At 67.9% G+C, this 57158-nt stretch carries 50 protein-coding genes (1 of these 50 running past the window's edge); 19 read left to right on the top strand and 31 right to left on the bottom strand.

What is annotated here, in order from left to right; translation table 11 throughout:
- A protein-coding gene (locus tag ACFW3F_RS15915; protein ID WP_388058958.1) for an AMP-binding protein crosses the window boundary here: on the bottom strand, positions 1 to 51 show its 5' portion. The gene continues 1542 nt to the left of window position 1, outside the view; only the first 51 of its 1593 coding nucleotides appear in the window; it begins with the start codon at positions 49 to 51; its stop codon lies beyond the left edge, outside the window.
- A 95-nt stretch (positions 52 to 146) separates the two neighbouring features.
- Here ACFW3F_RS15915 and ACFW3F_RS15910 point away from each other — a divergent pair, with 95 nt between their 5' ends.
- Positions 147 to 950 carry a LuxR C-terminal-related transcriptional regulator gene (locus ACFW3F_RS15910; protein ID WP_388058957.1) on the top strand — a complete coding sequence of 268 codons (804 nt, stop codon included), beginning with the start codon at positions 147 to 149 and terminating at the stop codon, positions 948 to 950.
- Between the two features lie 73 nt (positions 951 to 1023).
- On the opposite strand, the gene ACFW3F_RS15905 is transcribed toward ACFW3F_RS15910, so the two are convergent.
- Positions 1024 to 1299 carry a Rho termination factor N-terminal domain-containing protein gene (locus ACFW3F_RS15905; protein ID WP_388058955.1) on the bottom strand — a complete coding sequence of 92 codons (276 nt, stop codon included), beginning with the start codon at positions 1297 to 1299 and terminating at the stop codon, positions 1024 to 1026.
- A gap of 299 nt (positions 1300 to 1598) precedes the next feature.
- Between ACFW3F_RS15905 and ACFW3F_RS15900 the strand changes: the two genes are divergently transcribed.
- Both ACFW3F_RS15900 and ACFW3F_RS15895 read left to right on the top strand, forming a co-directional pair.
- On the top strand, positions 1599 to 2687 hold the full coding sequence (locus ACFW3F_RS15900) for an S-(hydroxymethyl)mycothiol dehydrogenase (protein WP_388058953.1): 1089 nt from the start codon (positions 1599 to 1601) through the stop codon (positions 2685 to 2687).
- Positions 2687 to 3316 carry an MBL fold metallo-hydrolase gene (locus ACFW3F_RS15895; protein ID WP_388058951.1) on the top strand — a complete coding sequence of 210 codons (630 nt, stop codon included), beginning with the start codon at positions 2687 to 2689 and terminating at the stop codon, positions 3314 to 3316. The genes ACFW3F_RS15900 and ACFW3F_RS15895 overlap by 1 nt, the downstream gene beginning before the upstream one ends.
- 493 nt (positions 3317 to 3809) lie before the next feature.
- Here ACFW3F_RS15895 and ACFW3F_RS15890 read toward each other — a convergent pair whose 3' ends face one another.
- From ACFW3F_RS15890 to ACFW3F_RS15870, 5 genes are all read right to left on the bottom strand, one after another.
- A complete protein-coding gene (locus ACFW3F_RS15890; RefSeq protein ID WP_388058949.1) occupies positions 3810 to 4427 on the bottom strand; it encodes a hypothetical protein in 618 nt (205 codons plus the stop codon).
- A gap of 28 nt (positions 4428 to 4455) precedes the next feature.
- Positions 4456 to 6087: a hypothetical protein gene (locus tag ACFW3F_RS15885; protein WP_388058947.1), complete on the bottom strand. Its 1632-nt coding sequence runs from the start codon at positions 6085 to 6087 to the stop codon at positions 4456 to 4458.
- A gap of 380 nt (positions 6088 to 6467) precedes the next feature.
- On the bottom strand, positions 6468 to 6770 hold the full coding sequence (locus ACFW3F_RS15880; protein WP_388058945.1) for a hypothetical protein: 303 nt from the start codon (positions 6768 to 6770) through the stop codon (positions 6468 to 6470).
- A gap of 70 nt (positions 6771 to 6840) precedes the next feature.
- Positions 6841 to 7260: a hypothetical protein gene (locus ACFW3F_RS15875; protein WP_388058943.1), complete on the bottom strand. Its 420-nt coding sequence runs from the start codon at positions 7258 to 7260 to the stop codon at positions 6841 to 6843.
- A 52-nt stretch (positions 7261 to 7312) separates the two neighbouring features.
- Positions 7313 to 7978: an MspA family porin gene (locus ACFW3F_RS15870; RefSeq protein ID WP_388058941.1), complete on the bottom strand. Its 666-nt coding sequence runs from the start codon at positions 7976 to 7978 to the stop codon at positions 7313 to 7315.
- Positions 7979 to 8157: 179 nt separating this feature from the next.
- On the opposite strand from ACFW3F_RS15870, the gene ACFW3F_RS15865 reads away from it, so the two are divergent.
- Both ACFW3F_RS15865 and ACFW3F_RS15860 read left to right on the top strand, forming a co-directional pair.
- Positions 8158 to 9525, top strand: a complete 1368-nt coding sequence (locus tag ACFW3F_RS15865) for an MFS transporter (RefSeq protein WP_388058939.1) — start codon at positions 8158 to 8160, stop codon at positions 9523 to 9525.
- A 73-nt stretch (positions 9526 to 9598) separates the two neighbouring features.
- Positions 9599 to 11116 carry an ATP-dependent DNA ligase gene (locus ACFW3F_RS15860; protein ID WP_388058937.1) on the top strand — a complete coding sequence of 506 codons (1518 nt, stop codon included), beginning with the start codon at positions 9599 to 9601 and terminating at the stop codon, positions 11114 to 11116.
- A gap of 314 nt (positions 11117 to 11430) precedes the next feature.
- Here ACFW3F_RS15860 and ACFW3F_RS15855 read toward each other — a convergent pair whose 3' ends face one another.
- The gene (locus ACFW3F_RS15855) at positions 11431 to 12342 is read right to left on the bottom strand and encodes an anti-sigma factor (RefSeq protein WP_388058935.1); all 912 of its coding nucleotides are present in this window, start codon (positions 12340 to 12342) and stop codon (positions 11431 to 11433) included.
- A gap of 350 nt (positions 12343 to 12692) precedes the next feature.
- Complete coding sequence (locus ACFW3F_RS15850) at positions 12693 to 13100, bottom strand: YccF domain-containing protein (protein WP_388058934.1); 408 nt, start codon at positions 13098 to 13100, stop codon at positions 12693 to 12695.
- A gap of 93 nt (positions 13101 to 13193) precedes the next feature.
- On the opposite strand from ACFW3F_RS15850, the gene ACFW3F_RS15845 reads away from it, so the two are divergent.
- On the top strand, positions 13194 to 13448 hold the full coding sequence (locus ACFW3F_RS15845; RefSeq protein WP_388058932.1) for a hypothetical protein: 255 nt from the start codon (positions 13194 to 13196) through the stop codon (positions 13446 to 13448).
- Between the two features lie 347 nt (positions 13449 to 13795).
- Here ACFW3F_RS15845 and ACFW3F_RS15840 read toward each other — a convergent pair whose 3' ends face one another.
- Positions 13796 to 14359, bottom strand: a complete 564-nt coding sequence (locus ACFW3F_RS15840) for a maleylpyruvate isomerase family mycothiol-dependent enzyme (RefSeq protein ID WP_388058930.1) — start codon at positions 14357 to 14359, stop codon at positions 13796 to 13798.
- A 37-nt stretch (positions 14360 to 14396) separates the two neighbouring features.
- Between ACFW3F_RS15840 and ACFW3F_RS15835 the strand changes: the two genes are divergently transcribed.
- The 4 genes from ACFW3F_RS15835 (at position 14397) to ACFW3F_RS15820 (ending at position 19342) form a co-directional block, all read left to right on the top strand.
- Positions 14397 to 15230 (top strand): helix-turn-helix domain-containing protein, encoded by an 834-nt coding sequence (locus tag ACFW3F_RS15835; RefSeq protein WP_388058928.1) that lies wholly within the window; start codon positions 14397 to 14399, stop codon positions 15228 to 15230.
- Positions 15231 to 15354: 124 nt separating this feature from the next.
- Complete coding sequence (locus ACFW3F_RS15830) at positions 15355 to 16647, top strand: GAF domain-containing protein (RefSeq protein WP_388058926.1); 1293 nt, start codon at positions 15355 to 15357, stop codon at positions 16645 to 16647.
- Between the two features lie 585 nt (positions 16648 to 17232).
- Entirely contained in the window at positions 17233 to 18756 is a 1524-nt protein-coding gene (locus ACFW3F_RS15825; RefSeq protein WP_388058924.1) for an aldehyde dehydrogenase family protein, read from the top strand.
- A gap of 160 nt (positions 18757 to 18916) precedes the next feature.
- Positions 18917 to 19342, top strand: coding sequence for a DUF779 domain-containing protein (locus ACFW3F_RS15820; RefSeq protein ID WP_388058922.1), 426 nt, complete (start codon positions 18917 to 18919; stop codon positions 19340 to 19342).
- Between the two features lie 20 nt (positions 19343 to 19362).
- On the opposite strand, the gene ACFW3F_RS15815 is transcribed toward ACFW3F_RS15820, so the two are convergent.
- Positions 19363 to 19827 (bottom strand): hypothetical protein, encoded by a 465-nt coding sequence (locus ACFW3F_RS15815; RefSeq protein ID WP_388058921.1) that lies wholly within the window; start codon positions 19825 to 19827, stop codon positions 19363 to 19365.
- Positions 19828 to 20023: 196 nt separating this feature from the next.
- Here ACFW3F_RS15815 and ACFW3F_RS15810 point away from each other — a divergent pair, with 196 nt between their 5' ends.
- Positions 20024 to 20566 carry a hypothetical protein gene (locus ACFW3F_RS15810; protein WP_388058919.1) on the top strand — a complete coding sequence of 181 codons (543 nt, stop codon included), beginning with the start codon at positions 20024 to 20026 and terminating at the stop codon, positions 20564 to 20566.
- Here the strand turns inward: ACFW3F_RS15810 and ACFW3F_RS15805 are convergent.
- The 3 genes from ACFW3F_RS15805 to ACFW3F_RS15795 form a co-directional block, all read right to left on the bottom strand.
- Positions 20547 to 22055 carry a dynamin family protein gene (locus ACFW3F_RS15805; protein ID WP_388058917.1) on the bottom strand — a complete coding sequence of 503 codons (1509 nt, stop codon included), beginning with the start codon at positions 22053 to 22055 and terminating at the stop codon, positions 20547 to 20549. The two genes, ACFW3F_RS15810 and ACFW3F_RS15805, sit on opposite strands and share 20 nt — an antisense overlap.
- On the bottom strand, positions 22055 to 24076 hold the full coding sequence (locus ACFW3F_RS15800) for a dynamin family protein (RefSeq protein WP_388058915.1): 2022 nt from the start codon (positions 24074 to 24076) through the stop codon (positions 22055 to 22057). Before ACFW3F_RS15800 ends, ACFW3F_RS15805 begins: the two co-directional genes overlap by 1 nt.
- A gap of 189 nt (positions 24077 to 24265) precedes the next feature.
- Positions 24266 to 27589, bottom strand: a complete 3324-nt coding sequence (locus tag ACFW3F_RS15795) for an IniB N-terminal domain-containing protein (protein ID WP_388058913.1) — start codon at positions 27587 to 27589, stop codon at positions 24266 to 24268.
- Between the two features lie 341 nt (positions 27590 to 27930).
- On the opposite strand from ACFW3F_RS15795, the gene ACFW3F_RS15790 reads away from it, so the two are divergent.
- Positions 27931 to 29646, top strand: a complete 1716-nt coding sequence (locus ACFW3F_RS15790; RefSeq protein WP_388058911.1) for an Hsp70 family protein — start codon at positions 27931 to 27933, stop codon at positions 29644 to 29646.
- Positions 29647 to 29663: 17 nt separating this feature from the next.
- Positions 29664 to 32156: a LuxR C-terminal-related transcriptional regulator gene (locus ACFW3F_RS15785; protein WP_388058909.1), complete on the top strand. Its 2493-nt coding sequence runs from the start codon at positions 29664 to 29666 to the stop codon at positions 32154 to 32156.
- A 16-nt stretch (positions 32157 to 32172) separates the two neighbouring features.
- Here ACFW3F_RS15785 and ACFW3F_RS15780 read toward each other — a convergent pair whose 3' ends face one another.
- The 4 genes from ACFW3F_RS15780 to ACFW3F_RS15765 are packed head-to-tail and all read right to left on the bottom strand — an operon-like array spanning position 32173 to position 35346.
- Positions 32173 to 33756, bottom strand: coding sequence for a fatty acyl-CoA synthetase (locus ACFW3F_RS15780; protein WP_388058907.1), 1584 nt, complete (start codon positions 33754 to 33756; stop codon positions 32173 to 32175).
- Positions 33753 to 34271, bottom strand: coding sequence for a flavin reductase family protein (locus ACFW3F_RS15775; RefSeq protein ID WP_388058905.1), 519 nt, complete (start codon positions 34269 to 34271; stop codon positions 33753 to 33755). The genes ACFW3F_RS15780 and ACFW3F_RS15775 overlap by 4 nt, the downstream gene beginning before the upstream one ends.
- A 57-nt stretch (positions 34272 to 34328) precedes the next feature.
- Positions 34329 to 34946, bottom strand: a complete 618-nt coding sequence (locus ACFW3F_RS15770; protein WP_388058903.1) for a 3,4-dihydroxy-2-butanone-4-phosphate synthase — start codon at positions 34944 to 34946, stop codon at positions 34329 to 34331.
- Between the two features lie 4 nt (positions 34947 to 34950).
- The gene (locus ACFW3F_RS15765) at positions 34951 to 35346 is read right to left on the bottom strand and encodes a nuclear transport factor 2 family protein (protein WP_388058901.1); all 396 of its coding nucleotides are present in this window, start codon (positions 35344 to 35346) and stop codon (positions 34951 to 34953) included.
- A 274-nt stretch (positions 35347 to 35620) separates the two neighbouring features.
- On the opposite strand from ACFW3F_RS15765, the gene ACFW3F_RS15760 reads away from it, so the two are divergent.
- The gene (locus ACFW3F_RS15760; RefSeq protein WP_388058899.1) at positions 35621 to 38272 is read left to right on the top strand and encodes an ATP-binding protein; all 2652 of its coding nucleotides are present in this window, start codon (positions 35621 to 35623) and stop codon (positions 38270 to 38272) included.
- On the opposite strand, the gene ACFW3F_RS15755 is transcribed toward ACFW3F_RS15760, so the two are convergent.
- Entirely contained in the window at positions 38273 to 39109 is an 837-nt protein-coding gene (locus ACFW3F_RS15755) for a mycofactocin-coupled SDR family oxidoreductase (RefSeq protein WP_388058897.1), read from the bottom strand.
- A 43-nt stretch (positions 39110 to 39152) separates the two neighbouring features.
- The gene (locus tag ACFW3F_RS15750; RefSeq protein ID WP_388058895.1) at positions 39153 to 40355 is read right to left on the bottom strand and encodes an acyl-CoA dehydrogenase family protein; all 1203 of its coding nucleotides are present in this window, start codon (positions 40353 to 40355) and stop codon (positions 39153 to 39155) included.
- Positions 40356 to 40565: 210 nt separating this feature from the next.
- Here ACFW3F_RS15750 and ACFW3F_RS15745 point away from each other — a divergent pair, with 210 nt between their 5' ends.
- The 3 genes from ACFW3F_RS15745 to ACFW3F_RS15735 all read left to right on the top strand — a co-directional run bounded on the left by ACFW3F_RS15745 (position 40566) and on the right by ACFW3F_RS15735 (position 43108).
- Entirely contained in the window at positions 40566 to 41366 is an 801-nt protein-coding gene (locus ACFW3F_RS15745) for an enoyl-CoA hydratase/isomerase family protein (protein WP_388058893.1), read from the top strand.
- On the top strand, positions 41363 to 42121 hold the full coding sequence (locus tag ACFW3F_RS15740) for an SDR family oxidoreductase (RefSeq protein WP_388058891.1): 759 nt from the start codon (positions 41363 to 41365) through the stop codon (positions 42119 to 42121). Before ACFW3F_RS15745 ends, ACFW3F_RS15740 begins: the two co-directional genes overlap by 4 nt.
- Positions 42122 to 42430: 309 nt before the next feature.
- Positions 42431 to 43108: a hypothetical protein gene (locus tag ACFW3F_RS15735; RefSeq protein ID WP_388058889.1), complete on the top strand. Its 678-nt coding sequence runs from the start codon at positions 42431 to 42433 to the stop codon at positions 43106 to 43108.
- Positions 43109 to 43443: 335 nt separating this feature from the next.
- On the opposite strand, the gene dmpG is transcribed toward ACFW3F_RS15735, so the two are convergent.
- From dmpG to ACFW3F_RS15685, 10 genes are all read right to left on the bottom strand, one after another.
- Positions 43444 to 44508: a 4-hydroxy-2-oxovalerate aldolase gene (gene dmpG, locus ACFW3F_RS15730; protein ID WP_388058887.1), complete on the bottom strand. Its 1065-nt coding sequence runs from the start codon at positions 44506 to 44508 to the stop codon at positions 43444 to 43446.
- A complete protein-coding gene (locus ACFW3F_RS15725) occupies positions 44505 to 45449 on the bottom strand; it encodes an acetaldehyde dehydrogenase (acetylating) (protein ID WP_388058885.1) in 945 nt (314 codons plus the stop codon). The genes dmpG and ACFW3F_RS15725 overlap by 4 nt, the downstream gene beginning before the upstream one ends.
- Before the next feature lie 15 nt (positions 45450 to 45464).
- Positions 45465 to 46268: a 2-keto-4-pentenoate hydratase gene (locus ACFW3F_RS15720; protein ID WP_388058883.1), complete on the bottom strand. Its 804-nt coding sequence runs from the start codon at positions 46266 to 46268 to the stop codon at positions 45465 to 45467.
- Between the two features lie 21 nt (positions 46269 to 46289).
- Positions 46290 to 47156, bottom strand: a complete 867-nt coding sequence (locus tag ACFW3F_RS15715; protein ID WP_388058881.1) for an alpha/beta fold hydrolase — start codon at positions 47154 to 47156, stop codon at positions 46290 to 46292.
- A gap of 62 nt (positions 47157 to 47218) precedes the next feature.
- A complete protein-coding gene (locus tag ACFW3F_RS15710) occupies positions 47219 to 48163 on the bottom strand; it encodes a 3-carboxyethylcatechol 2,3-dioxygenase (protein WP_388058879.1) in 945 nt (314 codons plus the stop codon).
- A 48-nt stretch (positions 48164 to 48211) separates the two neighbouring features.
- On the bottom strand, positions 48212 to 50038 hold the full coding sequence (locus tag ACFW3F_RS15705; RefSeq protein ID WP_388058877.1) for an FAD-dependent oxidoreductase: 1827 nt from the start codon (positions 50036 to 50038) through the stop codon (positions 48212 to 48214).
- Positions 50035 to 51447 carry an MFS transporter gene (locus tag ACFW3F_RS15700; RefSeq protein WP_388058875.1) on the bottom strand — a complete coding sequence of 471 codons (1413 nt, stop codon included), beginning with the start codon at positions 51445 to 51447 and terminating at the stop codon, positions 50035 to 50037. Before ACFW3F_RS15700 ends, ACFW3F_RS15705 begins: the two co-directional genes overlap by 4 nt.
- A 200-nt stretch (positions 51448 to 51647) precedes the next feature.
- On the bottom strand, positions 51648 to 52760 hold the full coding sequence (locus ACFW3F_RS15695; RefSeq protein WP_388058873.1) for an alcohol dehydrogenase catalytic domain-containing protein: 1113 nt from the start codon (positions 52758 to 52760) through the stop codon (positions 51648 to 51650).
- 34 nt (positions 52761 to 52794) lie between these two features.
- Positions 52795 to 53418, bottom strand: a complete 624-nt coding sequence (locus ACFW3F_RS15690; protein WP_388058988.1) for a cysteine hydrolase family protein — start codon at positions 53416 to 53418, stop codon at positions 52795 to 52797.
- Positions 53419 to 53476: 58 nt separating this feature from the next.
- Entirely contained in the window at positions 53477 to 54550 is a 1074-nt protein-coding gene (locus ACFW3F_RS15685; RefSeq protein ID WP_388058871.1) for an LLM class flavin-dependent oxidoreductase, read from the bottom strand.
- A 286-nt stretch (positions 54551 to 54836) separates the two neighbouring features.
- Here ACFW3F_RS15685 and ACFW3F_RS15680 point away from each other — a divergent pair, with 286 nt between their 5' ends.
- Positions 54837 to 55553, top strand: a complete 717-nt coding sequence (locus ACFW3F_RS15680; RefSeq protein ID WP_388058869.1) for a GntR family transcriptional regulator — start codon at positions 54837 to 54839, stop codon at positions 55551 to 55553.
- A 40-nt stretch (positions 55554 to 55593) separates the two neighbouring features.
- On the opposite strand, the gene ACFW3F_RS15675 is transcribed toward ACFW3F_RS15680, so the two are convergent.
- Positions 55594 to 56499: an NADP-dependent oxidoreductase gene (locus ACFW3F_RS15675; protein ID WP_388058867.1), complete on the bottom strand. Its 906-nt coding sequence runs from the start codon at positions 56497 to 56499 to the stop codon at positions 55594 to 55596.
- Positions 56500 to 56653: 154 nt separating this feature from the next.
- On the opposite strand from ACFW3F_RS15675, the gene ACFW3F_RS15670 reads away from it, so the two are divergent.
- Positions 56654 to 57158, top strand: a 505-nt coding sequence (locus ACFW3F_RS15670; RefSeq protein ID WP_388058865.1) for a GntR family transcriptional regulator, incomplete at its 3' end; no start/stop codon positions are given.

Raw genomic sequence — 57158 nt, 5'->3', positions numbered from 1 at the left:
GACCATGTCGGTGGGGGTGGTGTTGGTGGTGGTCTGGGTGGCCTGTGTCATCGTGAACCTCGCTCCGTACTGAGTAAGCTGTGTCACAGTGTCCTCCCCGGACGGACCATGGAACACCCCCTGAAGAGGGGGAGAAGCGAGGTGAGATGCCCGAGCCGTTGAGCGGGATCGTCACCGAGGCGCTGCGCCGCGTCCGCAAGTCGAGCGGGGTGCCGCTCGCTTTCGCGGGTGTCCTGAACGGACCGTCGAATCTGCGGCTCCAGCACTTCGCCGGTACGACGGTCGGTGCGTTGAACGGGGTGTCGGTCGACGTCGGGCACGGGCTGGGCGGCAAGGTCGTCTCGCTGAACCGGCCGATGGTCGTCGACGACTACCTGCGCACACCGCGCATCACCCACCGCTACAACACGATCATCGAGCGAGAAGGGCTGCGCGCCATGATGGCTGCGCCGGTGATCGTCGACCGCACGCCGGTGGCGGTGCTCTACGGAGCGCTGCACACCCCCGACCCCATCGGTGGGCGGATGCTCGACGTCTTGGCGATGGAGGCACGGACGGTCGAGCACGAGATCGTGGCGTCCCGCGCGCGGCTCGAGCACGCGGCGCAGGACGAGGCGGAGATGCGTGATCGGATGACCGCGGCCTACACGCGTCTCCGGTCGCTCGCCGACACGGTCGACGACGCCCGCCTGGCGGACGAGATCGCCGCGATCACCGAGGTCCTGGTCGCCGCGAACCCGGCGTCGAAGGCGCTGGTAGAACTCACCGGGCGGGAGCAGGACGTCATCTCTCTCGCCGCCCTCGGCTACTCGAACGCGCGGATCGCCGAGACGCTCGGCGTCACCGTGTACACAGTCAAGGGCTACATGAAGGATGCGATGCGCAAGCTGGGCGCGTCGTCGCGGCTGGAGGCCGTGGTGACCGCCCGCAGCGCCGGACTGCTGCCCTGACCTCGGCGTTTTCCAGCAATGGTGCGCGCCATGTGCGTTGCTGCTAGGAAAGCGCGAAGCGAGCGCGCTCGATTCAGTGATCGCGGAGTTTCGCGATGAGCTCGTCTTTCTTGAGATCCGAGTACCCGGACAGGTCGAGTTCCTTGGCGCGCTTCTTGAGCTCGTCGACGGTCCAGTCCTCGTACGAGCCGGACTCGCCGCCGCTCTTGCCGACGTCGGAACGCGAGCTGTTGGCCGCCGCGTTGGCGATCCGGGCGGACTTCTCTTTGGAGTTGCCCTCGTCGCGCAGCTTCTCGTAGAGCTCGTCGTCCTTCACCGAAGGTCCTGGGTCCTTCTTGTTCTCTGCCATGGTCCTGTCCTCGTCACTCGACAAAACGTCCCGTCAGGTGTGCCCGATGTCGGGTACGGTCAAACTCGTGGCGGACAACTGGACACCTGTCTAGTCTGAGCACCGGGTGTGCTTCACAGGTTGCACGATGTCGGCATCTCGACCACCCGAAGTAGACTACGTCTACTCCGAGTGGACCCCTCTGGGGTGGACCGATAAGGTTGTGACGATGTGTTCCGGCGCCGCGACGGTTGCGCGCCGAACTCGAGGACACACGTCGCACTCGTACCCCGAACAACGCAGTTGCGGAAGGAAAAGGCATGTCGCAGACAGTCAAGGGAGTCATCTCGCGCAGCAAGAAGGCGCCGACAGAGGTCGTGGACGTGGTGATCCCGGACCCGGGTGCGCGTGATGTGGTGGTGGCGATCAAGGCATGCGGTGTGTGCCACACCGACCTTGCCTACCGCGAGGGCGGCATCAACGACGAGTACCCGTTCCTGCTCGGTCACGAGGCCGCGGGTGTGGTCGAGTCGGTGGGGTCCGATGTCACCCATGTCGAGGTCGGCGACTTCGTCGTCCTGAACTGGCGGGCGGTGTGCGGGCAGTGTCGCGCCTGTAAGCGCGGTCGCCCGTGGTACTGCTTCGACACCTTCAACGCCAGTGTCCCGATGACGCTGACCGACGGCACCGAACTGACCCCGGCGCTGGGGATCGGCGCGTTCGCCGAGAAGACCCTCATCCATGAACTGCAGTGCACGAAGGTCAATCCCGACACCGACCCCGCCGTGGCCGGGCTGCTCGGCTGCGGTGTCATGGCCGGGATCGGCGCGGCGATGAACACCGGCAACGTCGGTCGTGGCGACTCGGTTGCGGTCATCGGCTGCGGCGGTGTCGGTGACGCCGCGATCGCCGGTGCCCGCCTGGCCGGTGCGACGACGATCATCGCGATCGACCGCGACGCGTCAAAACTGGAGTGGGCGAAAGACCTCGGTGCCACCCACACCATCGACGGCTCGAAGGTCGACGACGTGATCGCGGCGGTGCAGGAACTGACCGACGGCAACGGCGCCGACGTCATCATCGACGCGGTCGGCCGCCCGGAAACCTACAAGCAGGCCTTCTACGCCCGCGACCTCGCCGGGGTCGTCGTGCTGGTCGGTGTCCCGACTCCGGAGATGACCCTGGAGATGCCGCTGGTCGACTTCTTCTCCCGCGGCGGTGCGCTCAAGTCGTCGTGGTACGGCGACTGCCTGCCCGAACGTGACTTCCCGATGCTCATCGACCTCTACGAGCAGGGCCGCCTGCCGCTGGAGAAGTTCGTCACCGAACGCATCGGCATCAACGACGTCGAAGCCGCATTCTCGGCGATGGAAGCCGGCAAGGTGCTGCGATCGGTGGTGGAACTCTGATGTCGGATCTGCGCATCGACAACGTCGTCACCTCGGGCACGTTCAGCCTCGACGGCGGTACCTGGGACGTCGACAACAACGTATGGCTCGTCGGGAACGACGACGAGGTCATCATCATCGACGCCGCGCATTCGGCCAAGCCGATCCTCGACGGCGTCGGCGACCGCACGGTGAAGGCGATCGTGCTAACCCACGGTCACAACGATCACGTCACCGTCGCACCGGAACTGTCGCAGGCCACCGGCGCGCCGATCCTGTTGCACCCCGGCGACGACATGCTCTGGAACGACACCCATCCCGATGTCACGCATCAAGACCTCGAGGACGGGCAGAAGATCGGGGTCGCGGGTACGGAACTGACGATCATCAACACCCCCGGCCACTCACCGGGCTCGTCGGTGATCCATCTGCCCGAGGCCAAGGTTCTGTTCTCCGGCGACACCCTGTTCCAGGGCGGGCCCGGCGCGACCGGCCGCTCGTACTCCAGTTTCCCGACGATCATCGCCTCGATCACCGAGAAGATCTTCACCCTCGACCCCGAGACCAAGGTCTACACCGGCCACGGCGACGGCACCACCGTCGGCGACGAAGCACCTCACCTCGAGGAGTGGATCAAGCGGGGTAGCTGAGGGGCCGAATGCGGCATCCGCTCGGCTGACTGCCGGCGGGTTGGCGACCCAGACGTCGATACGGGATCCGACGATCGCCGCGCCCTGTGGCGGCGAGCTGGAACCAAGCGCGGCGACGTAGTGGTGCAGGTGCGCGATCCTGGTCTCGAATCGCCGATCGCGAGCACTGCCACGACTGGTGGAAGTCTCATGCTCGACAGGCAACCCCCCTACCGCAGCCCGCGTCGCTCCCGCACAATCACCTTTACGTCGGAGGGGCCTGAGGTATTCGCTTCAGGAGCTCGTCGGCGGTTCGGGGCGTGGCTCGACAATCATCTGTTGCCCTTGGTGGCTTGGCGTGCGAAGGCCACGGACCGTGACGGGTCGTTTCGGCCGCTGATTGAGATGTGTTCGCGAGCTTGTCGCAGTAACCGTAGGCACCGCCGCCGCTCCCGACTGCTTCGGGGATGTCTCGTCCGGGTGGTGATGGACAGGTCTGCGGTCTCCGCTGGGTTCAGAAGGGCGCAGAGTCTGTTTGTGTGCGGGTGTTGGGTTGCCACCGGGCTCTGAGAATTTTCTCGAGTTCTTCAGGGGCGAGTCCGGTGACCATTTTGGACAGGTGTAGTTCGGAGAGGCTGCGGCTGCGTCCCGTTTGGTAGTAGACGGTCAGCTCAGCGCTGAGTTCGGAGCGTTGTGGGCCGCTGATTTCCAGGTCAACGACATCGTCCCATCCGACGGTTATTGGTCTACGCAAGCCGTACTGCACTGTCAGGTAGTCGTCGTCAATCGACAGGGCCATCAGCGCATGGCTTGGGTTGAACAGCATTACTGCGATACCGGCGATTGCCGTCGCAGCAAAGAAGATCACACCCAGGGTGCCGACGATAATCCACGGGGCTGATGGCCATCGGGACAGTGGCACGTCGCCGACGACAGCGGCTTTGTCGCCGAACGCCAGCCATGCCGATGCCAGCGTCATTCCCGTGCCGCAGGCGGATAGAGACCAGGTGAGCGTTCTCGGCGTCTTCAGCGTCCAGGATTCGTTGAAAGCTCCCGAGGTGTCGATTGTGGGGCGATAGGCGAGGAGCGCGAACCCCAGGCCAGTGAGGAGAGCCCCGATCAGCAGCAGCATCTGCCCGCTCCTGTCTATTGAGTCGGAGTCATTCGAATAGCTTGATCCAAGCGCTCCGCGCGCCTTCGCCGATGTTGCGCCCGTAGCTACTTCCTACCCACGCCCCGATCCCAGCGCCGACGGCAGCGCCGATAGCGGTCCCGACGACAGGCACTACGGACCCAGCGCCAGCTCCGATGGCTGCCGCGGTCGCCACTCCTGCGAACGTTCCTACGCCGGCACCGGCGGCGGCCCCGAGCGTGGCGCCGGCGAGGCCGCCCGCGGTGGAGCCGACGGTTTCGGGGACGGGGGCACCGTTGGCGAGGTCGATTCCGCCGGCGCCGACAGAAGCTATGGTGCCGGCCGGGCCGGCACCTTTGCCGAGTATCCGAAGCCAACGAGCCGCTGCGGCGGCCTCGCCCGGGTTGAGTGCGTGACGTCCTGGTTGGGCAGTCAGTCCGCCGGCTTCGAGGAGTCCGCGCGCGCCCTCCATAGCCGCCGAGAACAGCGCGCCCCTAGTGTCAGAGTTGTTGGGAATCCGAACAAGCGACACGTTGCCGTCGGGTTTGATGTCGTAGGACAACCCGTCGGCTTGCTTGACGCGGATAGTCTCGTCGGGGTGCACCTCGACGAGTGCGGATACTCCGTCGCCGATGTCGGTCGCTATGACGGTGCCGTCTTCGAATCCGTAGATCACACCGCCGTTGGGTGCGGTGTGTGCGGTGGTCGCGATGATTTCGTTGCCGTCGGGGTTGCTGCGGTAGTACTCGGGTTGCCCGTCGGTTCCGTTGCGTACGTTGACGACGCCGACGTCTTGGCCGAGGTAGTTGTTGGCGACCCAGTCGTCGTAGCCCAGTTGTTGACCGGGGGCTGGTTCGGCGCCTTGTGTGGGGCTGGTTTCGGGTTCGGTTGCCGGTGTCTGGTCGGTGATGCCGGCGGTGAGCAGATCGGATAGACCGTCGTTGGCCGGTGGTGTCTCTTTCGCTTGTTCTGCGCGGGCTTGTTGTTGTTGCTCGGGGGTGACCGGCCCGATGAATCCAGGGTCACCGGGTTGGGGTTTGAGGTGGACGGGGTTGCTGGGAGGGGCTCCGTCGCCGGGTGGGTCGGCGAGGATGGGGTAGCGGGCGTCGGCGGCGGGTTCAACATGTTGAACGAGGTCGCCGTTGTCATCGACGGTGTACCAGGTCTCCTGAGCTTGCCCGGTGGCGTCGAAGGCCCAGGGGCGGGCGACCTGCTGGACCGCGTTGCCGTCGCGGTCGTAGACGGTTGCTGTGCCGTCGGGGTTGATTTCGGTGTGTCCGCCGTGGGGCACAGTCATGGCGAACCGGTAGCTGGTGGGGCTGGTCTCGTCGTGGATCAGCACCAGTCGTGAGGAGCCCAGTGTGGCGCGGGTTGATCCTCCGCGCGAGAGCAGTGCGCGTGTTCGCGGATTGGATGCGGCTAGGGCGGCGGCGCCGGCGAGGAACCAGATCGGCAGCGGGATCGATGCTTCGCTGTCGTTCGCGGTGTCAAACCCGGTAGCGCTGTCGAGGCCGGCGACGGTGTCGGCGGGCGGGGGATCGATGGTCGCGGTGTTTTGTCCGCTGTCGGTGGGTGCAGTGCTGCCAGTCGCCGGCGGTCCGGTTGGTGGTACCGGCGGCACAGGTCGGCCGGTGGGGGCGCCTTGTTCGGGCGAGGGCACCGGTGTCGCGCTGTTTGCGGGCGGGGTTTGTGGTTCGGGGGGTGCTTGGGCCGAGGGTTGTCCGGGGACGGGGGCGATGGGTGTGCCGTTGCCTTCGCCGGGCCCTGGTCCGGGGTTGCCCGCGATGCCGGGGCCGCCGGTGGAGCCTGGGCTGTTGCCGCCTGTGGTGGGTGGCGGTGTGTTCTGTGCCGGTGGTGGGGTGTAGGTGGGGACGCTGATGCAGGGCCAGCCTGGCCCGTATCGGGCGCGCATCTGGTCGCAGAGTGGGTCGGCGTGCGCGGGCGAGGAGAGTCCGGTGAGGACGCCGCAGGTGATTGCCGCGGTCCCCGCGAGTGTAAGAAGTGTTGTGGCGGTGCGGGTATGGCGTGTGAATCGGTGGGTCATTGGTTGCCGATGACTTTGGCCAGGATGGCGTCGGTGCCGGTCCAGAACCAGCGTCCGGCGATGGACATGAGGAGGAAGAAGCCGAGGAACACCGGGATCTGTCCCCACCGGTCGGCCCATTCGGTGAGGTGGGTGAGGTTGGCTGCGGCGAGGACCAGCAGGGCGCACCCGACGACGAACAATGCCGCCTGGAGCACGGGGAAGCCGCCTCGGCCGTCGTTGTCGGCGTCGGGGGCCTGGCTGTCGGCGGAATGGCGTGACGGTGTGCGCGATTCGGCCCCGGTGGTGGGTGTGGTCATGGCGGTGGGTCTCCTGGACTACCGGGGTTCACGCTGGCTGGCTGGCTGGCTGGGTGTGGGGTGGCCGGGGTTAGCGGGTGGGCCAGTACTGGGTGATGCCGAGGGGACGGTTGGGCTGGGTGCGGTTGAGGTAGATCCCGATGCGTCCGCCGGGGCGGGCGGCGGCTTCGGCGACGAGTTGTTGTTTGCTGCCGTGGAAGATGTGGCGGCCGCCCTCGGTGGTGCGTAGGTACTGGAACTGTGAGTCCGCTCGCACGATGACCGAGGTGTGCTCGATGATTCCGGGTTGGTCGAGGAACCGCACCAGTCCCATGTCGGCGGCTTGACGGGTTTCGGCGTGGGTCAGCCACAGCACCGTGTACCGGCTGTCCTGGGCGACATCGACGGCGTGTGCGGAGCCCGCACCGCCGGCGGCACCGGCGCTGGCGGCGGTGATTGCTGCTGCGGCGCATATGCCGGCAGCGATTCGCTTGATGTTGGCACTGTTCATGAGGGGCTCCTTGCGATGGTGTGTGCTTCGGTTGTGGGTGGGGCGCGGGGGTTTAGAGGTAGTGGGGTTGGCCGTAGACGTTGATGGTGTTGTCGTTGGTGGGGGTGGAGATGGCGACGGTGACGTAGGAGCGCACGACGACGGGGCCGAGGCAGCCGTCGACTTTGACGTGGACGCCGTCGACGGTTAGTCCGGCGGTGGGGCCGGCGAGTCTTTTGGTGCCGAACGGAATGTCGGCGATGGTGCCGGGCTTCAATGTGGTGGAGATGTTGCCGTTGGTTTGGGCGCCGACGATCAGTGCTGGTGGCCAGGAGATCGACATCTGGGCGGTGGGGCCGGCGGTGACGCCGAGGGTTATCCCGGAGGTGACGTCGGTGTTGCAGCCGATCTGGAAACCAGAGCTGACGGTGCCGGCCGAGACCGCGGTGCGGCCGTTGCCGGTGATGCGTCCTTCGCCGCGTAGTGACAGGAATCCTTCACGGGTCCAGGGTGATTGGTTGAGAGGTGCGACGCTGCGGACTTTCTCGTCGGCTTTGATGGCGGTGACTCTCCACCCGTCGGCGGTGGTCTTCGACACCTGTCGATCAGCAAAGGCGGCCGGCGCCGCAACCCCGGCCCCGGCACCAGCGGCCAAACCCGCCGCCACCGCAGCCGCGACCACTCCCGTGGCCGCGCGTCGACGCGCGCTCGTCCGCAGACCATCCTCCTCCATCAACATTGCCGTATCCAATCTTCGCTATCGTGAATACGAAGAGTGGACCACGCGGGTCCGAAATTCACTATCCGAAACCGCCGGTTGTGATCGAAGCAACATCGCGGTCCGATCGTTTGTGGTGCAGCGTTGCGCTGGCAGGGGTCGAAACGTGGGTACGGCCGCGCAGGCGTAACGTCGCGCGGATGAGCGATTCCGCGGTCCGCAACGTCGACCATCCCGACCAGGCGCCGGTGCCCCGTAGCCGCATCGTGATCGCGTCGATGGTCGGGACGAGCATCGAGTTCTTCGACTTCTACATCTATGCGACGGCCGCGGTGCTGGTCTTCCCGGTGCTGTTCTTTCCCAAGGGTGACGACACGGCGGCCCTGCTGTCGTCGTTCGCGACCTTCGGTCTCGCGTTCGTGGCGCGGCCGATCGGCTCGATCGTGTTCGGCCACTTCGGCGATCGCATCGGGCGCAAGGCGACGCTGGTCGGGTCGTTGCTCACCATGGGCATCGCGACGTTCGTGATCGGGCTGTTGCCCACCTACGACTCGGTCGGCTACCTCGCTCCCGCGCTGCTGGCGCTGATGCGCTTCTGCCAGGGCCTCGGGCTGGGTGGAGAGTGGTCGGGCGCAGCGCTTCTCGCGACGGAGACCGCCGAGAAGGGCAAACGGGCGTGGGCGGCCATGTGGCCGCAGCTCGGCGCACCGATCGGCTTCTTCTTCGCCAACGGCACCTTCTTGCTGCTGATGCTCGCCCTGGACTTCGACGCCGCGGCCGCCGACCCCGACCACCCCTTCATGACCTGGGGCTGGCGCATCCCATTCCTGGCCAGCGCCATCATGGTGGCCGTCGGGCTGTACGTCCGGCTGAAGCTCACCGAGACACCGGTCTTCGCGAAGGCCGTCGCCGACGGCAAGAAAGTGAAGGCGCCGCTGGCCGAGGTCGTGAAGACCAGCTGGCGTCCGCTCATCGCGGGCACGTTCATCATGGTCGCCACCTACACGCTGTTCTACATCGTCACCACCTGGGTGATCTCCTACGGCACCGGCAAGGTCACCGATGAGTCGGGCGTGAAGCTGTCGATCAGTTACATCGATTTCCTGCAGCTGCAGCTCGTCGCGGTCCTCTTCTTCGCCGCGTGCGTGCCGATCTCGGGACGTCTGGCCGACCGGTACGGCCGCCGCGCCTTCCTCATCATCATCACTGCGGCGATCATCGTGTTCGGTCTGTGCTTCCAGTGGTTGCTCGATCCGGCCTCGATGACCGACGGCATGATGCTGTTCTTCCTGATCCTAGGAATGACGTTGATGGGACTCACCTTCGGGCCGATGAGCGCCATCCTGCCGGAGCTGTTCCCCACCAACGTGCGGTATACGGGTTCGGGCGTGGCCTACAACGTGGCGTCGATCCTCGGCGCCGCCGTGGCACCGTTCATCGCGACGTGGATCGTCGCCGACTTCGGCGTCGGCTGGGTGGGTGTGTACCTCGCCATCGCTGCGTGCGCCACCATGATCGCCCTGCTCAGCGTCAAGGAGACCAAGACCGTCGACCTCACCGAGGTCTGAGTCGGTCTGGACTGTCGGGGGCTCGGCGTACCGTCGGACGGGTGAATGCTCGTCCGAGGGCCGGTGAGGCGACGTGAGACTGATCGATGTCGTCCAGACGTCGGCGGACGTGGCGCGCGATCGCTCGCGAACCCGCAAGACGACGGTGCTCGCCGACGCTCTCTCCACGACGACCGACGAGGAACTACCGATCGTGGTCGCCTGGCTGTCCGGCGAGATCCCGCAGGGGAGGCTCGGCGTCGGATGGCGTTCGCTGTCGAAACTGATGGCACCACCGGCCGATTCGCCCACACTCGAGGTCGCCGCTGTCGACGCCGCGCTCGGTGAACTCGCGTCGGCCTCGGGCCCCGGTTCGACGAAGCGTCGCGGCGAGATCATCGCGTCCCTGTTCGCGGCGTCGACCGAGGCCGAACAGAAGTTTCTCGTCGCACTACTCACCGGCGAGCTGCGGCAGGGGGCGCTGGCGGGTGTCATGACCGACGCCATCGCGAAGGTCACCGGGCAAGATCTGAAGCTCGTGCGTCGGGCGAACATGCTGACCGGTTCGCTCCCGGAGACCGCCGCGCTCGCCCGATTCGGCGCCGATGCGCTGGCCGGGGTCGGCCTGCAGGTCGGACGCGCCGTCGAACCGATGCTCGCGACACCCGCCGACGACCTCGACTCCGCGCTGGCCCTCCTCGGGCCCGACCTCGTCGTCGACTACAAACTCGATGGAGCGCGAATCCAGGTGCATCGCAAGGGCACCGAGATCTCGGTGTTCACCCGTACGCTGCGCGACGTGACGGCCAACGTGCCCGACCTCGTCTCGGTGATCGCCGGGTTGCCGTGCGAGTCGGTCATCCTCGACGGCGAGACGCTGATGTTGTCCGACGACGGTCGCCCGCGGTCCTTCCAGGACACGATGAGCCGTTTCGGCTCCGGCCCGACCGCCGCCGGCGAACCCGAACGCCTGCTGAAACCGTTCTTCTTCGACTGCCTGCATCTCGACGGCACCGATCTCATCGACCGGCCCCTCGCCGAGCGGCTCGCAGCGATTGATTCGATCGCCCCGCAACTGCGCATCCCCGCGGTGACTCGGCCCAGTGCCGACGAGGCACGCAGTCACTTCGACGCCGCGATGGCCGACGGTCATGAGGGTGTGATGGTGAAGTCGCTCGACGGCCTCTACGTGGCCGGCCGCCGCGGAAAGGCATGGCAGAAGGTCAAACCGACGCACACCTTCGACCTCGTCGTACTAGGTGCGGAGTGGGGGTCGGGGCGGCGGTCGGGTTGGCTGTCGAACCTGCACCTCGGTGCCCGTGACCCGAACACGGGAGAACTGGTGATGGTCGGCAAGACGTTCAAGGGTCTGACCGACGAGCTGCTGCGCTGGCAGACCGACGAGTTCCCGAAACACGAAACGCACCACGACTCGTACACCGTGTATCTGCGCCCCGAGATCGTCGTTGAGATCGAACTCGATGGAGCGCAACGGAGTTCGAGGTACCCGGGCGGGGTCGCGCTGCGCTTCGCGCGCGTGGTGCGCTATCGCCCCGACAAGACTCCCGAGCAGGCCGACAGCATCGAGGCGATTCGCGCTCTGCTGAAGTGACGAGGGCCGGCCCTTCGTGGCTGGTCGCCTGCGCTCCGCACACCTCAGTATCTGCGGCCTGGCGGCCGTCGTGGACCACGAATACCCCCCTCTGCTCCCTGAGGTGCGAGCGAAGAGAGCCTCGAAGGGTCTCGCAACGTGTCTCAGCAGGCCCTTCGTGGCTCGTCGCTTGCGCTCCTCGCACCTCAGGGAGCAGGGGCTATGCGGTTCTTTCGGATTGGGGAGCAGAGGGTGTGCGGTTCTGTCGGATCAGGGAGCAGGGGTGGTGGTCTCTCGGACCGGGACGTCCACGGGGGTGGTTTTCGCCGAGACGGTCAGAGCAGCGACAACTGCGCCACCGGGGTGGTGGTGGGTCGGTCCGAACCGCCGGGTGGTTCGACGGTGAACGCGAGCGTCGAGGCGGAATTGATCCCGGACAGGACGGCGGTGGTGACCGGTTCGACGTCCTTGTCGGTCATCGTCCCCGCCGAGCGAGGACCGTCGGGGCCGATCAGCCACATCTGATAGACCGTTCCCGGCTGCGGTGGCGGAACCGAATCCATCACCAGCACACCGGTATCCGCCGATTTCGCGAGGTACACGGTGACCTCCCCGGTCGCGACCGGGCCACCGGTCGACCGCAGGTCCTCCGCGGAGAAGACCTGTTCGGCCGGCGAGGCGAGCGGGCGGACCTCCGGTTCCGGCGAGCTCGACTCGCCCATGACCCACCCGGCGGCACCAATGGCGATGGCGAGCACAGCCGCCGCGGCCAGATACGTCCAGCGGCGTCGTAGGCGTCGGTCATCGGGTTCGCTCGCGGGCGTGTCGGGGGCGGGCTCGGGCCTTCCCGGGACGGTGTCCGACGCCGCGGAGTCGTCGTGCGACACCGGCGATTCCGGGACGGGGGATTCAGGAGTGCGCGTCGTGCCCACCCGGCCCTCGGCTCCCGCGCCGGTAGCCGTATCGGCGGCGATGTCCGGCGCATCGAGACCCGCGTCGGCACGCGCCGCCGAAAGGATGCGGTCGCGCAGCGTCGGCGGGGGCGGGGTCGCGGTGGTCTTGCTGATCGTGGCCATCGCCTCACGGATCGCGCGGACCTGCTTGTCGAACAGGGCGCGGACATCCTGCGGTGCTGCCGCGACCCGCGTCTGGACGTCGCGCAGTTCGTCGTCGGACAGCGCGTCGAGTGCGACGAGTGGTGCCATCTCCAGCAATTCGGCAGCGTCGGGATCGAGATGGTCATCCATCACGTTCCTCCTGCCGTCGTCGTCGAACGATCTTGGTGTCCCACCGGGGTCCGTGTCGGCGGGCGGGCATCACGTTCCCGCGCGCGTCCGGAGGAATGGGGGTCGCGGCATGAAGTATGACGTGCGCTGCGAACCCGTCGCGTATCCGGGCCGGTGGTTCATCGGGTTCCCGAGCATTCGGACAGAGGCCGCGCGTACCGGGAGTCGGGTCACCCCGATGCGCGACAGCACTGCACGTACGTCAGGAGATTCGCTCGTGACGTCAACCGGGGACCCGAGTGTCATGCTCCCTGTTCGGATCCGTCGGCGCGTCGGATGGGTCGGGGGAGGTCAGCGTGGCGTTCGGTGGGTCACATCCGCACCGGCGCACCGCCCGGCATCTGTTGATCGGTCGGGACGATCTCGGCGCCGAGCGGGAGCAGCGACACCGGAACCATCTTGAAGCTCGCGATGCCCAGCGGGATACCGATGATCGTCAGGCACATGGCAAGCCCGGTCGTGATGTGACCGATCGCCAGCCACAGTCCGGCCACGATGATCCAGATGACGTTGCCGATGGTCGACGCCACACCCGCGGTCGGCTTGCGGATGACGGTCCGTCCGAAGGGCCAGAGCGCGTAGCTCGCCATCCGGAACGAGGCGATCCCGAACGGGATCGTGATGATCAGGATGCAGCAGATGATGCCGGCGACGACGTAACCGATCGCCATCCACAGTCCGCACAGCACGAGCCAGATGACGTTGAGGATGGTCTTCATCCCACCATTGTCCACGGGGTGCCGGTGGATGGGGGCAAATGCGGGACGCGCGGACAACTGCCGCCCGACCCGCCCGACACTACGATGGCCGTCGTGGGCGGTCGGACCGGGCGAGTGCGGGAAGCGGTGTGGGCAGTGCTCGCCACCCTCGTGCTCGTCATCCGCATCCTGGCGACCATCGCGCTCGTGCTGTTCGCGATCGGCTGGGCCGTCGCGGCGGTCCGCGACTCGCTCGACAACGTGTTCCTCTGGCCGTCGATCGGTGCCGGTGGCGCGCTCCTCGTCAGCACCTACGTGTACGGCCACCTTCGCGCACGCTATCCCCGGCACAACGGCTGGATTCCCTGACCTCTTGCCGCCCCCTTGCTCGCTGAGGTGCGTGCGAAGTGGACTCCTCTTGCTCGCTGGGGTGCGTGCGAAGTGGACTCCCTTTGCTCGCTGGGGTGCGTGCGAAGTGGACTCCCTTTGCTCCCTGAGGTGCGTGCGAAGTGGACTCCCTTTTGCTCGCTGGGGTGCGAGCGAAGTGGACTCCCTTTGCTCCCTGAGGTGCGAGCGAAGCGAGCCTCGAAGGGCTCCGTGACGTAACTCGCCATGCCCTTCGTGGCTCGTCGCTATCGCTCCTCGCACCTCAGGGAGCAGGGATGGGTCGCTTCTTTCGGATCAGGGAGCAGGGGTTATGCGGTTCTTGTGGCCCGTCAGGACGCGCGCCGGCCCAGCTTCGCGACCAGCGTCGTCTGACGGTCGGCACCGGCCGGGATCTCGACCTGTCGGCACACGCCCTCGGAGTACAGCGCGTCACCGAAACCGTCGACCGCGGTTTCCATCTCGGACAGTTCGTCGTCGGTGAAGCGGTGGTCGACACCTGCGGTGCGGGCGATGTCCCAACGGTGGGCGATCATGTCGAAACCGTAGAAGCGGATGAGGGTTTCGCCGATGGTGGTCGGTCCGAAGTGCCCGTCGAAGGCGCGGTCCCCGATACTCGGGTCCGCGAGCAGACCGGCGACGGTGTCGCGATGGGCGCGCCAGGCGGCAGCGGGATCGTCGAGCGAGGGCGCCGGCCCGAGATCGACCTCGTGGCGTGCGAAGAACTCGCGCTGGGTGTCGATGACGTGGCCGACGACATCGCGCCCGGTCCACCCCTCGCACGGGGAGTCGCCGGTCCAGGTGTCCGCGGGGGAGGCATCGAGGACGGCGGCGAATCCGTCGGCGAGGCGGGAGTAGTGGTCGAGCAATGGTGAGGTGTCGTTGATTGCGGTCATGATGAGAGTCAACCGCGAGAGCACGGGACGGTGATTGATGAAACCCGACAATCCGGGGCGGGCGCGGCTCGACGACGTCGAGCGCGCGCACCTCGTCGACCCATCGGACGCGAGCTATCGCATCGGCCGGTGGGCGCCGAGCCCTGATCTCGATGAGCTGGTGCGCCGTTTCTGGGTTCCGGTGTGGTGGGTCCCGCCCGGGGCAGAGGCGCCGCAGCGCGTGCTCCAGTATCCCGTCTGCCTCATGGTCATCAGCAACACCTACGCGCGCTTCTACGGCGTGGTGACCGGGCTGTCGGAGACCGTCCTGACCGGTGACGGCTGGGCGGTCGGGGTCATGCTGACGCCGGGTGCCGGGGGATTGCTGACCGGCGACGTCGGCGAGTGGACCGACCGGCACGCGGAACTGTCCGAGGTCTTCGGCGACCGGGGCAGCGACCTCGAGAGGTCGGTGCGGTCGGCGATGGCCGTCGAACCCGGTCGCGAGGAGACCCAGCGCTGTGCGACTGATCGGGTCGAGGACTGGCTGCGGACCCATCTCCCGCTCGACGAGGACGGCCGGCTGATCAACGCGATCGTGGACTACGTCGAGACCGACTCGTCGGTCGTGGCGGTCGCGCAGATCTGTGAACGGTTCCATCTCACCGAGCGCAGCCTGCAGCGGTTGACCCGACGCCGTCTCGGGCTCACCCCGAAATGGCTCATCCAGCGTCGGCGACTGCACGAAGCGGCCGAGCGCCTGCGCGAACGGTCGGGAACCCTCGCGTCGCTCGCGGCGGACCTTTCCTACGCCGACGAGGCGCACTTCGTGCGTGATTTCCGGACCGTCACCGGCATGACCCCGCGGACGTTCTCGGCACGGTTCGGGTAGCCCGGACGCGTGCACCCGGCGGCCCCGGTGGCCGGGGCGCGCTACGACGAGCTGGTCGAATGTTGCCGAGATCACATCGCGGCAGGCAGAATCGTCGACATATCGGGCAATCGACGGAGGGTGCATGACAGACGCGGCTTCGGTGGCCACGCGCATCCGCCGGGCGTACGAGGACTTCCTCTCCGGCGGCAACCCGCCGGCGGATGCGGTCCGTTCGATCGTCCGCGACTCGTGGGCGAGGTCGTTGACCCGGGGCGTCGACCCCAGCGAAACCAGCCCGGATGGTGATCGTGCCTCCGCGATGTCGCCCGCCGAATTCGCCGCCTACCGCGCCGCGCACCCGATCACCGCCGTCCGGCCCCTGGTGCAGTCGCTGATGGTCGATGCGATTGCCGACACCGGGGTCGTCGTCGCGCTGACCGACCAGGCCGGGCGCCTGCTGTGGATCGAGGGCGACACGGCTGCGCGTGATCGCGCCGGCCACATCAATTTCGTCGAGGGTTCGGTGTGGAGCGAAGAGGTCGTGGGCACCAATGCGCCCGGACTCGCGCTGGCCGTCGATCGCGGGGTCCAGGTCGTCGGGCCCGAACACTTCGCCGGGCCGGTACAGGAGTGGAGCTGTGCGGCGGCACCCGTGCACGACCCGTTGACCGGGCACGTGATCGGTGTCATCGACGTGACCGGCGGACGCGAGGTCGCGGCCCCCTTCGCGCTCGCGGCGGTCCGATCCGTGGTCGCAGCCGTCGAGCGGGAACTCAAGGCCGGTGCCGTAGACCTGGCCGACCCGTCCACCTTCGACCCTGCATCGGGCCCGAAGAGTGCGGCGCACCTCACCGTGCTCGGCGACGGATCCGGACGCTGGCACCGGACCGCCGACGGACCGGGCTCCCGCACCCTGTCGCGCCGGCATGCCGAGATACTCGTTCTGCTGCAGGCGTTCCCGGAAGGGCTGAACACCGAGCAGCTTGCGCTGAAGCTGGCCGAGGACGGGCTCGACCCGGTCACCGTGCGGGCCGAGATATCCCGGCTCCGCCGCGACCTCGGCGCCGACGTCGTCGCGAGCCGACCGTACCGGCTCACCCTCGACATCACCTCCGACGTCGATGCCATCCGATCGCGCATCGCGTCGGGCTCGGACCTCGCGTCGGTCGTCGACGACCTCGGACGCGGCGGACTGCTCGCCGAATCGAGCGCACCAGGCATCGTCGACATCTTCGAGGAACTCCGCGAGGATCTGCGGTCGCGACTCTTCGCGACCGGCGACGTCGCAGCCCTGCGCCGGTGGACGTCGTCGACGTACGGCCGCGACGACCTCACCGCCTGGCGCCGCCTCGAACACCGCCTACCCGTCGGCGATCCCGACCGCGCCGTCGTCGGCGGACGCATCCGGCTCCTGGACAAGCGGTACGGGGCCTGAGGGCAGAACCCGCCGGCATCGGGGTGTGCCCAGTGTCGATCCTGTCTGTGCGCCAATCGAAGTCGCATGCGACGGGCACCGCCCGCAGAGAAGCGCTATCTCGGGGCTTCTGCGCTATTTTCAGCCAGCGCTTTTCTACACAGCTAGCGCTTCTTCAGCGCGGTCGCGTGCCCTTCGAGGCTCGTCGCTTTCGCTCCTCGCACCTCAGGGAGCAGAAGGTACGCGCTTCGCTCGCAGATAAGGGAGCAGAAGGTACGCGCTTCGCTCGCAGATAAGGGAGCAGAAGGTACGCGCTTCGTTCGCAGATAAGGGAGCAGAAGGTACGCGCTTCGTTCGCAGATAAGGGAGCAGAAGGTAGCCGCGTTCGCTCGCGGGTCAGGGGGCAGGAGGTTGCCGCGCTTCGCTTGCAGGTCAGGGAGGAGGAGGTACCTGCACGCTCGGACCTCGAGGAGCGGAGTTCGCGTTGCAACGCCTGTGCAACCAATGCGCTTCTAAGGTGTGGAACAGATCACAACGGACGCCCTCGGTGTCCCGTGTGACATCCGCAGAGCGTCCTCAACTGAGGCCCACACGCAAGGAGCAACCATGACCGTCTTCGCAAAGCCGGGTGCCGATGGCTCGGTGATGAGCTACGAGTCGCGCTACGACAACTGGATCGGCGGACAATGGACCCCGCCGGTGAAGGGTCAGTACTTCGAGAACCCGTCGCCGGTCGACGGCAAGGTGTTCTGCGAGGTGGCTCGCTCGACCGCCGAAGACATCGATCTCGCCCTCGACGCCGCGCACAAGGCCGCACCCGCGTGGGGCAAGACCCCCGTCGCCGAGCGTTCGCTGGCCCTGCTCCGCATCGCCGATCGCATGGAGGAGAACCTCGAGAAGCTGGCCGTCGCCGAGACCTGGGACAACGGCAAGGCCGTGCGCGAGACCCTCGCCGCCGACCTGCCGCTGGCGATCGATCACTTCCGCTACTTCGCCGGCGCGTTGCGCGCCCAGGAGGGTTCGATCTCCGAGGTCGACGAGGACACCGTCGCCTACCACTTCCACGAGCCGCTCGGCGTCGTCGGCCAGATCATCCCCTGGAACTTCCCGATCCTGATGGCCGTGTGGAAGCTCGCCCCGGCCCTGGCCGCGGGCAATGCGGTCGTGCTCAAGCCCGCCGAGCAGACGCCCGCGTCGATCCTGTACCTGGTCAGCCTCATCAGCGACCTGCTTCCCGCCGGAGTCCTCAACGTGGTCAACGGATTCGGTGTCGAGGCGGGCAAGCCGCTCGCGTCGAGCAACCGCATCCGCAAGATCGCGTTCACCGGTGAGACCACCACGGGCCGGCTCATCATGCAGTACGCCTCGGAGAACCTGATCCCGGTCACCCTCGAGCTGGGCGGCAAGAGCCCGAACATCTTCTTCAACGACGTGATGTCCGCCGACGACGGGTTCCTCGACCGTGCGCTGGAGGGTTTCTCGATGTTCGCGCTCAACCAGGGCGAGGTGTGCACCTGCCCCAGCCGCGCGCTGATCCAGCAGGACATCTACGACGAGTTCATCGCCAAGGCCGTCGACCGCGTCGGAAAGATCAAGCAGGGCAACCCCCTCGACACCGACACGATGATGGGGGCGCAGGCCTCCAACGATCAGTTCGAGAAGATCTCCTCCTACCTGGCCATCGGCAAGGACGAGGGTGCCGAGGTGCTGATCGGCGGCGAGGCGGCCGAACTCGACGGCGACCTGGCCGGTGGCTTCTACATCAAACCGACTGTCTTCCAGGGCAACAACAAGATGCGCATCTTCCAGGAAGAGATCTTCGGTCCGGTCCTCGCGGTCACCACCTTCAAGGACTTCGCCGACGCCATGCAGATCGCCAACGACACGCTCTACGGGCTCGGCGCGGGTGTGTGGAGCCGCGACGGTGCAACCGCGTACCGAGCTGGCCGCGAGATCCAGGCCGGCCGCGTATGGACGAACACCTACCACGACTACCCGGCACACGCCGCCTTCGGCGGGTACAAGCAGTCCGGTATCGGTCGCGAGAACCACCTCATGATGCTCGAGCACTACCAGCAGACCAAGAACCTCCTGGTCGGTTACGCTCAGAGTGCCAAGGGTTTCTTCTGAGCCCTTCGAGGCTCGTCGCTATCGCTCCTCGCACCTCAGGGAGCGGGGGTGGTCGCGCTCCTCGCACCTCAGGGAGCGACGGGCGGTCGCACCTCAGGAGCTGCGGGGTCGCGCTCCTCGCACAAGCGTGAACGAACAAGCGAACAGAAGGTGATTCACGATGACCGCCGAACAGAATGTTCCTGATCGCGTGGTCGCCACAGACTCCGCCGTGCAGCTCCTGACCAAGTTGTCGGAGCTGCACGGCGGCCTCATGATCCACCAGTCCGGTGGGTGCTGTGACGGCTCGGCCCCGATGTGTTATCCGGTCGGGGAGTATCGCGTGGGCCAGCGGGATGTGCTGGTCGGCGAGATCGAACTCCCCGAACCCATTCCGGCCGTTCGGGTCTGGATCAACGGCGACCAGTTCGAGTTGTGGAAACACACTCAGCTGATCCTCGACGTCGTGAAGGGTCGCGGCGCCGGATTCAGTCTCGAGGCGCCGGAGGGCGTCCGATTCCTCTCGCGTGCGCGGACTTTCACCGACGAGGAGAACGAGGTCCTGGCGGCGTCCCCGCCGCTGACGGGGGCCACCGCCGGCCCCTGAGGTCGTGTGCCCGGGGTTGCTCACCACTGGTCGAAGCCGACGTTGACCTGGGGGTAGCCGGTGTCGATGTGGTTGTTCATCCAGTACTGCTGTGCGTGGGGTCCCCAGATGGTGCTCATGTCGGTGTTGACGTTGTGGGGGTGGTTGGTGAGTTGGTAGTTGGCGGTGGGGCCGAAGGTTCCGATGCGGTAGATGGCGTTGACGTCGAGATGGTTGTTGTAGGGCGCTGTGGCGGTGATGGTTTCGGTGGCGCCGGGGTAGAGGATGTGCTGGGGGGCGTTGACCCATTGGCCGCCGTCGGCGTTGGCGCCTTGGAGGTATTCGGGCTTGTCGGTGTGGTTGGTGATGGTCATGGCGACGGTGGGTTCGCCGGGGCGGGTGACGGGGAGGGTGCCGGCGTGGGCGGTGCCGGCGGCGCCGAGTGCGATGCCGGCTGCGGCGGCGAGTCCGAGGGTGGCGGTGGCGATGCGGGTGGTGGTCTTCATGGTGTGCTCCCGGTGTGGTGTGGGGTTGTTTCGGTGACACCACTGACTTTGCTAGCCGCGGGCTGTGTGTGGTTTCCGCTGACCGGGTGATGGTCGGGGTGAACGCTGCATCCACCGATCGGGGGACACGGAACGAGGACCGGGGGATGCGCCGAGTTCGACGAGTGAGCGCTCGCGGGGCAACTACCATCGAGGGATGTCGAATGCCGACGGCTCCCCGCCACCTCGCCCGCGCGTCGCCGTCACGCCGATGCGCCCGCAACGGCCCACCGAGCGGGCCCCGGCCATCCGGTACGTGATCCTCGGCTGGCTGGTGTCGGTGGCCCTGGTGGTGGTGATCGTGGGGCTGACCCTGCTGTCACTCAACGATATTCGGGCCACACTGGCCGCCGACCTCATCCGGGCCAATCCGAACAGCGGAACCGACGCCGCACGAGCCGTCGACATCTCGCTGATGGTGGGCGCGGTGATCGCATTGATCGTGGTGGTCCTGGGACTGTTCGGATCCGCGCGACTCTGGGGCAGCAGACGATCCGGTCGGACCGTGTTGACGATCGGGGCAGTGGTCGCCGTGGCCGGCGCCGTGGCGTTCCACCTCACCGTCAGTCCGTCTGCCGACACGCTCGCCGACAAGGGTTTGCCGGTTGCCGCACAGTGGATCCCGGTGGCCGCGGCAGTCGTCGCGGTGATCGCCACCGGGTTCTCCTACACCCGGGCGGTCACCGACTCCCTGCGCTGAAGCCCTCGTTGCCGCCGGTCCGGACCGCGTCACCGAGCTGCGCGACGATGCCCTCCGCACTGCGCACCGCGACCTGACACGCCGACGCCGAGGCCGGCGCGATCAGCGGGTGCGTGGCGCGTGCGCGCCAGAGACGCGCGGAGTCGATGGCGGCGTCCCGCAGGCTGTACACGTCGGCAGTCGGGGGGAAACCGAGTCGTGTCGTCGGGTCGATGCCCGAACCGCCGATCAGTCGCGTGAGTTCACCGATCTGGTCCTGGGGTAGGTCGAGCCCGCCGGCCCGGATCGTGCCGAGTAGGCGCAACTCGCGGAAGCCGTGGACATCGGCGAGTTCGCGTCGCACCGCGGCGCGCACCTCCCGCGCCCGCGACGATGGGGAGCGGCCCAGGAGATGGTCCAGGGTCACCAGCGCCGAGTGTGACTTGAGTTGGTCGGCGCGCTGGGCGAACTGGGTGTCGATGATCGCGCCGAGCTCCGACAACCCGCTCCGTTCGACCAGCTCGGCCGCCAGGGCCGACGACGACGTCGCACCGAAGCGGATGAGCGTCACGGCCATCCGGATCCCGAACGCGCCGAACCGTTCGGCCAGCGAGCGTCGGAGGCCGGCCGGGATGTGCGGCAAGATGTCGGGCCGGCTGAACCGATCCATCGTCAGCAGGGCCGATTCGAGGTCGGGACCCGGTGTGGACGCCAGTTGCGCGAGCGCGCGGTACTCGACCTCGCGGAGCGTGCGCGCACCGAGTGCCAGCAGTCCCGCGACCGGCACGACCGCCTGACACAGCCCGGTGCGTTCGAGCTCGCCGGCGAAACGCCCGGCGATCTGATGGGCCGAGATCATCGCGTCCATCCGACCCGCGCCGAGCTCGTCGGCACGGGAGACGACGCCGATCACGCCCAGGGGTCCCGACGACCCGCCGATGGCGGTTCCGATGCGGCGCAGCATGGCGGTGTCGGTCGCGGTCAGCGAGCGGAGCAGGTAGACGACGGCGTCGACGCCGGACTGACCGTCGTCGGGGGTGAGAAGCCGAATCGTGGACGCGGACAGTTCCGTCGACAGCGAGGCCGTGCCGGGCGTGTCCACGATCGTCGTCGAGTGCAGGGCGCGCGCCGGCCACTCCACGTCGAGGCGATCGACACGGTCGGCGGTGAGCCGGCCGAAGTCGAAGCCGAGCCGACCGTCGACACGCGTCACCGGGATCGGTACCGCCCGTCCGTCGTCGACGTGCGCGGTCACCGACGGCGACCGGCCGTTGCGATACCAGGTGACGACCCGGGTGCACTCGGTGGCGTCGGTCGGTGCGATGTCCTGTCCGACAAGGGCATTGAGCAATGTGGACTTGCCTGCCTTGAGCGATCCGGCGAGCGCGACCCGCACCGGCTGGTACAACCGGTGATCGCAGACATCCAGTTCGGCCCGGGCGTGCGGGTCGTCGGCGAGGGCGGTGCGTGCGGCGTCGAGGAGCGAGCGCGCGCGGTCGACACCGGCCATCAGCGGGCGAGCTCGCGGTCGAGGTGGTCCGCGGCCTTGCGCAGCGCCGCGACCGCGCTGAGCCGGGACTCGAGCTCGGCGACCCGCCCCGCCCGCTCCGACTCGAGGACCGTAGCGGCCGACTGTGCGGCAGAAAGGGATTCGGAGATCGAGCGCGCGGTCTGCTCGGCCACCGAGGTGAAATGGTCGCGCAGGACCCGCTGGATGACCCGCAGCCGGTCGCGGGACTCCTTGCCCACCTGGAAGCTGACGTCGTCGGTGAACGCGCGGACGGCGACCTTCGCCTTGGCGCGGCGATCCAGGATCTTGGCTTCCTTGTCGTCGCGATAGGCCTTGGTGCCCAACAGGAGTCCGGCACCGACCGAGACCGGGTTGATGAGTGCCATGCCGACCATCGTCGAGATCAGACCGAACATCAGCACGCCGCCGTAGGAACCCCGCATGCCGATCAGCAGCTTCTGGGCGACACCGACTCTGCCACTGTCGAGTTCGGTGAGCTCGGCCACCGAGTCGAGGACGCCGGTCATGTCGGCGACGTCGATGTCGGGCAGGGAATCCTGACCGGCGGCCGCGAAATGGTCGGCGACCCGCTCGGCCAGCCAGACCGATCGCTCGTGCGCCCACACGAAGTTGTCCCCGATCACCGCGGCGGTCTGATCAGCCAGCCATTCGCTGAGCTGGTCCCAGTCCGCACCGGGATCCCCCTCGTCGATGGCTCTTTCGGCCTCGCGGGTGACCGCGCGGAGACGATCGCGCAGGTCGTGGTCGATGTCGGCGGCGAGGTCGGCGATCCCGTCGGCGAGTGTCTGCTGCCATTGCGCCGACTGTCGTCGCATCGCCTCGGCGTCGGTCTTGGCTTCCCGGAGAGCACCCACGGCGCGGCCCGCGGTGTCCGGGTCGCGCAAGGCGGCGAGCTCGCTGCCCAGGGTCAGCGCGAGATGCTCGCTGACGACGCGGAGGTCGGTGGCGACCGTGCTGCGGGTCGCCTGCTGTGCGGTCGCCACCACGCGCTCCCGTAGGTAGCGGTAGAGCTCCAGGAATCCCGCCTCGGCGTTGAGCTTCTCGTCGCCGAGGCGCAGCGCGTGTGCGCGCAGAGTGGACGACACCGGAAGCAGCGGGATGTCGATGTCGGCAGCCGCCAGGTGACCGCGGTCCGCGTCGACGACGGCCCGCCAGTGCGGGTACAGATCGGTCTTGGTGACGAGACACGCGACCGTGGGACACAGGCCGATCACCTGTTGGATGAACGACATCTCCGGCGCGGTGAACTCCTGGCTCGCGTCGGAGATGATCAGCACCGCATCGGCGGCGGCGACCATGCCCAAGGTCGCCGCGGCATAGGGATGTCCGTGCCCGCCCACACCGGGGGTGTCCACGAGGACGAGGCCGTCGGCCAGCAGGGGGCCGGGTGCGGTGACCTCGAGGCGGAGCACCTCGCGGCCGCCGGCGAGCGGGGAGTCGGGGGTGATGCCGGCGATGGCGTCCATCGGCACCGGGATGCGGCTGTCGGCGGACGGGCCGTCGACGATCAGATGGGCGGCGGGTTGCCGGCCGTGGGAGATCACGGTCGGCACCGCGGTTGTCTCGTCGTCGCCCACCGAGCACACGTCGAGATTCAGCAGCGCGTTGACGAACGAACTCTTGCCCTGTTTGAGCTGACCCACCACGACGATCCGCAACCGGGGGTCGGTGATCCGGGTGCGCGCCCCGTCGAGCCGGCTGACGAGGTCGGTGCGGCCGGCCTCCCGGGCCACGTCGGACATCGTGGCCAGCAGGTCGCCGATGGTGGTGGGTGCCTGGGTCGCGGTCGGCGTGGGTGTCGTTCCCGGCGGCCGGACGGGGGCCGCCGCAGGCGCGGGTGCCGGCGACACGGCGGCGTGCGCCGGCCGACGTGTTTCGGCGGCCGCATGTGGTTCGGCAGACGCATGAGCCGGGGTGTGGGACGTGGGCGCGGGAGTGGGGGCGTCCCGGTCGGCGGCGTGCCGGCCGACCCGTGGAGGTTCGGCGGGTGGAGTGGTCATGGTGTCCTCACGGTAGCGGTGAGTCGGCGCATCCGGTTGGCATCGGCTGGGCTTCGCGCGTGGCCGACGACGGTGCGGCGCAGGACGGGCGGATCCGGGAAGCCGGACGAGGACCGCCCCGGGGCCGGCCCACGTCCAGGGTTGCTGGAGCGATGGGCGGTCCCGGGGCGGGTTGCCGACCTGAGGGGGTCAGTCGGCGTCGGGTCCGGCGTCCGGGGTGTTGACGCCGATCCCGGTGTCCGTGTCGCCACCGAGCCCACCGGTGAGGCCGCCGGTCAGTCCACCGGTGAGGCCTCCGGTCAGGCCGGCGGTCGTGTCTGCCACGCCTCCGACGGTCGTGTCGAGCGCGCCGCCGAGTCCGGCGTCGGTGTCGGCGACTCCGCCGAGGTCCAGACCACCGTCTGCGCCTCCACCGGTTCCGACACCACCGCCGGCTTCGGTGCCGCCACCGGCTTCCGCACCGCCGGTGAGTCCGCCGGTCACGTCGCCGACGATGTCCGTGGTCGTGTCGATCGCCCCACCGACCGTGGTGTCGAGCGAGCCGCCCACGGTCGTCTCCAGCGCTCCGCCGACCGTGGTCTCGAGGCCGCCGGTCCCGATCGAGCCGGCGGCGTCCACCGCACTGTCCACGGTGCCGGCGAGTGCCGTCGTCAGATCGGCGGTCACATCTGCCGGCAACTCGGTGTCGAGCGCCCCACCGAGTCCGAGGTCGCCGCCCAGTCCCAGGTCGCCACCCACAGCACCGCCCAGTCCGAGGTCACCGTCGAGGACGGGACCGACGCCGGCGCCGAGCGTGGCCTCGCCGAGACCCGTGAGGGCGCCGTCGAGTCCGGTCTGCAAGGTGCTGTCCACTCCGGCCACCAGGTCGGCGCCGGTCTCGGCGACCGTGCCGAGGGAGGCCAGGGTCCCGGCACCCAGGTTGCCGGTGAGGCTGTCGACGACCGTGCCGCCGAGCCCCTCGGTGACCAGGATCGGTCCGCCGACGGTGATGGTGCCCTCGGGGGAGAGGATGAGGCTCGGGTTGATGATCGCGCCGAGTTCGCCGGTCAGGGCGCCGCCGAGGCCGCCGGTGGCGTCCAGGGTCGAGTCCAGGGTGGCGACGAGGCCGTCGGCTGCCGACAGGTCCACGTCGAGCGCGGTGCTCAGTACGGTGCTGAGGGCAGCGGGGAGTTCGGCCCCGCCCGCAAGCTGGCCGGCGAGCGAGCCACCGAGTTCTCCGCTCAGCGCGGTTCCGAGAACAGCGCCGAGCGACGCTCCGAGGTCGGCGCCGACGTCGCCGCCGGCAGCGAGCACGGTTTCGAGGGTGCCGCTGAGGTCGGCGGCCGTCTCGGTCACCAGGCCGAGTCCGGCACCGGCGTCGAGTGCTGCCTCCAGTGCGCCGCCGAGCTGGGTGATGAGGGCGCCGTCGACGCCGAGTGCTCCGCCCAGGTCCGCGGCCAGGAGTTCGCCGAGGTTCAGGTCCGCACCGGCGGCCGCCTCGAGAATTCCCTCGATCCCGGTGGTCGCGCCGAGCACGCCGCCGAGGGTGGCGCCGAGTTCGGCGGCCAGCTCACCGCCGCCGCCGACGATCGCGCCGAGCTGTGCGGCGAGGTCGGTCGCCAGGCCGCCGTCGAGCAGACCGGTGAGGTCGGCGCCGAGGACGCCACCCAGTTCGAGGGCACCGCCGAGGGCGGCCCCCAGGTCGGCGCCTGCTGCGACGCCGAGCACGCCGGAGAGCACGGTGCTGAGAGCGGTGTCGAGTCCGGCGCCCGCGGAGAGCAGTCCGCTCAGAGCGGCTCCGAGTTCGGTACCGAGACCACCCACGATGCCGAGACCGCCACCGAGGGCGCCTTCGACGGCGCCGCCGAGTCCGGCACCGAGGCCGAGCCCGGCTTCGAGTGCACCGCCGACGCCGGCGCCGAGGCCTGCGCCGAGACCGAGCCCGGCGTCGATCGCTCCGCCGAGTCCGGCGGTGAGATCGCCTGCCAGACCGCCTTCGAGCGCTGCGGCGAGCGTGCCGCCCAGTACCGCACCGAGATTGCCGGCCACGTCGCCACCGGCTTCGAGTCCGGCTGCCAGCGCGCCGGCGAGAGCCGAGCTGATGTCGCCACCCGCGCCGAGCACGGCCTCGATGTCGACGAGGCCACCGGCCTCGAGTACGGATTCCAGAGTCGCGGCCAGCCCGGCCTGTGCGCCTCCGCCCACTCCCAGCGCCGCGGTCAGTGCCCCGCCGAGGAGCGCGTTCGCGCCGGCCGCGCCGGTCAGCGCCAGTCCGCCGGCGGCGGCCGCAGTGGAGGTCAGGGCCACTCCCAGCGCGGTGCCGACGGACGCGGCCACGCCGCCTCCGGCGGCCAACGTCGTGCCGAGCGCACCGGACAGGGTCGCGCCGAGTTCGCCGGACAGGTCGGCGATGGCCTGGGCATCGAGGAGCCCGGACAGGGTCGCCGACAGGTCGCCCGCGACGTCGAGCGTCGACGTGAGCGCCGCGGTCAGATCGCCGGACAGTTCGGCGCCGAGACCGAGCGCGCCGGTGAGGACCGCTGAGATCGCGCCGCCCGCGCCGAGTCCGGCGCCGAGCGCGGCCGCGAGATCGGCACCGAGCGCGCCGCCCGCACCGACCGTTGCGCCGAGCAGACCGCCCAGCGTCGCACCGAACGAGCCGGCGAGTTCGCCACCGAGGCCGAGCACGGCGGACAGTTGCGCGGCGAGTCCGCCGCCGAGTCCGAGGCCGAGCTCGGCGCCCGCGGCGAGAACTGCGTCGAGCGACGCACCCAGCTGAGCGACGAGAGCACCCTCGGCGTCGATCGCGCCGGCCAGCGCGCCGGCGATGACGGGCCCGATGCCCGCGCTCAGCTCGAGTCCGCCTGCGACGACCGTCTCGAGTGCGGCGCCGAGGGCCGCTCCGAACTGTGCCGCGATCGCCCCGCCTGCGCCCAGGCCGGCGGAGAGGGCCGCGCCCAGTGCGACGGCCAGCTGGCCTGCGAGGTCGAGGTCGCCGAAGGCGATCCCGCCGAGGTCCAGGTCTGCGAGGGACAGACCGGAGAGATCGATGTCGCCCAGGCCGATGCCGCCGAGGAGACCGCCGAAGTCAATGTCGCCCACATCGATTCCACCCAGATCGATGCCGCCGAGGCCGATGCCGCCGAGGCCGATGTCCCCGAAGTTCACGTCCCCGAAGCCGATATCGCCGCCGCCGAGATTGATGTCCCCGAAGTTGACGTCGCCGAGGTTCAGGCCGCCCAGGCCAACCCCGGCCCCGCCACCGACGACCCCGCCCCCGACGACTCCACCGCCGATGACCCCGCCCCCGACGGCGCCGCCGCCGGCACCGATGATGGCGCCGAGTCCGCCGGCACCGCCCGCGGCCAGGCCGGAGCCCGCCACGAGCGGAGCCGCCGCGGAGATGTCGGCCGGCGTGATGCCGGCGAGGCCGGCGCGATCGATCGCGGCCTGCGGGTTGCCGCAGTAGGCATTGAAGGATTCCTCGTCGCGAAGCAGACCGAGGATGAAATCGAGTACCGCGTTGGTCGCCATGGCGTCGTTCCTTGCGTCGGGGAGATCTCAGTTCGATCCCGTGTCGAGTTCGACGGTATGGGCGGGAGCGTCGTCGGACATCGGGGAAAAACCCCAGTCCTGTCGAGACAAGGGGGGAGGGGGTGCGGGCATAGGGGATCGGTGCCCGGGGATAGGGGGATCGGGACTTTCCCCCTAATCGCCGGTCAGGGCTAACGCCGGGGTGGTCATCCGCGACACACTGGATGAAGTGCACCGTCCGCGGACCGGGGCACGTGACATCGACGGTCTGCCCGCGCCACCGGGGTGGCAGGCGCCCGTCATCGACCACCGTCTGCAGGTGCGAACAGGAGTGGACCACCATGGCCATCGGGATCGGTGTGAAGATCGGGTCGGTGAACAGTGTCGCTGTCGCCGCATCGGAGCAGTCCTGGGAGGGCACGGTCTCGGTGGAGACCGCGGCGCTCGCGGGTGCCGGCGACTTCGTCGCGCGGGTCGGTGACCCGGTTCCCATGCTCGATGATCACGGACGCACCCGTGCCGCCGCCGACATCCACGCCGCCGCGGTCACCGAACTGGTCGGCCGTCTCGAGCTGCCACCGGGCGCCGACGTGCGGTTGACCGTCGTGCATCCCGACACCTGGTCCGTGCAGGCGGTCGACGAGGCCCGGTCCGCGCTCGCCGATCGTCGGGAGGCGGCGTCTGCGGAGTCCGTCGACTGGGTTCCGGAATCACGTGCATTGCTCGCGGCCGCGGAGCACAGTGAGGGGGCTTTCGCCGGCGGCATCGTGGTCGCCTACGACCTTGGTGCCTCCGGTGTCACCGTCACGGTGCTCGCCACCGGCGACGAGTCCCGCGAGATCGGCCGGCCGCTGCATCTGGACACCGTGAGCGGCAACGAGTTCGATCGCCTGCTGCTCGGCCAGACACTCAGCGTGACCGGAACCGACGCCACCGTCGAAGCGGCCCTCGCCGATCCCGGTCGGAGCGCCGCCGTCGTCGACGACCTGAATCGCCTCCGGAACGAGTGCCGGCACGCCAAGGAATCGCTCTCGGTGGACACCGACACCGTCGTCGACGTCCGGGTCGGGGAGGTGGCCACCGAGGCCCGCCTCGTCCGCGACGACATCGAGGATCTGCTGCGCGGCCCGCTGATGGAGTCGGTGGCGCTCGTCCGGGAGGCGCTCGCCGCCGCGGACGTCGACGCGAACGGATTCGGCCCGTCCGGGGTCTCCGCGATCCTTCTCGGTGGTGGCGGTGCGGCGATCCCGCTCGTGACCGAGCTGCTGTCCTCGACAGTCCGCGTGCCGGTCGTCCACGACCCCGAACCCGCGACGGCCTCTGCCGCCGGCGGCGCCCTGCTCGCCTCGGCGGCACTCGCCGCCGCCGTGTCCGCGACACCCCTGCCCGCTGCCGCCGAGACGGCCCGGCTGGTCGCGTCCACACCGGACGACCGCCCCCTGCGGGAGATCGTCCCGGCTCCCCGGACGCCGGTCACCGAGCCGGCCCCGCGGCTGTCCCGACGGAAGCGCGGCACGCTGATCACCCTCGGCGCCGCGGCACTGGCCCTGGTCACCGCGACCGGGTTGTCCGTCGGTACGGGTCTCGTCGGGTCCGTCGGTGAATCGACGCCACCGCCCGCGGGCGCCGCGACGACAACGGCCACCTCGTCGCAGAACCCCGGAAACGCACCGGGTACGACGTCGACGGGTGCGCGCCCCGGCACCGCCGCGGACCCCGCCACGGTCACTCGCGCGCCGGGCACCGCGACCGGAACCGACACCCCGCGCCGGACGACGGCAGGCGCCCCCGCAACCGGCTCGACGTCCGGGCGTCCGGCGCCCGCCCCAGCGCCCGCTCCAGCCCCGGGAGCGCCTTCGGCGCCGTACAACCCCGGCACACCGTCGGTACCCGACCAGAATCCGCCGGCTGAGCCAGAGGTCCCCGATCCGGGCACCGGCGGTGGTTCGGGCGGGGGGACAGGCGGTGGAACCCCCGGCCGAGTGCTGGAGCTGCCCGGCCGCGTACTCGACGGCACCGGCCAGGTGCTCTGCGGCGTCACCGGCGTCGTCTGCTGACGGGCGGGGCCGGACAGGTGACCTCCTCCAGCCCGACGGTCGGCGACCGTCGGGAGCCCACCGCCGCCTCGCCCGCCTCGACGTGGGTGAACGGCGTCCTCGATCGCGCTCAATCCGGGATCCCGTTGTGTGCATTCGTGATCGGCACTCCCGGTAGTGGTCGGTCGGCGTTGTTGAACACCGTCCACGAGCAGCTGCGTCGCCGCGGTGTCCCGGTGAGCGTCGGCCTGCCGGTAGGCGACGCGGCCACCCCCGGCAGGCCACTGCTCGTCCTTGCCGACGACATCCACACCTGGCCAGGCGACGCGATCGAGTCGGCGACGGCGATGCTCGAGGCCGGCAGAATCGGACTGATCGCCACGACCGAACCACGCGACGCGCCTCGGCACACCGGCCCGCTGATCGCGCGTGCCCGGCTGTCCGGCGCGACGCTCGAGCTCGACCCGGTGGGTACTGCCGAGGTGTTGAGCCGGGCCGCAGGCGCCGGCCTGACCCTCGCGCCGACGACCGCCTCCCTCATCCGCAGGCGCTGCGGTGGGGCACGCGCCGTGGTCGACGCCGCCCTCGTCGCAATCCGGGAGGCGGCGTCGGACGCCGCGGGTGGCGACCCGGTCGACGAGGTCGCGATCGCCGAACACGTTGCGCGCGAACGACACCATCGACTGCTCCGTCGTCTGGACCCGCTGACACTTGCGATACTGGCCCTGGCATCGGTGCGTGCGCCTCTCGATCCCGACAGTATCGCCGAGGTCGCGGGCGCCGACCGGGACGCCGCGATCGAGGCGCTCGACCGGGCGCGGGGTTCCGGACTGCTCCGCGGTGCCGACACCTTTGTTTCCGCCGCTCTCGAACCCCTGCGAGAGATATTGGGAGAGAAGCGGATCGACGAACTTCGTCGACGGTCCGCGGTCACGCGCCTCCGCGCGACGCACCTCACCGCCGACGACGCGCTGCTCGCGGCCGAGGCAGGCGTCGCGGACCCGCGCATAGTCGACACCTTGCTCGCCGGCGCGGCCGAGACGACAGCCGCCCGCGCGGTGGTCCTGCTCCGGGCAGCCGACCGTGTGGAACCGGGCCGCGACGATATCCGACTCCTGATGGCGCAACGCGCTCTCGCCTCCGGTGACGTCGACGGTGCCGGTCTGGTCGCCGACCGCCGGCTGGAGACCGCCGCGGCGACCGACCCGGGAGTCGTCCGGTGGGTCGGGGTCGCGGCGACCGTCGCGCACCACCGCGGGCTCGCCTCCCACGCCGCCGACCTGTACCGGTGGCTGGGTCCGGAAGTCGCTGCCGCCGAGGCATTGCCGGCCGTCATCGCCCTGATCGCGGTGGGGGATCGCCGGGCAGCTCTCGCGGTCGCCGACGCGGACCGCGGCCACCCACCCGTCGGGAGCCGAGCCGCACGATCGATGACAGTGCGCGGGTTGCTAGCCTCGGTCGACGACACCGGCACGATGGGTTCCGGCGATGCCGTCGATGCCGTCGTCAGAGGGCTCTGCGCGACCGACTCCGGCCGGACCGACCCGACGGCGGCCCGAACCCTGTATGCCGCCACGAGTCTGGCATGCGATGACGGCAATGTCGTTGCGGCACGGACGGTCAGAGCCCTGGCCCATGGCCCGATCGAGGACCTCCTCGACGCGGAGATCGCCCTGGCGACCGGTGACGTCGACGCCGCTGCCCGGCTCCTGCCCACGGAGGATCCGGCCGGCATGCCCGAACGCTTTCGCGTCCACGCCGTCCGCCTCGGTCTCGCGCGTCGTAACGGCGACGTCCCGGCCCTGACGGCACTCTGGGAACCCGGACTCGCGGTGCTCGCCGCTACCGAGGTGGACCTCTACATGCTCCGGCCCCTCGCGGAGTTCTGGCAGGCCGCCGCCCGAGTGGGTCAGACACGGGTCATCGCGCGCCACGTCGGGGCTGCGGATCGACTGCTCGCCGGGTTGGATTCCCCGGCCGCCTGGTCGGCGCCGTGGCAGTTCGCCGGTGTGCAGGCGGCGATCCTCGCCGGGGACGGGGCCGCCGCCGACGATCGGCTCGATCGGCTCGAGTCCGCGGCCGCGCGCAGTCCGATCGCGACGGCCCTGGCAACCGGTGCGCGCGTCTGGGTTGCGCTCGCTTTCGATCGGGCAGGATCCGTCGCCGTCGACGGTGTGTCCGCCGCGGTCGACGCCCTCCGCGGCGCCGGATCGAACTGGGAGGCAGCTCGTCTGGCAGGTGCGGCGGCATCCCGCGCCGGCGACCCGGCCACGGCGGCGGGACTACTCGACGCTGCGCGTTCGGCGGGCGAGGAGCTCCGGCGCGCGCAGCCGGTCGGTGGTCCCCTCACCGATCGCGAGGCCGAAGTGGCCCGAGAGCTGCTGCAGGGATACACCTATCGAGAAATCGGTGAGCGCCTGTACATCTCGGCAAAGACCGTCGAGCATCACGTCGCCCGGATCCGGCGGAGGCTCGACGCCGGTTCGCGTTCCCAACTGCTCGCTGCGCTTCGGGCGGCCGGATACGGCTGAGCTGTGCGCGGTGCCGTCAGCGACGCTGGGCGAACTCTTCTCGCAAAGTGCGTTTGAGGATCTTGCCACTGGGATTCTTCGGCAGTTCCGTCGCCAGCACCACGTACTTCGGCACCTTGTACGGCGCGAGAATGCCACGGCAGGCCTCGATCACGCGGTCGGGGTCGAGTGCGGCACCCTCAGCCGGGACCACGGTCGCGGCAACCGCCTCGATCCACCTCTCATGCGGCACACCGTAGACAGCGGCCTCGCGAATCCCGGCGAGTTCGAACAGCGCTTCCTCGACCTCCCGGCTGGATACGTTCTCGCCACCGGTCTTGATCATGTCCTTCTTGCGGTCGACCACCCAGAGGTAACCGTCGTCGTCGAAGTAGCCGAGGTCTCCGGAGTGGAACCAGCCACCGGCGAACGCCTCCGCGGTGGCGTCGGGGCGGTTGTGATAGCCGAGGGTGACCTGTGGACTCCGGTGCACGATTTCGCCGACCTCCCCCGGGCCCAGTGATCGGTTGGCGTCGTCGACGATGGCTGTGGTCACGTTGAGGGCGGCGACGCCCGCCGAGCCCGGGCGCGAATCCTGCTGTTCAGGTGGCAGCACCGTTGCGAGCGAACCCATCTCGGTCTGTCCGTAGAAGTTCCACAGCCGCAGGTCGGGTAGGAGTCTGCGTAGTTCGCGGAGGATCTCGATCGGTAGGGCGGACGCGCCGTAGTAGCCCTTCCGCAGCGACGTGACGTCCCGCTGGCCATCGCGCAGCAGCGAGACCAGCGCAACCCAGACTGTCGGCGGACAGAACACATTCGTGGCCCGGTGTCGTTCCACGGCTTCGAGCATCGCGACGGGGTCGGGACGATCGAGGATGATGCTGCGCGCTCCGAGCATGATGTCGGTGATGAGGAAGTTGTCGAGCTGTGCGCAGTGGTAGAGGGGGAGTGCGTGGACCTCGACGTCGTCGGCTTCCATGCCGCCCGAGCTGATGCAGGACATGTACTGCCACATCAGTGTCCGGCTCGAGTGGAGGACTCCCTTGGGCCGTGACTCGGTACCGGAGGTGTACATGATCCGGATCGGGAGATCGTCGTCGACCACGATCTCCGGGGCAGCCTGACGGGGACGATCCAGTTCGGATGCGAGATTCGTCCACGCGGTGGAGGGTGCCGCATCCCCGAGCGTGATGGCGCTCAATACCGACGGCCGATGCGATGTCCGTGTCAGCGCGTCGTCGACCACCGCCGTCAGCGAGTCCTCGGCCACCACGAGTGTCGGGGTGCTGTCGTCGATGAGAAACGCCAGTTCGCCTGCGGTGAGCGAGAAGTTGACCGGCACGGCGATGGCCCCGATGCGTGCCGCGGCGAAGACGAGGACCGGGAACTCCCAGCAGTTGTGGCTGAGAAGCATCACGCGGTCGCCCGTGTGCACCCCCGACGACCACAGATACGCGGCGGCCGCGTCGACCCGATGGTCGAGGTCGGCGAACGTCAGGGCCGTGTCACGGTGCACGATCGCGGTGCGGTGCGGCCAGCGGGCCGCACTCCGGCGCGGAATGTCGCCGAGTGCGTGGGTCGCGAGGGCCGCCCTGGATCGGTCCGCTGATGCCGTCGTCATCGGCGGGCCTCGGCAAGTGGGACGTGCGTGCCGAAGCGCCGCCCGTGATAGGTCAGAGGTGCCGCGCCCGCACGGGTCTCGACGTCGACGACCGAGCCGATCAGGATCGTGTGATCGCCGCCCTCGGCGACGCCGGCCAGCGTGCACGCGGTCCACACCGCGGCGCCGGTGATCCGCGGGACGTCTGCCGACAGACTCCAGTCGACCGCGTCGAACTTGTCGTCGCCCTTGGTCGCGAAGCGCATCGCCACGTCCTCCTGCGCCGAGTCGAGGATGTTGACCCCGAACGTGCCCGCCGCCCGGATGTGGCGCAGGCACGCCGAGGACTCTGCAAGAGCCACCGCGACGAGGAGCGGATCCATGGACAGGGACATGACGGCACTCACGGTCGTCCCGTGGGGCCGGTCGCCGTCCATGGTGGTGATGACGCTGACAGGCGCGCAGACGTGTGCCATCGCGTCGCGGAACGTCGCGCTCAGGTCGACAGGGGAGACAGACATGGGGGTGAGAGACATCGGATCAGCTCCTGGGGAGAGATGGCTTGCCGGGGCGGGCGCGGCCGGAACGGGGTGTCAGAACACCTCGGAATGGAGGAGGACGGGCAGTCCGAGGGCCGCGGCGTCCTCGACGGTGGTGGCGATCCGCGTCGGATCGAAGGTCGAGGTGAGAGCGCAGAAGGCGATGCTCGGCGACGGTGCGGAATCGGATGCGCCGACGGCGACACCGCCGAGCCGGGCGATCCGTGTGGAACGGTCCGGCGCATCCCATTGATCACCGGTCAGCACCGGGACCACATGTCCGGGTCTGGTGAACGACGCCGGCGTCGCGTCGGCGGACGCCAGGGTCCGGATCGTGGTGGCGCGGTCGTGCGCCGAGATTCCGGTCGTGGTGCCGTCCGCGGCATCCACTGCCACGCACAACCGCCCGATGCCGGTGGGGCTGTGCTGCCAGGTCATCGGTGGGAGGTGGAGGCGCACCGCGGTGTCGGGGTCGACGGTGACGAAGAGCAGGCCCGAACCGAGCCGGACCATCGAAGCGATCGAGAGCACGTCCGCGCACTCCGCGAGGAGCATCAGATCGCAACCGCCGCCGTACACGTCGTCGACGCCGACGACCGGCCGCCCGCAGGCCAGCGCACGCAGCGCCGCCCGCGAGTCGCCCGCCGTCGGTGCGGTCATCACCGAGGTCACGACCTCACCCCGTGATTCCGGCGTCGGCCCAGAACTTCTCGAACGACGAGGGGACCACATCGGTGCCGTGGGTGACCTTGCCGTCGACGAAACGGTGCGTCATCACCATCGTGATGTCGAGTTCCTGGTCGCCGAGCCGGCGGTAGGCGCGCACGTTCGCGGTCACCAGTTCGTCGCCGTGCACCTCGGTGGCGATCACCTCGTTGCGCGATTCGTCGAGCTTGGCGAGGACTCCGAACGCCTCGAGGAACTCGGCCTTGGTGTAGAGGCGCTGCGATCCCTCGAGGGTGAAGCCGGCCCACGTCATCGCGTCGTCGTACAACGCGACCAGGGGTCCGGGATCCCCGGCGTCGGCAGCGGCGAAGGCGTTCTTCAGGGCGTCGGCATTCTGTTGGCTCATCTCAGGAGTCCTCTCGTTCACGGTTGTGGTGTGGTGCCCATCACTGTGACCGTGTCGGGGTATTTAGCAGAACCGTCCGACTACGTGTCCTCGGCCGTGGTCGGAGACACCGGCTTCACCGACGCATAACCGCAGTTCGGAGACCCGCTACGGGTGTGGGTACGGTCCGGCCCACCTGTCGCGCGTGACGTGCTGACACAAGTTGACCCCCCAGGTTGCGCATGACTCTCGCAATAGCGGACAGTGATCTACATCTCATCGAGAGGGGGGTGCCGTGAATGTCGACGAATGGGTCGAGATCCGCCGCTGCCATGACGAGGGTGAATCGATCAAGGCGATGGCCGAGCGTCTCGGGATGTCGCGCAACACCGTGCGGAGGGCGTTGTCGATGCCGACCCCGCCCGCCGATCGGCGCCGGACACGCGGTTCGGTGGCAGACGACGTGGACGATCGGATTCGACAGCTGCTCCTCGGCTCACCGGACATCACGGTTGCCGAGCTCGCCCGGCAACTGGAGTGGGATCACAGCCGCACGGTGTTGTCGCGTCGGGTACGGTCCCTCCGCGAGGAGATCGCCGCCGCGCGACGCGTGACCGACCTCGTCGGCACGGTGTTGCCCCAGCAGACAACGACTTTCGTGGGCCGACGCGACGAGCTGCGCGAATTGCGGGCCCTGCTCGGCCGGCATCGGGTGGTGACCCTCGCCGGTCCGGGCGGGATCGGCAAGACCCGGCTGGCGACCGAGGCGGCGACGGAGTTCCGGCGCGCGTTCCCCGACGGTGTCAGGTTCGTGAGTTTCGCGGTCAGCCGGGACAGTTCCATGCTCGCGCAGGTCATCTGCGATGCCCTCGGCCTGGAGGGGCGGGATGCGCACACCGCCTCCATCGAGGACACGCTGGTGTCGTTCCTGGCGCACCGCCGGATGCTGCTCATCCTCGACAACTGTGAGCACGTCATCGACAGCGCTGCCCGGCTGGTGGCGAGGCTGGCCGAAGAGACCACCAGTGTCCGCATCCTCGCGACGTCGCGGGAGGTGTTGTCCATCCCCGGCGAGTATGTGTATCGGCTGGCGCCGCTGCCCACCGGCGACGGCTCGCAATCCGGTGCGCTGGAACTGTTCGCGCACCGGGCCGAGGCCGTGTTGTCGGGCTTCGGTCTGGACGAGGACAACCGGGACGACGTCCGACGGATCTGCGAGCGGCTCGACGGGATCCCCCTGGCGATCGAGTTGGCGTGTTCGCGGCTGACGGTGCTGAGCTTGCGCGAGTTGGCCGAGTTGCTCGACAATCGGGTCCTCGCGCTCAGCAGTGGAACCCGCGACCGGACCACCCGACACCGCAGCCTGCAGGCGACCATCGACTGGAGCTATGAACTGTGCAGCCCCGACGAGCAGCAGCTGTGGGCGAGCCTGTCGGTGTTCGCCGACGGGTTCGAGCTCGACGCGGTCACGCAGGTCTGCCGCGGGGACGGAAGCGCCGACATCGTCGACTCGATGTCGGCGCTGGTCTCGAAGTCCGTCGTCCTTCGCGACACGGTCGACGGGCGGGTCCGGTTCCGGATGCTGGAGTCGATCCGGGAGTACGGGGCCGGACGGCTCACGCCGGCGCAGCAGCATGCCCTGCGGACCCGCGTGTTGGACTGGGCGCTGCGGACCATCACCGACTGTGCCGCACGGTGGTTCAGTGCCGAACAGGTGGACCTGGCAGCTCTGGTCCGGCGCAACCGCGCGAATCTTCGCGCCGCCGTCCAGTCGGCGCTGGGTGATCCCGCGCTGCGCGGGCGGCTGGGCGACGTCGCCACCGCCCTGGGAGCGGCGAAGTTCCTCTGGGCATGCGGGATCTCGATCCGTGAGCAACGAGCATGGATCAACCAGTTGTTGAGCCTGTCGGAACTCGACCGCGGGACCGTCGGCCGGTTGCTCGCCACGCTGGGCCTGATCCAGACCCTGCAGGGCGACCGCGACGCGGCCGAGTTCACCCTGCGGCGCGCCGCTGAACTGGCACGCGCCCACAACGATGTCGAGACCTGGGCGTTTTCCCTTCACACGTCAGGTCTCCGCGCGCTGTTCAGTGGCGACTTCGACACGGCCGCAGAGCTGTTCGACGCAGCCGAGGCGGAGTACCGGCGCCACACGGGGAGCGCCGAGCTCCTGGCGACCCTGCGCGTGCACCAGGGGATGCTGGCGGCGGCGATGCTGGATGTGGCGGGGGCGGAGGCACTGTTCAGGTCGGCCCACGAGTCGGCGACCTCGGTGGGAGAGTCCTGGTTCCTGACCTACGCGACGTACGGTATCGGGCTGACCGCGTGGATCGCCGGGGACCACGCGACCGCGATCGCTTCGGCGACCGAGGCGTTGCGGATCCACCGCGTGTTCGACGACGCGATCGGGACCACGCTGATGACGGATCTTCTCGGATGGTCGTACGCCTCGGAGGGTCAGGGGAGCAGGGCGGCGGTCCTGCTGGGCGCGGCCTCGACGCTGTGGGATCTGGTCGGCCAGCAGCTGTACGGTTCCGATCACTGGATCTCGTTGCGTGGCAAGGCGCTTTCGGCAACCCACGCGCAGATGTCCGACGCCTCGTTCGAGGTGGCCTGGCGGCGTGGCCGGTCGATGTCCACGGCGGAGTTGTACGCCTTCGTGTTCGGGGTGGACCAGGACCCGGCGACGCCGGACGAGGACACCGATCCGCGCGATGCTCTCTCGCCACGGGAGCGGGAGGTCGCCGATCTGGTGATGGCGGGGATGACCAACCGGCAGATCGCCGAACAGCTCGTGCTGTCGGTGCGGACGGTCGAAGGCCACGTCGAACACGTTCTGCGCAAGATGGGCGTCGGACGCCGTGCCGAGCTCGTCTCGGTGAGCGGCGACCGGCACGGCCCCACGACGATGTGGACGAATCGTCGTGGGGCCGTGGGGAGCGTCTGATCAGACCTTTTCCAGCGCGCCGGCGTCGATGGGCAGTGCGACGCCGGTGACGAACCGGGCCGCGTCCGACGCGAGCCACACGACTGCGTCGGAGATGTCGTTCGGCTCGAGCCACGGGGTGGGGAGCAGGTTCATCCCGCTCTGACATGCCTCGCGGAAGTCCTCCCGGGTCGGCGTGTCGAGGTCGGGCCGGAACAGCTTGTACATCGCCTCGTGATCGATCATGTCGGTGAGCACCGAGGTGGGATGGATGGAGTTGCAGCGGATCTTGTGGGCGCCGAGCTCGTTGGCGGCCGTGCGGGCGAGACCGGTGACCCCGTGTTTCGCGGCGACGTAGTGCGCGAAGTTGGGGAAGCCCTGCAGGCCGCCGGTGGAGCTGATCAGGATGATCGAACCGCCCTCCCCCTGTTCGATGAGTGTCGGCACGGCGGCGCGGAGGGTCTTCCACACGCCACTGAGGTTGATGTCGATCATCTCGTTCCACTGTTCTTCGGTGAGTTCGTGCAGCGGAGCCGACGAGAAGATGCCCGCATTGGCGACCACGATGTCGAGGCGGCCCAGTTCTGCGACGCCTTCGCGCACCGCGGTCTGCAAGGCGCCGAGATCGCGTACATCTGCCACCGCGATATGCGCACGGCGACCGGCCTTCTCGACCAGTCGCGCGGTCTCGTCGAGCTCCTCGCGTGTACTGCCCCGGTAAGCGGTGGTGCCGAGCTTCTCGCAGATGTCGACGATGATCACGTCGGCGCCTTCGTCCGCGAGCCGGGCCGCGTGTGAACGGCCCTGTCCCCGTGCCGCTCCGGTGACCAGTGCGACGCGTCCCTCGAGATTTCCCATGATGTTTCTCTCTTCCTGTGGATGAACGATGTGGGCGGCGCGATCAGGCGCCGCGGTTGCGGTAGGCGGGGATGAGGGCGGGAGCCGCCTCGACGAGGGTCATGCGGTCGATCAGCGCGTGCTGAGTGGCGACCGCAGCGTCGCGCACGCACCGACCGAGTGCACTGGGCGTCCGCACCGTTGCGCTGCCTGCCCAACGGTGCGCGAAGTCGACGACCGTCGCCGCGACTTCCTGGCTCCACGTCGCGGCCTGACGCATCCGCGCGCGCTGGGTGTCGGTGATCTCGCGACCGGCTGCCGCGGTGGCCTCGGCGTCGCCGTAGACCTCGTAGACGAACGCGGACGCGGCGCGGAAGAGCGCCTCGTTGCGGGCGAAGTCGAGGCGGAAGAGATCCGAGTCGCCGACCGGACCGTCGTATCCGGGACGCATCTTGCTCGCCGTGATGTCGGCGATCTCCTGCAGAGCGCGTTCGGCCAGGCCGAGGGCGACCGGTGCGTGTCCGCCGACACCGATGCCGAGCAATCCCAGCTGGTAGACCGGTTCGGGGCGGACCGGAACGGTCGAGAAGGTCTCCATCGTGTGGCGTTCCGGAACGAACTGGTCGTCCACCACGTAGTCGTAGGACCCGGTGCCGACCATCCCCATCACGCTCCAGTTGCCGAGGAACTCGACCTTCTCGCGCGGAAGGAAGGAGATGCGGCACTCCGGTTGCCCCGTTGCGTCGAGGACCGGATTCCCGGCCTCGTCGTGGACGACGAATCCCGCGCCGATGTGTGTCGCATGGGCCGACCCGCTGGCGAACTGGAAGCGACCGCTCACGCGGTAGCCGCCGTCCACCCGGACGCCGCGTCCGGTGGGCACGACCATGCCCGCGGTGACCGCGCGCGTGGGTTCGGTGAACAGCTCGGCGGCACCGGCATCGGACATGAACCCGGCGGCGACCGCCATGCTGCACGTGTTGGCCATGAACGCCCACCCGGTCGAGCCGTCCGCCCGCGAGATCTCCTGGATGATCCGGAATGCGGTGACGATGTCGAGACCGCCTCCACCCCACTCGGTCGGGATCAGCATCCAGAACAGATTGCTCTCGGTGAGTGCATCGACGACCGGTCTGGTGATCGTCGCCGCCGACTCGATGGCGTCGGCCTCGGACTCGACGATGCGGGCGACGCTGTGAGCACGCGCCACGTAGTCCACGTCCGAGAACGCCGAGATCTCCGTGACGAGCGGTGATGTGATGGTCATGCCTTACCTCTCAGTAGAAGCCCGATATGGCTTGCATCACAGTGCGCCGGAGCGGTGGGTGGCCACAGCGTGGACACCACGTGATCCACTACGTGGTCCGCCCGCCGCGACCTCGTCCACCTGCCCGAGATGCCACGACCTCGGCCGCGCGAGTGGTAACAACGACGTCATGCACCACGTTCTGGGACACGACGCCGAAGGTCCACGCTGATGCCGGCGGTCGTCGTCGAGCGCGATGGCGAGGTCACCACGCTCACCCTCAATCGCCCGGACGCGTTGAACACCCTGAACGCCGACCTCGTCCGCGAGCTGACGGTTGCACTCGACGCCGTCGACGCCGATGGCGGATGCCGGGTCGTGATCCTGACCGGGGCGGGCCGGGCGTTCTGTGCCGGCCTCGACCTCAACGGCTACGACGACGATGACTCGGATGCCGAACGCGGCGGGGTGATCCCGATGTTCGAGCGTCAGCAGGACATCGCCGGTCTCGCGCGCCGGTTGCACGGTCTGCGCCAGCCGGTGATCGCGGCGGTCAACGGGCCCGCCGCCGGTGGCGGACTCGCCCTGGTGTGCGCGAGCGACATCCGGATCGGGTCCACGTCGAGCGTGTACGCGGTGGGGTTCATCCGGGCCGGCTTCTCCGCCTGCGACATCGGGGTGTCGTGGTTGCTGCCGCGGCTTGTCGGCACCGGCCGGGCGCACGAACTGATGTTGACGGGTCGCAAATTCACGGCCGTCGAGGCCGAGCGGTACGGTCTGCTGGTCGATCTCGCCGAACCCGACGAACTACTGGACCGGGCACAGTCGACGGCCCATGCGATCCTGGCCAACCCGCCGCTGTCGGTGGAACTCACCAAGGTCGGGATGTGGGCGGCGGTGGAGTCCGATTCCTTCAGCGCCACCGTGGAATTCGAGAACCGGCAGCAGATGATCACGGCCATGACCGAAGATCGGGGCGAGGCGACCGCCGCCTTCCTGGAAAAACGAGCACCGAGGTACCGACGACGATGACTTCTGACCTGTTCGATGTGAGTGGCAAGACCGTGCTGGTCACCGGCGGTACTTCGGGTATCGGGGCGATGATCGCTCACGGCCTGTACGACCGTGGGGCGAGGGTGCTGATCACCGGCCGCAACGACGACGCGCTTGCCGAAGCGCGCGCGGCCGGATTGATTGCGTTGCAGGCGAATCTGTCGAGTGCCGAGGGCGCACGCACGCTTGCCGAACAGGTGGCGTCGGAGACCGACACCCTCGATGTGCTGGTGAACAACGCCGGCGCGACCTGGGGTGCACCGCTCGACGAGTTCCCGGACTCCGCGTGGGACCGGGTGCTGAAGCTCAACGTCCAGACACCGTTCGTGCTCACGCAGGCGTTGCTGCCGTTGCTGACTCGTACCGCGAGCGCAGAGGATCCGTCGCGGGTGATCATGATCGGCAGCGTCGACGGAATCCGGGTGCCGCGCACCGCGTCGTACTCATACTCGTCCAGCAAGGCGGCCGTTCATCAGCTGACCAGGCATCTCGCCCGCGACCTCGGACCGCGCCACGTCACCGTGAATGCCATCGCCCCAGGGCCTTTCGAGTCGAAGATGATGGCGCCGATCCTGGCCGAGTTGGGGGACGAGGTCGCGGCGGCCTCCCCGCTGGGGCGGATCGGCCGAGCCGACGACATGATCGGGACGGTGGTGTACCTCGCCAGTCGCGCCGGCTGTTATCTGACCGGCACCGTGATCCCGGTCGACGGCGGGATCGCGACGACGCTCTGACGCCCTGAGGCCAGTCAACGGGATCCGACGCACAGTCAACGGTATTGGACGCACAGTCGCTGGGATTGGACGCACAGTCGACGGGCAGAGCTGAATAGGCGGAGAGCCAGGAGTTCCGGATCAAGAAAATCAAATACGGCAGTCTTCAGTTTGGCGTTTCCGGACTGGTCAGGGCGATCTGTAAAGCTGTTGCTCTTTTAAATACCGTCAATCGCGCTGGTATTCAATAAATTCCTTTGTTAGCTTGCGGGAGATCGATGGACCGAATGACAAAGGAGGAAAGAACCAGTGCGAAAGAATGTCATCCGTGTGACCTCAGCTGGCGCGGCCCTCGGGGTCGCGGCCCTGATCGCTCCCGCAGTGGCGACCGCAGCCCCGGTATCCGAGGCGAACTGCGCCAAGACCTCGACTCCGGCCAACCCCGCGGGGTGGGGCAACACCTTTGGGGACGAGCGCGGCCAGGCGGGCAAGGTGACGGCCACCACCGTCGTCGACCAGGACGGGTCTCTCGAGTTCGTGACGAGCGAGCAGACACCGCGCCAGGCCTCGTACCATAGCGCCGGTCAGCTCAAGTTGGCCGATGCCGCGACGAAGCCGCTCAGTTTCGAGAAGTCCGATGGTCAGGCGAACTGGCAGATTCGCGTGACCGGGGCGAACACCGGTCAGGACAACGGATTTGCGACGCTCGTCTGGACCGCGCCCGCGGGTGCCGGTGAGACCGACGCCGCCGGCTCCGACAAGTGGTGGGCCACGCGCGACCTCGGCGACATCAAGAAGGGCACCAATGCCACGCTGGGCGATCTGGTCAAGGCCGCCAACACCGAGGGTCGCACCGCCGTGGTCGACCACTACGGAATCTCCAGCCAGCCCAGCGAGAAGACCGGCAAGGTCAACGTCGACAACGTCTCGTTCAACGGTTGCACCACCAACTTCGCCGCATCGGGTGCCGGCGGTGGCTTCGGATCGCTGGAGAACATCTTTCCCTGATCAGTGAGTCCGACACGGCAGCAAGCGGGCCCGCGACCGATCACCGGTCGCGGGTCCGCTGCTGCGGTCGACTAGTCGCGATGTCGCTAGAGTCGGGTGGTGACGGCTCTGGACACGCCGTCGGCCATGCTTCTGACGCCGCGATAGCGGTTGTCGATGCCGTAGATGGCGGTAGCGTGGCTGCGCATGGTCTGCAGGATCAGTCCGCCCTCGGGTACGGGTATCCACCGAATCCTGGCGTGTCCCGCTCGGTTGTCGATGGCGCGAGATAGGCGTCGGCGGGTCGAGGCCGCAGGCCGGTCCGCAGGTGAGCAGCGACCCCTATCACTCGCGGCTCAATCCCGTTCGCGCTGCGCCACCAGGTCGAGGGCGATATCGGTGATGAGATCCTCCTGACCACCGACGAGACGTCGCTGTCCGACCGCGATCAGGATGTCGCGGGTGTCGAGGCCGTGGTCAGCGGCCGCTTTCTCGGCATGTCGGAGAAAGCTGGAGTACACCCCCGCGTATCCCAGGGTGAGCGTTTCGCGGTCGACCTGGACCGGCCGGTCTTGAAGGGGACGGACGATGTCGTCTGCCGCATCCTGGAGCGGGAACAACTCGCAGCCGTGCTTCCACCCGTTCAGTTCGGCGACGGCGATGAACGGTTCGATCGGGCAGTTGCCGGCCCCTGCGCCGTGTCCGGCGAGCGACGCATCGACGCGGATGGCCCCTTCCTCGACGGCGATGACGGAGTTGGCCACGGACAGCGACAGATTCTGGTGGGCGTGGATCCCGATCTGGGTGTCGGCGTCGAGGATGTCGCGATAGGCGCGAACACGCTGCCGCACACCGTCCATGGTCAACCGACCGCCGGAGTCGACTACGTAGACGCAGTGCGCGCCATAGGACTCCATGAGCTTTGCCTGCTTGGCCAGTTCAGCGGGTTCGGTCAGGTGGGACATCATCAGGAAGCCGGACACATCCATCCCGAGTTCCCGCGCGGTGGCGATGTGCTGAGCGGAGACGTCGGCCTCGGTGCAGTGAGTCGCGATCCGCACCGAGGCGACCCCCATCTGTTGTGCGCGAGTCAATTCCGCGACGGTGCCGATTCCGGGCAGCAGAAGGGTCGTCAGCTTGGCGCGGTGCACCGCGCCGGCGGCCGCCTCGATCCATTCCCAGTCGGTGTTGCTGCCGGGGCCGTAGGTGAGGCTGTGGCCCGCCAACCCGTCACCGTGCGTGACCTCGATGGCGTCCACGCCGGCGGCATCGAGTGCGCCGGCGATCGCAGCCACCTGCTCGGGTCGGATGCGATGACGGGTTGCGTGCATGCCGTCCCGCAGCGTGACGTCCTGGATGTATAGCGCTGCCCCGTCGGCAGCGGTGACCCCGGCGGTGCGGTCGGCGGTGGTTGCGGTCATCGGGTCAACTCCAGAGACTGTTCGGCGATACGTTCGGCGACCTGCAGGGCCGCGGAGGTCATGATGTCGAGATTGCCGGCATAGGCCGGCAGGTAGTGTGCGGCGCCCTCGACTTCGAGGAACACGGTCACCTTCCACACCTGCCCGTCGATCGGTTCGCCCTCGGTGAGTGTGGTCAAGTTGTCGGCCGGGTCCACGGCACTGAACTGGACCTGTTGTTTGAGGCGATATCCAGGGACATACCGGGCGACGCGCTCGACCATCTCGCCCACCGAGGCACGGATCGCGTCCCGATCTGGATCGGAGACCAGAGCCAGGACGGTGTCGCGCATGATCAGCGGCGGGTCGGCGGGATTGAGTACAATGATCGCCTTGCCGTGGGCTGCTCCGCCAACCACTTCGATTGCCTTGGAGGTGGTTTCGGTGAACTCGTCCATGTTGGCGCGCGTACCGGGTCCGGCGGACTTCGACGCGATGGACGCAACGATCTCCGCGTAGTGCACCGGGGTGACCGCAGCGATGGCGGCGACGATCGGGATGGTGGCCTGGCCTCCGCAGGTGACCATGTTGACGTTCGGTGCGTCGAGGTGTTGCTCGAGGTTGACCGGCGGGACCACGTACGGTCCGATCGCTGCCGGGGTCAGGTCGATTAGCCGTTTGCCGTACGGTTTCAGCGCCTCGGCGTTGGCGACGTGCGCCTTGGCCGATGTGGAGTCGAAGATGATGGCGATGTCGTCGAAGTCGGGGTGGTCGATGAGGCCCTGTACGCCGCTGTCCACGGTGCTGATCCCCAACTGCCGGGCCCTGGCGAGTCCGTCGGACGCCGGGTCGATTCCGACCAGTACGGCAATCTCGATGTTGCGTGCGATGCGCTGGAGTTTGATGACCAGGTCGGTGCCGATGTTGCCCGAACCGATCACGGCCACTTTGGTTGTCGTCATTGTGTGTTTCCTCCGTCAGTTCGCGGTGAAAGCGGCGGTGACCGAGCCGATGCCGCTGATTGATGCTCGATAGGTCGCGCCCGGGGTGACCGGCACCATCGGTCCGAGCGCCCCGGAGAGGATGACGTCACCTTCTTGCAGGGGACTGCCGAACCTCAGGGCGGTGTTGGCGAGCCAGGCGAGCGCGCTGTACGGGCTGCCCAGGCAGTCGGCACCGGTGCCAGACGACAGTGTCCCGCCCTGGGCGTCGGTGACGGTCATGGTCACCGAAACGAGATCGGGCGCCGAGCTCGCCGCCAACCGGTCTCCGAGCACGTACAGTCCGGACGAGGCGTTGTCGGCGATGGTGTCGGCCAACGAGATGTCCCAGTCGGCCACTCGCGAATCGACGATCTCAAACGCCGCGATCACTTCGGATACGTGATCCCGGGCGGTCTCGGCGGTCACCGGCTCAGTGATCGACCGAGCCAGCACGAACGCGACCTCGGCCTCGACCTTGGGCTGCAGAAGCCGGTTGATCGGGATTTCAGTGCTGCTCGAGACGTCCATGTCGGCATAGAGGACGCCGAAATCGGGCTGATCGACGCCGAGTTGGCGCTGGACTGCGGGCGAGGTCAGTCCGATCTTGCGGCCCGTGATCTTGCGGCCCGCTTCCTCGGCCGCGGAGACGTTGCGCTGCTGCACCTCGTATGCCGCATCGATGTCGTCGGGGGCGATGAGCTCGCGGATCGGGCTGCACGGCACCCGGGTGGCCTCGGCGTCGGCGAGTCGCTGGGCTGCCTCGCGTATCCGGACCGTGGGTTCGGTTGGAATTGTCATGTGAGTCTTCCCTGTTGCCGGTCAGTGGGTGGAGAAATTGCGTGTCAGGTAGTGGCCGACGAGTTCGTTGAACTCGTCGGCACGCTCGACCTGCGACCAGTGGCCACACTGACTGAAGATGTGGGCGTCGGCGTGGGGGATGACGTTGAGTAGGTCCCAGGTCCGCGACACCGGGATGACAACATCCTGGACACCGTGGATGAGTAGCACCGGGATCTCGAGGTTGGAGAGGACGTCGAAGTCGAGGGGCAGTTCGGTGCGGTCGCGATCACGTGCCGCGACAACGTCTTTCAGCCGATCGGAGGCGGTGTCGTTCAGGGCAGAGGCGTAGCGGAGTGACACCAGCTCGTCGGTGACCAGCGACTTGTCCACGACGAACTGCTCGAGGGTGGCGCGCACGCCGTCCTCGGACAGGTTCGGATTCGAGTGCCCCTTGAGTGCTCCGGTCAGTTTCGCACCGCCGGTGCCCATCGACACGATCCCCAGGAGCCGTTCGGGGAAGTCGATCGCGAACTGGAAGGCCAGCCAGCCGCCGAGCGAGTTGCCGACGATCCATGTCTTGTCGATTCCCAGCGCGTCGAGCACACGGACGGCGTGCCGGACCCACTCGCGGATGCCGTACTCCGTGCCATCGGCGACCACCGACTGTCCGTAACCGATGGAATCGATCGCGATGCAGCGGCCGTACTGACTCAGCTGCGGCAGGTTGAGCCACCAGTTCGCTGCGGCGGTCACGCCTGTGCCGGAGCCGTGCAGGAAGAGGATCGGCGTGCCGGTGCCGAGTTCGTGATAGTGGGTGAGTTCGCCGTCGGCGGTGGGTAACCACTTGTCGGCGAGTCCGAAGAACTCATCGGTCGTGTAGTCGGGGATTTCGACGGTGCTGGTCATGGGATGCTCCTCGGTGCTTCGACGTCGTGCGGCGGCGGTGGCGTGTTGCTGATCGCCGGGCGTCAGGGATTGGTGGGAGTCGCGGTCGTGATGGAGAAGCCGGCGATCCACTCGGGGATCTCGCGGTAGTAGCGCGAGGTCATGCGGTATGGCCCGACGGCCGACAACGCGGCGTAGGCGGCGATCCAGGTGCGGACCTCGTGGGATGAGTTGCCGGCTGCGGCCACGAAGTCGGCAACGGCCCAGTCGTCGATCGGAGTGAGATCGCCACTGGCCAGGATGTTCAGGAGCTCGTTGTCCCACTCGGGGTTGAGTGGCTGGAGGGTGGCCGTGCCGGCGGCGAAGTCGCGTCCAGCGCTGATCACCCGGTCCTCGCGGGCGGCGCGCTGATCGTCGGTGATGTTGCGCCCATCGATGAGTCGCTGCCGGACTTCCTCGGGTGCAGTGTCGAACTGCGGCACCGGGGGGTCGTGGGACAGTCCACCGGATCCGAGCAAGAGGACTCGCTTGTCCAGACCGGAGATCGCGCGGCCTACGGCTTCGCCGAGTAGGCGGATGCGTTGCACCGGCCCCATCGGTGTGCTGACGGAGTTGATGAAGATGGGGACCGTCGGCACCGCGGAGATCGATCCGAACAGCAGCTCCAGCGGCTGGGCGAACCCGTGATCGACATGCATCCGCTCTGACAAGGCGGTGTCGATGCCGGAGTTCAGGACGGTCTCGGCGACGAGGTGGGCGGTGTCGCGGTCGACATCGAGTGCCCCGGCTTGGGTCCCGTAGTCCCCCACCGACTGTGCGGCGCGCCCGATACAGAACGGCGGCAGCAGGTCGTAGAACACGCCGTTGTAGTGATCGGGTGCGAAGATCACAACAACGTCAGGGTCGAAGTCGGTGACGAATCGTCGTGCCGCGGCCAGTTCGGCGTCGACTTCGGTGGTCACCTCCGGCGACGGGTCATTACGGCCCATGAGAGGTGAGTGCGAGAGTGCGCACAGGGCGACAGACATCAGCGGTTCCTTTCTGTCGGGAGGGCGTTCTGCTTGTTCGCACGCGGACTACGTTGCGGCCAGCGGCGGGTCGACGGTGACGTGCAGGCTCGGGGCGGTGTCGTCGGGGCTGGTGCCCAGTACCGCGGTCAGGGCAGCGAGCAGCTGCTCGAAAGCCTCGTTGTCGTCCCATATCCCCGAGGACTGGCGCCATGCGATGTAGCCGTCGGGCCGTACGAGAAGTGCTCCCGCTTCGTGGATGTCGCGGATCTTGTGCCAGGCGGCGTAGGGATCGGCGGCGCCGGGAGCGCCGATGACCACGGTCCGCAGGAACGGCAGGTCGAGCTTGGCTGCCGCATTCGACCACGCCGTACCGGCCAAGCCGGTGACGAGACTGAGCTTGCCTTTGCCGGTGACATCGAGGGTCGACACACGTTGGCCGCGCTCGTCGACGAGCCAGGCGTGAGGGATCTTCGCGCCCGGTCGGGTGGTGGGCTGGACGTAGAGCTGAGGGTCGCGCAGCCATTGTTCCTGCCCCGCCTGCGGGTCGGTGATGACCGCGTTGGAGCTGTAACGCTGATTGAGTTCGACACCCTGGGCGTTGAATTCGTAGTTCTTGAGCTCGAGGGCGTCTGCGATCGCGTCGCGTACGGCGACGCCCTCGGGTCCGGGATCTCGGACCTTGGCCAGGCCGGCGGTGACCGGGTCGTCGGCGCCGTTGGTGGCGAAGCAGGCGTTGAGCGGGCCGTAGTCCTTGCGGGACTGGTTGGCGCGGGCCACGATCTGTGCGCCGACGGGCTGGCGTTCCGCGGTGTAGCTGTCGAGCAAGGAGGGTGCGGCGTAGCCGTTGAGCACGAACGCCAGCTTCCAGGCCAGGTTGAATCCGTCTTGGATGCAGGTGTTGGAACCCAATCCGCTACTGGGGGGATGGCGATGGACCGCGTCGCCGCCGCAGAAGACCCGGCCCTTGGAGTAGGTGGTGGCCACGGCCTGGTTGACGTACCACACCGAGGTGGACTCGACCTCGATCTCCAGATCGGGGTCACCGACCAGAGTGCGAACTTTGGCAAGGACGTCCTCGGGCTCGAAGGTCGGCTCGCCGTCGGCCATGTCGAAACCCCATCCGGCGATCCAGGTGTCCCACGGGCGGATGGCCCGCAGCAGACCCATGCCGATCTCGCCGAAGCTACCGCCCGGCGTGAGAATCCAGTGCAGGATGCTGGGGCGGTGCTCGACGTATTGGCTCAGGTCCGCGTGAAACAGCACGTAGGCGGTCGCCGCGCGAGCCATCTCCCCCTCGATCTGGAGCCCGATGTCATCGGCGACCTGAGATCGAGCGCCGTCAGCTCCGACGAGATAGCGCGCTCTCATGCTGTATCCGCGTCCAGAGATGTTGTCGACGAGCTGCACGGTCACGCCGTCCTCGTCCTGGCTGTGGGAGACGTAGTCGGTGTTGAACGTCGAGGTGGCGCCCCGCTCGGCGGCGTTCTTGAACAGCACTGGTTCCATATAGAGCTGGGGGATGTCGAGCATGCGGCAGGGGCTGTTGGCGATGTAGTCACCGACCCGGTCATCGCCGGTGCCCCAGGTGCGTAGCCTGGCGATCTCCTCGCCGGCCAGGCTGGTGGTGAACAGGGTGTCACCCATCAGTTCCCATGGGGTGGCGTACTTTTCGGCTTCTTTGTCAACCTGCAGGTCGCGCAGCACTTCGACGGTACGCTGGTTGGTGATGTGCGCACGAGGAGTGTTGGCCAGCCAGTTCCACCGGTTGACCACGTGCACTCGCACGCCGTAGGTGGCAAGGGCCAGCGCGGTCGCCGACCCCATCGGCCCGGTTCCGACGATCAGCACATCAGTGTCGAAACCGTCGGCCGGGGCGGTGTTGGGGGCATTCATGACGAGATCACTTCTTCGGTGGTAGGGGCAGGAGTCGCCTCGGACGAGGTGTTCGCGGCGATGGCGCCAAAGGCGGTCTGTGGGTTCTTCGACGCCACGGCGTTGACCTCGCGGTCGGCGTCGAGTTGGCGGCGGGCGCCGTCGCGGCCCCAACCGCCGGGAAGCAGGCACACCGACACGACCGAGATGATCGATGCGCCAACAAGATAGGCCACGATTGCGGCGCTCGAGCCTGTCGCGGAGAACAAGGCGGTGGCGATGGTGGGTGCGAACGCTGAGCCGAGGACCTGGGACAGGGTGTAGCCGATCGAGACGCCGCTGTAGCGGACGTCGGCGTCGAAGACCATCGTGAACAACGAGCCGGTGACACCGGCCGCCGGGGCCATCGCGATGCCGAACACCAGCACCTGAGCCAGCAGGAACAACCACGGGTTGCCGCTGTTGATCAACGCGAATGCCGGACCGATCACCACACCCATCGCCACCGCACCGGTGAGGTACATGGTCTTGCGGCCGTAGGTGTCTGACAGCGACCCGAACACCGGATACAGCACGACCGCTACGACTCCGGCGACGAACACACCCAGCAACGCCTGAGTGCGCGGGATACCGGCGACAGCGGTGCCGTAGGAGACGAGGTAGGCCATGCAGATATAGGCGAAGATGCCTTGGCTGAGGTACGTGCCCGCAACGAGCAGGATCTGCTTCCAGTGCCGGCGCACCGCGATGATGATGGGCATTTTGACCACCGCGGCCTGTTCGCGGACCTTGGCGAAGTCGGGGCTCTCGGTCAGGGAGAGTCGGATGACGAGACCGATGACGATCAGCACCGCGCTGAACAGGAACGGGACGCGCCAGCCCCACGAAAGGAACTGATCGTCGGGCAGCTGGGCGACGGCGAGGAAGGCCAGGGTTGCCAACGCAGTGCCGGCCGGCGCCCCCATCTGGGAAAACGACCCGAAGAATCCCTTGCGGGCGCTGGGGGCGTGTTCCACGGCCATCAGGGTGGCACCGCCCCATTCGCCGCCGACAGCGAAGCCTTGCAGTAATCGGAGCACGGTGAGCAGGATCGGAGCGGCGATCCCGATCTGGGCGTAGGTGGGCATCAGCCCCATCAGCACGGTCGCCGCACCCATGCCGACCAGGGAGATGACCAGCATCTGCTTGCGGCCCAGCCGGTCACCGAAGTGACCGAACACCACCCCACCCAGCGGCCGGGCCAGGAACCCGACACCGAAGGTGGCAAACGACAACAGGACCCCAATGGTGGGAGAGGTGTTGGGGAAGAACAACTTCGGGAACACCAGCGCGGCGGCGGTGCCGTAGATGAAGAAGTCGTAGTACTCCACCGTCGTCCCGATGAAACTCGCCATCGCCACCTTCAACGGCGACGAGGATGAGGCGGTCATCCGACGGTACTGACGATATGAGCGATGCCGACGAGAGGGGCATCGTGAGGGATGTGGGCTGTCATGTCAGCCTTCCTGACTAAACTAGAATGCTAGACGGCTAGTTGCGACGATACGGGTGCAGGGGGCGTGACGCAAGTCTCTGGCGGGTGCCAGGCAGGACCGGGTTCGCTCTCGCGCCCGTGCTGGCTGGGTGGGGTTTAGGGGACGCTGATGAAGTTCGTGAAGCCGCCGTGGCGCGCGGGCAGCTCGTCGAGGGCTTCGTTGATCTTCTCGAGAGGAAAGGGGTGATGTTCGAGCACTGACAGGTCGAGAAGCCCGGCACCGGCGAGTTCGGCCATTTGCTGAGCTTCGGCTGTGCTGAACCACAAGCTTCCCAGCAGGCTTTGCTGGGCGCACATCATGGCGAACATGTCGACCTCGACGCGTTCCATCATCCCGCCGATGTCGACAGCGACACCACCGCGACGCAGTGTGCTGAACGCTTCGGTGAACGACGTGACGGGGGCGCCAGGGCCCAGGCAGTCGATGACGACGTCCACACCGTCCCCACGATTGTGCTCACGAACCCAGTCGCTGAGTCCGCCCTCGCCGTGGTTGTTGCTGACGATGATGCGGTCTGGCGCGATGGCCGCGACGTCGGCGAGTAGTTCGGCGTTGCGGCCGGTGCCGAAGATGCGGGTCGCGCCCAATGCCAGGGCGTTGAGGCAGGCGCCGAGGCCGAGGGTTCCGGAGATGCCATCGATCAACACGGTCGAGCCCGGTCCGACGTCGGCCTTGCGCAGCGCGGAGTACGCCGTGCACAGGTACCCGAATCGAGCTCCCTCTTCGAAGGACACCGAGTCGGGAAGCTTGACCAGATTACGTTGTGGCGCAGTCAGATACTGAGCGAGACCACCGTAGGGGTAGGCTTCGAACAGTTGTTGGCCACGTTCACCGAAGGCGAAGTAGCCCATGAAGGTGTAGCTGTCGCAGTTCTGGTCGGTGCCCTGGCGACATGCCCGGCAGGCGCCGCATGACAGGCCGGGGTTGACGTACACCCGGTCGCCGACGGCGACGTCGGTGACGTGGCTTCCCACCGCGGTGACGATTCCGGCCGAGTCAAGGCCGAACACCGCGGGTAGCTGCGGCAGCGGCAAGTAGGGGAACCACTCGGCGTAGGTGGCGAGGACGTTGCGCAGGTTGGGGACCACGTTGCAGGCCTTCACCTCTACGAGTACGTCGGTGGCGCGTGGCTGGGGGACCGGAATGGACTCGATCCGCATCGGTGCGTTGTGGTCGTGGAGTCGGGCGGCCAGCATGGTGTCGGTCATCTAGCAGTCTCTTTCGCAATAGTCGAGCCGGCGATCAGGCCGAGGCAGAGGTGGTGGTCGACGACGACAACGCGGCGGCGATCTCGTCGGTGCTGGTGATCTCGGCGAGCAGCCCGAGCGAAGCGATGCTCGCGGCGTGGGTTGCTTCATCCGCGGCCGAGCAGGCGTCCTCGGCGATGATCACGCGGTAACCGAGATCGCTGGCGGTGCGGGCGGTGCCCTCGACGGAGAAGTTGGTCGCCACTCCGGCGAACACGACGTTGTTGATGCCGTGTTGCTTCAGGACATCGTCAAGAGTCGAGTCCTGAAAGCCGCCGACGCGGGTGTGGGTGACGACGATGTCGCCCTCGGCAGGTGCCACAGCCTCGACGATGGCAGCGAGTTCGCTGCCGTCCTTGAGACATCCCGACTGAGACACGATGCCGAGGATCGGTGAATTGACTCGGAGGTCGGAGAAGTCGGGCTGCCAGGCAACCCGGGTGTAGACGACCGGGCTGCCGGCGGCGCGGAAGGCCTCTGCCAGGGAGGCGATCGTAGCCAAGACGTTCCGTTCGACGACCTGGTTGTAGAAGAAGTCGCTGAACGCGCCGTCGGGTCCGACGACATCGCCTTGCAGGTGGACCGCGATCAAGGCCGTTGCGCGTGGGTCGAGTTCGATACTCATGAAGGTCTCCTCAATTCAGAAATGTTGTCAGGCAGTGGTTTCGAAAGAGTCCTCAAGCGTGGGCGATGATGGATCGGCCGATGTTGTCGATGTCGCGGACCGCGGTGAACGGATTGGACAAGAACACCTGCAGCACATCGACACCGGATTCGAGCATGAGTGCGCTCTTCTCTCGCAACTCGGCTGGCGAGCCGTACAGGCACCAATAATCGACGAGTTCCTTGGTGATGATCGGGCGGTGGCGCGGATCCAGGCCGCGCAGGTACTTCGCCCACACTTCGAGGTAGTGCGGCTGGTCAGGGGCGGTTGGGTCGCCCAGATATTGTTGGGCGGCGGTCAAGGAAGCATCGACGATCGAGTCGCCGAGCCGGTCGCGGTGCTCGTTCATCAGGCCGGAATTGGTGATGCACGAGCTGATCGGGCCAGATCCGAAACCGTTGGTAACGCCGTCTTCCCATGTCTCGCCGTTCTCGAGCTGGTAGAACCACGACAGCGACACCAACTTCACTGACCCAGGGGCGCGGCCGGCATCGGCGACGGCCTTGTCGAGCTTGCTGCGCACCAGCTTGATCATCTCGACGTTGGGGCCCAAGCAGTACACGACTGCGTCGGCATACTTCGCGGCTTCGACCAAACCGCGGGGTCCGCCCGCGGCGACCCAGATCGGGATGTGATCGGTGACGTTGTAGAAACCGCTCTCCTTGTCCAGGAACTCGACCTCTCGTTCCTGGCCCAGCCACTTGTGCACTACCCGTCGACCCGCCATCAACTCCCGCGACACCTCGATCGAGTGGGACAGCTCGGCGATCTTTGCCGGTCGATTGCCCATGGAACGCAGCGCGTTGTTTGCGGTCCCGATGCCCAGGAATGTGCGGCCCGGCGCCAACGCGTTCAGCGTGGCCATCGAGTTCGCAGTCACAGGGGCGATCCGCGTGAGCGGGTTGGTCACCATCGTGCCGAGCTGGATCGTCGAAGTCTGCTGCGAGGCCAAAGCCAAGAACTGATACGGGTCGCTGAACAGCAGAGGCCCTTCCCCCACGCCGAAATGGCTGACCCCGAGATCCTCGGCCTGCCGCACCATGGCGACCTGGTCGATTTTGGCGCAAGTCCCGATGCTGAACTGCATGGCTTCTCCCTCCAGATGTACGGCGACCCGAATGCCTGTCCTCACGACAGCGACGGCCCGATCGTCGAGATGTCCATCGCCACTCACACACGGTGGACTCTTGCAGCGCCAGCAAGGAAAACTGGAATGCTAGCGTTCTAGGTGACGGTAACCGATGGTGACGGGTACCACAAGTAGCTAGAATGCTAGTTGTGCGCCACACTGGTCGTGCCACGCGCAGACGTTTGCCACGCGCCGCTACCGTGAGCGACGACTGACCGCACAATGCAATGAGGAGGCCTGCGCAATGCCCACGCCGTCCAATGAAACAGCCGTCGCATCAGCAGCTCGACTGTCGGGCGCTCGGCTCTCGTCGGTGCTGTACGACGTCCTCAAGACACGGTTGCTGGAAGGGACCTATTCCGCCGGCGAACGCATCATCGTCGAGCAGATTCGTCGTGAGTTCGACGTCAGTAAGCAGCCGGTCATGGATGCGCTGCGTCGATTGGCCGCTGACCGTCTCGTGGCAATCATCCCGCAGAGTGGTATCGAGGTCCTCAGTTACACCCACCGCGAGGTCGAAGACTTCTACCTACTGTTCGGCGATTTCGAAGGCACCATCGCTGCCGTTGCCGCGGCGCGCCGCACCGATGCTCAACTGCGCGAACTGCAGCGCGTATCAACGGAGGTCGAAGCACTTCTTCGCTCCAACGACCCCACTGCACGCGCCCATGGGTACCGTGTGCACAATCGGGAGTTCCATGCGGTCATCCACGCGATGGCACACTCGCGAATCATGGAAGAAACCAGCCAGCGCATGTGGGACATGTCCGACTTCCTCATCAACACCGCCGGCATCGCCAACCCGCTGTCCGATGCACTCCCGCAACGGCAATGCGACCACGACGAAATCGCCGAAGCAATACACAATCGCGACGAAGAACGCGCCCGGGAATCTATGCGACGCCACATCATCGGGACTGTCGATCTCATCGACGGCGAAACTCAGGTCGAATCGGCCTGACCTCCTTGGCTAATCAATGCCGGCTCCTGTCGTGTCGCCCTCAGTTGTCGATCGCCAGAACCACTTTCCCCCGCCCGTGGCCGGCCTCGACCGCGGCATGCGCCTCGACGACGTCCGTCAACGGGTAGGTCCTGACCGGCATCGTCAGGAGGCCCTGGGCTGCCAGATCCACCACCCGGGCCAGACGCCCCGGATCTCGCGGGGCGCGAACCACTCTCGTGCCGAGCACTGACGCGGACTCGTCGTCGACGATGGTGCCGATCCGGGCTCGATCGATTCCGAGTTCCACGGACGCGGACACGGCCCCTCGTCCCGCCGCGTCGAGTGCCACCGTCGGTGTGAGGCCGGTGGCCCGAACCTCGTCGACGAGCCCGGGGCCGTAGGCCACGGGGATCGCACCGAGGTCGCGGAGGTACTCGTGGTTGCTTCTGCTCGCGGTCCCGATGACGGTGGCGCCGAGGAGCCGTGCGAGTTGCACCGAAAGGGTTCCCACCGAACCCGCGGCGGCATGGACCAGCAGCACGTCGCCCGACTCCACGCCGAGTTCGTCCAGGGCCCCGGTTGCCGTCTGCCCGGCGGCGACCAAGCCCGCTGCAGTGGGAAAGTCGAGGTCGGCGGGCTTGCGGACGAGCGTGTCGGCCGACACGACGACCATCGACGCCTGACCGCGCAGCATCGTCGAGCCGAGGACCGCGTCTCCCGGTGCCACCGAGGTGACCCCATCGCCGACGACATCCACGATCCCCGAGTACTCCTGACCGATCTGCTGGGGGAACACCGCGGTCACCCAGGGCATCGTGCCGTTGCGCACCGCGAGATCGAACGGTTGTACGCCGGCTGCCCGAACGCGCACGCGGACTTCACCGACGCCGGGTTCGGGATCGGGCAGTTCGGCGAGGCGTAAGACCTCGGGTGGGCCGTGGCGGTCGAAGACGGTGGCGATCACGAACACAGGCTGCAACCTCAAGTTCGGATGAAGTCAACAGCGGCACCAGGGCCGAGGTATTCCCGTTCGGTATGTTCTCGTCTCGATGCAACCAAACTCTCGACCGATGATCACATAACGGGCATACTGTCCCCGTGATCTCCCCGGTGAACCGATGACGGTAACGGACGGCACGGATCTGCTGGTGTCCTCACTGTCGGCGAACGGCTCTCGGACGTCCGACCAGGTTCGTGACGTCACCGCACGCCTGATCCGGGACGGCAAGCTGGCCGTCGGCACCCGCCTCCCGACCATCCGTGAACTGACGCATCGCTCGGGGCTGAGTACACGGTCGATCGTCTCGGCCTGGGGTGAACTGCGACGGGAGGGCTTGATCGAGACGAATCGCCGAGGTGGCACGGTGGTCGTGAACTCCGCCGCGGCCACCCCGCCCTGGGCCGACCGTGACCTGCTCACCGGCAGCCCCGACTACACGTTGCAGCCCGATCTCGCGCGTGCGCTGTCGGCCGGACTCCGATCCGATCACCTCAATCATCCTGGGCGCGAGTACATCACGAGCCGACTTCACGACGCGGTGGTGGGGGACTGGCCCTTCGAGGCGGCGTCCTTCGTCGCCGCGGGTGGCGGGTCGGAGGGTCTGCTGCTGGCCGTGGAGGCGG

Origin of the sequence: Gordonia sp. NPDC058843, from assembly GCF_042743165.1 — a bacterium.
GTDB lineage: Bacteria > Actinomycetota > Actinomycetes > Mycobacteriales > Mycobacteriaceae > Gordonia.
Note: the sequence above shows the minus strand (reverse complement) of the source record. Positions and strands in the feature narration are given on the sequence as shown.

Bases quoted from the DNA above. Each gene is read 5' to 3' on its own strand.
- ACFW3F_RS15850 (WP_388058934.1), bottom strand. From the start codon at position 13,100: ATGAAGACCATCCTCAACGTCATCTGGCTCGTGCTGTGCGGACTGTGG.
- ACFW3F_RS15895 (WP_388058951.1), top strand. From the start codon at position 2,687: ATGTCGGATCTGCGCATCGACAACGTCGTCACCTCGGGCACGTTCAGC.
- ACFW3F_RS15900 (WP_388058953.1), top strand. From the start codon at position 1,599: ATGTCGCAGACAGTCAAGGGAGTCATCTCGCGCAGCAAGAAGGCGCCG.
- ACFW3F_RS15905 (WP_388058955.1), bottom strand. From the start codon at position 1,299: ATGGCAGAGAACAAGAAGGACCCAGGACCTTCGGTGAAGGACGACGAG.
- ACFW3F_RS15830 (WP_388058926.1), top strand. From the start codon at position 15,355: ATGACAGACGCGGCTTCGGTGGCCACGCGCATCCGCCGGGCGTACGAG.
- ACFW3F_RS15870 (WP_388058941.1), bottom strand. From the start codon at position 7,978: ATGTTGATGGAGGAGGATGGTCTGCGGACGAGCGCGCGTCGACGCGCG.
- ACFW3F_RS15725 (WP_388058885.1), bottom strand. From the start codon at position 45,449: ATGACGACAACCAAAGTGGCCGTGATCGGTTCGGGCAACATCGGCACC.
- ACFW3F_RS15835 (WP_388058928.1), top strand. From the start codon at position 14,397: ATGAAACCCGACAATCCGGGGCGGGCGCGGCTCGACGACGTCGAGCGC.
- ACFW3F_RS15820 (WP_388058922.1), top strand. From the start codon at position 18,917: ATGACCGCCGAACAGAATGTTCCTGATCGCGTGGTCGCCACAGACTCC.
- ACFW3F_RS15810 (WP_388058919.1), top strand. From the start codon at position 20,024: ATGTCGAATGCCGACGGCTCCCCGCCACCTCGCCCGCGCGTCGCCGTC.
- ACFW3F_RS15705 (WP_388058877.1), bottom strand. From the start codon at position 50,038: ATGAATGCCCCCAACACCGCCCCGGCCGACGGTTTCGACACTGATGTG.
- ACFW3F_RS15910 (WP_388058957.1), top strand. From the start codon at position 147: ATGCCCGAGCCGTTGAGCGGGATCGTCACCGAGGCGCTGCGCCGCGTC.
- ACFW3F_RS15680 (WP_388058869.1), top strand. From the start codon at position 54,837: ATGCCCACGCCGTCCAATGAAACAGCCGTCGCATCAGCAGCTCGACTG.
- ACFW3F_RS15790 (WP_388058911.1), top strand. From the start codon at position 27,931: ATGGCCATCGGGATCGGTGTGAAGATCGGGTCGGTGAACAGTGTCGCT.
- ACFW3F_RS15750 (WP_388058895.1), bottom strand. From the start codon at position 40,355: ATGACCATCACATCACCGCTCGTCACGGAGATCTCGGCGTTCTCGGAC.
- ACFW3F_RS15715 (WP_388058881.1), bottom strand. From the start codon at position 47,156: ATGACCAGCACCGTCGAAATCCCCGACTACACGACCGATGAGTTCTTC.
- ACFW3F_RS15795 (WP_388058913.1), bottom strand. From the start codon at position 27,589: ATGGCGACCAACGCGGTACTCGATTTCATCCTCGGTCTGCTTCGCGAC.
- ACFW3F_RS15815 (WP_388058921.1), bottom strand. From the start codon at position 19,827: ATGAAGACCACCACCCGCATCGCCACCGCCACCCTCGGACTCGCCGCC.
- ACFW3F_RS15890 (WP_388058949.1), bottom strand. From the start codon at position 4,427: ATGCTGCTGCTGATCGGGGCTCTCCTCACTGGCCTGGGGTTCGCGCTC.
- ACFW3F_RS15840 (WP_388058930.1), bottom strand. From the start codon at position 14,359: ATGACCGCAATCAACGACACCTCACCATTGCTCGACCACTACTCCCGC.
- ACFW3F_RS15855 (WP_388058935.1), bottom strand. From the start codon at position 12,342: ATGGATGACCATCTCGATCCCGACGCTGCCGAATTGCTGGAGATGGCA.
- ACFW3F_RS15775 (WP_388058905.1), bottom strand. From the start codon at position 34,271: ATGTCTCTCACCCCCATGTCTGTCTCCCCTGTCGACCTGAGCGCGACG.
- ACFW3F_RS15825 (WP_388058924.1), top strand. From the start codon at position 17,233: ATGACCGTCTTCGCAAAGCCGGGTGCCGATGGCTCGGTGATGAGCTAC.
- ACFW3F_RS15740 (WP_388058891.1), top strand. From the start codon at position 41,363: ATGACTTCTGACCTGTTCGATGTGAGTGGCAAGACCGTGCTGGTCACC.
- ACFW3F_RS15710 (WP_388058879.1), bottom strand. From the start codon at position 48,163: ATGTCTGTCGCCCTGTGCGCACTCTCGCACTCACCTCTCATGGGCCGT.
- ACFW3F_RS15805 (WP_388058917.1), bottom strand. From the start codon at position 22,055: ATGGCCGGTGTCGACCGCGCGCGCTCGCTCCTCGACGCCGCACGCACC.
- ACFW3F_RS15765 (WP_388058901.1), bottom strand. From the start codon at position 35,346: ATGAGCCAACAGAATGCCGACGCCCTGAAGAACGCCTTCGCCGCTGCC.
- ACFW3F_RS15865 (WP_388058939.1), top strand. From the start codon at position 8,158: ATGAGCGATTCCGCGGTCCGCAACGTCGACCATCCCGACCAGGCGCCG.
- ACFW3F_RS15700 (WP_388058875.1), bottom strand. From the start codon at position 51,447: ATGACCGCCTCATCCTCGTCGCCGTTGAAGGTGGCGATGGCGAGTTTC.
- ACFW3F_RS15880 (WP_388058945.1), bottom strand. From the start codon at position 6,770: ATGACCACACCCACCACCGGGGCCGAATCGCGCACACCGTCACGCCAT.
- ACFW3F_RS15755 (WP_388058897.1), bottom strand. From the start codon at position 39,109: ATGGGAAATCTCGAGGGACGCGTCGCACTGGTCACCGGAGCGGCACGG.
- ACFW3F_RS15685 (WP_388058871.1), bottom strand. From the start codon at position 54,550: ATGCAGTTCAGCATCGGGACTTGCGCCAAAATCGACCAGGTCGCCATG.
- dmpG (WP_388058887.1), bottom strand. From the start codon at position 44,508: ATGACCGCAACCACCGCCGACCGCACCGCCGGGGTCACCGCTGCCGAC.
- ACFW3F_RS15695 (WP_388058873.1), bottom strand. From the start codon at position 52,760: ATGACCGACACCATGCTGGCCGCCCGACTCCACGACCACAACGCACCG.
- ACFW3F_RS15745 (WP_388058893.1), top strand. From the start codon at position 40,566: ATGCCGGCGGTCGTCGTCGAGCGCGATGGCGAGGTCACCACGCTCACC.
- ACFW3F_RS15875 (WP_388058943.1), bottom strand. From the start codon at position 7,260: ATGAACAGTGCCAACATCAAGCGAATCGCTGCCGGCATATGCGCCGCA.
- ACFW3F_RS15720 (WP_388058883.1), bottom strand. From the start codon at position 46,268: ATGACAATTCCAACCGAACCCACGGTCCGGATACGCGAGGCAGCCCAG.
- ACFW3F_RS15780 (WP_388058907.1), bottom strand. From the start codon at position 33,756: ATGACGACGGCATCAGCGGACCGATCCAGGGCGGCCCTCGCGACCCAC.
- ACFW3F_RS15800 (WP_388058915.1), bottom strand. From the start codon at position 24,076: ATGACCACTCCACCCGCCGAACCTCCACGGGTCGGCCGGCACGCCGCC.